This window comes from Aquamicrobium defluvii (assembly GCF_004363725.1).
GTDB lineage: Bacteria > Pseudomonadota > Alphaproteobacteria > Rhizobiales > Rhizobiaceae > Mesorhizobium > Mesorhizobium defluvii.
In genome coordinates, this window is the sequence record NZ_SNZF01000025.1 from 1 (window position 1) to 56,283 (window position 56,283).

Annotated in this window: 57 protein-coding genes and 3 pseudogenes (1 of these 60 only partly in view); 30 read left to right on the forward strand and 30 right to left on the reverse strand. The window is 63.0% G+C overall.

Annotated elements, in window-relative coordinates; all coding sequences use genetic code 11:
• Window positions 1–44 precede the first annotated feature (44 nt).
• The 5 genes from DES43_RS16710 to DES43_RS16730 form a co-directional block, all read right to left on the reverse strand.
• Window positions 45–1,016, reverse strand: a complete 972-nt coding sequence (locus DES43_RS16710) for an ABC transporter ATP-binding protein (protein ID WP_245514596.1) — start codon at window positions 1,014–1,016, stop codon at window positions 45–47.
• Window positions 1,017–1,019: 3 nt separating this feature from the next.
• The gene (locus DES43_RS16715; protein ID WP_035031270.1) at window positions 1,020–2,030 is read right to left on the reverse strand and encodes an ABC transporter ATP-binding protein; all 1,011 of its coding nucleotides are present in this window, start codon (window positions 2,028–2,030) and stop codon (window positions 1,020–1,022) included.
• A 107-nt stretch (window positions 2,031–2,137) separates the two neighbouring features.
• The gene (locus DES43_RS16720; RefSeq protein ID WP_133675828.1) at window positions 2,138–3,643 is read right to left on the reverse strand and encodes an ABC transporter substrate-binding protein; all 1,506 of its coding nucleotides are present in this window, start codon (window positions 3,641–3,643) and stop codon (window positions 2,138–2,140) included.
• Window positions 3,644–3,656: 13 nt separating this feature from the next.
• The gene (locus DES43_RS16725) at window positions 3,657–4,565 is read right to left on the reverse strand and encodes an ABC transporter permease (RefSeq protein ID WP_084496590.1); all 909 of its coding nucleotides are present in this window, start codon (window positions 4,563–4,565) and stop codon (window positions 3,657–3,659) included.
• Entirely contained in the window at window positions 4,562–5,470 is a 909-nt protein-coding gene (locus DES43_RS16730) for an ABC transporter permease (RefSeq protein WP_035031278.1), read from the reverse strand. The genes DES43_RS16725 and DES43_RS16730 overlap by 4 nt, the downstream gene beginning before the upstream one ends.
• Window positions 5,471–5,745: 275 nt before the next feature.
• Here DES43_RS16730 and DES43_RS16735 point away from each other — a divergent pair, with 275 nt between their 5' ends.
• From DES43_RS16735 to DES43_RS16755, 5 genes are all read left to right on the forward strand, one after another.
• Window positions 5,746–6,558 carry a DeoR/GlpR family DNA-binding transcription regulator gene (locus tag DES43_RS16735; RefSeq protein ID WP_036993942.1) on the forward strand — a complete coding sequence of 271 codons (813 nt, stop codon included), beginning with the start codon at window positions 5,746–5,748 and terminating at the stop codon, window positions 6,556–6,558.
• Window positions 6,559–6,630: 72 nt separating this feature from the next.
• The gene (locus DES43_RS16740; RefSeq protein WP_051520740.1) at window positions 6,631–8,070 is read left to right on the forward strand and encodes an amidase family protein; all 1,440 of its coding nucleotides are present in this window, start codon (window positions 6,631–6,633) and stop codon (window positions 8,068–8,070) included.
• 202 nt (window positions 8,071–8,272) lie between these two features.
• On the forward strand, window positions 8,273–9,292 hold the full coding sequence (locus DES43_RS16745) for a sugar phosphate isomerase/epimerase family protein (RefSeq protein ID WP_051520741.1): 1,020 nt from the start codon (window positions 8,273–8,275) through the stop codon (window positions 9,290–9,292).
• Between the two features lie 189 nt (window positions 9,293–9,481).
• Entirely contained in the window at window positions 9,482–10,516 is a 1,035-nt protein-coding gene (locus DES43_RS16750; RefSeq protein WP_035031286.1) for a trans-3-hydroxy-L-proline dehydratase, read from the forward strand.
• A 123-nt stretch (window positions 10,517–10,639) separates the two neighbouring features.
• Window positions 10,640–10,894: a RidA family protein gene (locus DES43_RS16755; protein WP_036993940.1), complete on the forward strand. Its 255-nt coding sequence runs from the start codon at window positions 10,640–10,642 to the stop codon at window positions 10,892–10,894.
• 57 nt (window positions 10,895–10,951) lie between these two features.
• Here DES43_RS16755 and DES43_RS16760 read toward each other — a convergent pair whose 3' ends face one another.
• Entirely contained in the window at window positions 10,952–11,749 is a 798-nt protein-coding gene (locus tag DES43_RS16760) for a carboxymuconolactone decarboxylase family protein (protein ID WP_245264778.1), read from the reverse strand.
• Here DES43_RS16760 and DES43_RS22975 point away from each other — a divergent pair.
• A complete protein-coding gene (locus DES43_RS22975) occupies window positions 11,694–12,197 on the forward strand; it encodes a hypothetical protein (protein WP_245264779.1) in 504 nt (167 codons plus the stop codon). The genes DES43_RS16760 and DES43_RS22975 overlap by 56 nt on opposite strands.
• A 70-nt stretch (window positions 12,198–12,267) precedes the next feature.
• Here the strand turns inward: DES43_RS22975 and DES43_RS16765 are convergent, their stop codons facing one another.
• Entirely contained in the window at window positions 12,268–15,894 is a 3,627-nt protein-coding gene (locus tag DES43_RS16765; protein WP_035031116.1) for a hydantoinase B/oxoprolinase family protein, read from the reverse strand.
• A gap of 164 nt (window positions 15,895–16,058) precedes the next feature.
• On the opposite strand from DES43_RS16765, the gene DES43_RS16770 reads away from it, so the two are divergent.
• Window positions 16,059–16,583: a winged helix DNA-binding protein gene (locus DES43_RS16770; protein ID WP_051520742.1), complete on the forward strand. Its 525-nt coding sequence runs from the start codon at window positions 16,059–16,061 to the stop codon at window positions 16,581–16,583.
• A gap of 330 nt (window positions 16,584–16,913) precedes the next feature.
• Here DES43_RS16770 and DES43_RS16775 read toward each other — a convergent pair whose 3' ends face one another.
• From DES43_RS16775 to DES43_RS16820, 10 genes are all read right to left on the reverse strand, one after another.
• Complete coding sequence (locus DES43_RS16775) at window positions 16,914–17,798, reverse strand: DUF1684 domain-containing protein (RefSeq protein WP_035031119.1); 885 nt, start codon at window positions 17,796–17,798, stop codon at window positions 16,914–16,916.
• Between the two features lie 57 nt (window positions 17,799–17,855).
• Entirely contained in the window at window positions 17,856–19,175 is a 1,320-nt protein-coding gene (locus DES43_RS16780) for an acyl-CoA thioesterase/BAAT N-terminal domain-containing protein (protein ID WP_035031122.1), read from the reverse strand.
• A gap of 23 nt (window positions 19,176–19,198) precedes the next feature.
• Window positions 19,199–20,113, reverse strand: coding sequence for an Ldh family oxidoreductase (locus DES43_RS16785; protein ID WP_035031125.1), 915 nt, complete (start codon window positions 20,111–20,113; stop codon window positions 19,199–19,201).
• Window positions 20,110–20,829: a GntR family transcriptional regulator gene (locus DES43_RS16790; protein WP_035031128.1), complete on the reverse strand. Its 720-nt coding sequence runs from the start codon at window positions 20,827–20,829 to the stop codon at window positions 20,110–20,112. Before DES43_RS16790 ends, DES43_RS16785 begins: the two co-directional genes overlap by 4 nt.
• A 21-nt stretch (window positions 20,830–20,850) precedes the next feature.
• On the reverse strand, window positions 20,851–21,666 hold the full coding sequence (locus DES43_RS16795) for an ABC transporter permease (RefSeq protein ID WP_035031131.1): 816 nt from the start codon (window positions 21,664–21,666) through the stop codon (window positions 20,851–20,853).
• Window position 21,667: 1 nt separating this feature from the next.
• Window positions 21,668–22,471: an ABC transporter ATP-binding protein gene (locus tag DES43_RS16800; RefSeq protein ID WP_051520743.1), complete on the reverse strand. Its 804-nt coding sequence runs from the start codon at window positions 22,469–22,471 to the stop codon at window positions 21,668–21,670.
• Window positions 22,471–23,490: an ABC transporter substrate-binding protein gene (locus tag DES43_RS16805; RefSeq protein WP_133675830.1), complete on the reverse strand. Its 1,020-nt coding sequence runs from the start codon at window positions 23,488–23,490 to the stop codon at window positions 22,471–22,473. Before DES43_RS16805 ends, DES43_RS16800 begins: the two co-directional genes overlap by 1 nt.
• A 316-nt stretch (window positions 23,491–23,806) precedes the next feature.
• Entirely contained in the window at window positions 23,807–25,090 is a 1,284-nt protein-coding gene (locus tag DES43_RS16810) for an ArgE/DapE family deacylase (RefSeq protein WP_035031137.1), read from the reverse strand.
• Window positions 25,091–25,747: a 3-oxoacid CoA-transferase subunit B gene (locus DES43_RS16815; protein WP_245264775.1), complete on the reverse strand. Its 657-nt coding sequence runs from the start codon at window positions 25,745–25,747 to the stop codon at window positions 25,091–25,093. It abuts the gene before it with no gap.
• Window positions 25,731–26,423: a CoA transferase subunit A gene (locus tag DES43_RS16820; RefSeq protein ID WP_035031297.1), complete on the reverse strand. Its 693-nt coding sequence runs from the start codon at window positions 26,421–26,423 to the stop codon at window positions 25,731–25,733. Before DES43_RS16820 ends, DES43_RS16815 begins: the two co-directional genes overlap by 17 nt.
• Window positions 26,424–26,700: 277 nt before the next feature.
• Here DES43_RS16820 and DES43_RS16825 point away from each other — a divergent pair, with 277 nt between their 5' ends.
• The 6 genes and pseudogenes from DES43_RS16825 (at window position 26,701) to DES43_RS22980 (ending at window position 32,366) form a co-directional block, all read left to right on the forward strand.
• Complete coding sequence (locus tag DES43_RS16825; protein ID WP_035031147.1) at window positions 26,701–27,657, forward strand: LysR family transcriptional regulator; 957 nt, start codon at window positions 26,701–26,703, stop codon at window positions 27,655–27,657.
• Between the two features lie 304 nt (window positions 27,658–27,961).
• Window positions 27,962–28,723 (forward strand): ABC transporter substrate-binding protein, encoded by a 762-nt coding sequence (locus DES43_RS16830; RefSeq protein ID WP_425352119.1) that lies wholly within the window; start codon window positions 27,962–27,964, stop codon window positions 28,721–28,723.
• 48 nt (window positions 28,724–28,771) lie between these two features.
• Complete coding sequence (locus tag DES43_RS16835) at window positions 28,772–29,419, forward strand: amino acid ABC transporter permease (protein ID WP_035031158.1); 648 nt, start codon at window positions 28,772–28,774, stop codon at window positions 29,417–29,419.
• Between the two features lie 10 nt (window positions 29,420–29,429).
• Window positions 29,430–30,089, forward strand: coding sequence for an amino acid ABC transporter permease (locus tag DES43_RS16840; protein ID WP_035031163.1), 660 nt, complete (start codon window positions 29,430–29,432; stop codon window positions 30,087–30,089).
• Window positions 30,086–30,850 carry an amino acid ABC transporter ATP-binding protein gene (locus tag DES43_RS16845; protein ID WP_035031166.1) on the forward strand — a complete coding sequence of 255 codons (765 nt, stop codon included), beginning with the start codon at window positions 30,086–30,088 and terminating at the stop codon, window positions 30,848–30,850. Before DES43_RS16840 ends, DES43_RS16845 begins: the two co-directional genes overlap by 4 nt.
• Window positions 30,851–30,890: 40 nt before the next feature.
• A pseudogene (locus DES43_RS22980) lies at window positions 30,891–32,366 on the forward strand (aminotransferase family protein).
• Window positions 32,367–32,453: 87 nt separating this feature from the next.
• Here the strand turns inward: DES43_RS22980 and DES43_RS16860 are convergent.
• From DES43_RS16860 to DES43_RS23385, 6 genes are all read right to left on the reverse strand, one after another.
• On the reverse strand, window positions 32,454–32,900 hold the full coding sequence (locus DES43_RS16860; RefSeq protein ID WP_035031170.1) for a universal stress protein: 447 nt from the start codon (window positions 32,898–32,900) through the stop codon (window positions 32,454–32,456).
• Between the two features lie 67 nt (window positions 32,901–32,967).
• Complete coding sequence (locus tag DES43_RS16865; protein ID WP_035031172.1) at window positions 32,968–33,354, reverse strand: hypothetical protein; 387 nt, start codon at window positions 33,352–33,354, stop codon at window positions 32,968–32,970.
• Window positions 33,355–33,496: 142 nt separating this feature from the next.
• Window positions 33,497–35,017: a bifunctional aminoglycoside phosphotransferase/ATP-binding protein gene (locus DES43_RS16870; RefSeq protein WP_035031174.1), complete on the reverse strand. Its 1,521-nt coding sequence runs from the start codon at window positions 35,015–35,017 to the stop codon at window positions 33,497–33,499.
• A gap of 57 nt (window positions 35,018–35,074) precedes the next feature.
• Window positions 35,075–35,911 (reverse strand): universal stress protein, encoded by an 837-nt coding sequence (locus tag DES43_RS16875; protein WP_035031176.1) that lies wholly within the window; start codon window positions 35,909–35,911, stop codon window positions 35,075–35,077.
• A gap of 126 nt (window positions 35,912–36,037) precedes the next feature.
• The gene (locus DES43_RS16880) at window positions 36,038–36,640 is read right to left on the reverse strand and encodes a hypothetical protein (protein WP_035031179.1); all 603 of its coding nucleotides are present in this window, start codon (window positions 36,638–36,640) and stop codon (window positions 36,038–36,040) included.
• A 134-nt stretch (window positions 36,641–36,774) separates the two neighbouring features.
• Complete coding sequence (locus DES43_RS23385) at window positions 36,775–37,005, reverse strand: helix-turn-helix transcriptional regulator (protein ID WP_084496594.1); 231 nt, start codon at window positions 37,003–37,005, stop codon at window positions 36,775–36,777.
• A 3-nt stretch (window positions 37,006–37,008) separates the two neighbouring features.
• Here DES43_RS23385 and DES43_RS16890 point away from each other — a divergent pair, with 3 nt between their 5' ends.
• Window positions 37,009–37,323 (forward strand): hypothetical protein, encoded by a 315-nt coding sequence (locus tag DES43_RS16890; protein WP_084496595.1) that lies wholly within the window; start codon window positions 37,009–37,011, stop codon window positions 37,321–37,323.
• 60 nt (window positions 37,324–37,383) lie between these two features.
• Complete coding sequence (locus DES43_RS16895; protein WP_198027553.1) at window positions 37,384–37,656, forward strand: hypothetical protein; 273 nt, start codon at window positions 37,384–37,386, stop codon at window positions 37,654–37,656.
• Between the two features lie 209 nt (window positions 37,657–37,865).
• On the opposite strand, the gene DES43_RS16900 is transcribed toward DES43_RS16895, so the two are convergent.
• The 3 genes from DES43_RS16900 to DES43_RS16910 form a co-directional block, all read right to left on the reverse strand.
• Window positions 37,866–38,543, reverse strand: coding sequence for a GntR family transcriptional regulator (locus DES43_RS16900; RefSeq protein ID WP_035031182.1), 678 nt, complete (start codon window positions 38,541–38,543; stop codon window positions 37,866–37,868).
• 104 nt (window positions 38,544–38,647) lie between these two features.
• Window positions 38,648–39,625: a transketolase family protein gene (locus DES43_RS16905; RefSeq protein ID WP_035031185.1), complete on the reverse strand. Its 978-nt coding sequence runs from the start codon at window positions 39,623–39,625 to the stop codon at window positions 38,648–38,650.
• Entirely contained in the window at window positions 39,622–40,569 is a 948-nt protein-coding gene (locus tag DES43_RS16910; protein ID WP_051520745.1) for a transketolase, read from the reverse strand. Before DES43_RS16910 ends, DES43_RS16905 begins: the two co-directional genes overlap by 4 nt.
• Window positions 40,570–40,675: 106 nt before the next feature.
• Here DES43_RS16910 and DES43_RS16915 point away from each other — a divergent pair, with 106 nt between their 5' ends.
• The 15 genes and pseudogenes from DES43_RS16915 (at window position 40,676) to DES43_RS16965 (ending at window position 53,073) form a co-directional block, all read left to right on the forward strand.
• Window positions 40,676–42,043 (forward strand): aminotransferase, encoded by a 1,368-nt coding sequence (locus tag DES43_RS16915; RefSeq protein ID WP_035031187.1) that lies wholly within the window; start codon window positions 40,676–40,678, stop codon window positions 42,041–42,043.
• Window positions 42,044–42,093: 50 nt separating this feature from the next.
• Entirely contained in the window at window positions 42,094–43,530 is a 1,437-nt protein-coding gene (locus DES43_RS16920) for an NAD-dependent succinate-semialdehyde dehydrogenase (protein WP_035031190.1), read from the forward strand.
• 352 nt (window positions 43,531–43,882) lie between these two features.
• Window positions 43,883–44,153: pseudogene (locus tag DES43_RS16930) on the forward strand (integrase core domain-containing protein); the annotation flags it as partial.
• Window positions 44,099–44,446: a hypothetical protein gene (locus DES43_RS22460; RefSeq protein WP_035031193.1), complete on the forward strand. Its 348-nt coding sequence runs from the start codon at window positions 44,099–44,101 to the stop codon at window positions 44,444–44,446. The pseudogene DES43_RS16930 and the gene DES43_RS22460, both read left to right, overlap by 55 nt.
• 131 nt (window positions 44,447–44,577) lie before the next feature.
• Window positions 44,578–44,697 (forward strand): annotated as a pseudogene (locus DES43_RS23205) (hydantoinase B/oxoprolinase family protein); the annotation flags it as partial.
• A gap of 121 nt (window positions 44,698–44,818) precedes the next feature.
• Window positions 44,819–45,124 carry a hydantoinase B/oxoprolinase family protein gene (locus DES43_RS23210; RefSeq protein WP_280940175.1) on the forward strand — a complete coding sequence of 102 codons (306 nt, stop codon included), beginning with the start codon at window positions 44,819–44,821 and terminating at the stop codon, window positions 45,122–45,124.
• On the forward strand, window positions 45,054–45,455 hold the full coding sequence (locus tag DES43_RS22990) for a hypothetical protein (RefSeq protein WP_245264776.1): 402 nt from the start codon (window positions 45,054–45,056) through the stop codon (window positions 45,453–45,455). Before DES43_RS23210 ends, DES43_RS22990 begins: the two co-directional genes overlap by 71 nt.
• Window positions 45,452–45,577 (forward strand): hypothetical protein, encoded by a 126-nt coding sequence (locus tag DES43_RS23215; RefSeq protein ID WP_280940174.1) that lies wholly within the window; start codon window positions 45,452–45,454, stop codon window positions 45,575–45,577. Before DES43_RS22990 ends, DES43_RS23215 begins: the two co-directional genes overlap by 4 nt.
• Before the next feature lie 67 nt (window positions 45,578–45,644).
• Window positions 45,645–46,559: a DMT family transporter gene (locus DES43_RS16940; RefSeq protein WP_035031196.1), complete on the forward strand. Its 915-nt coding sequence runs from the start codon at window positions 45,645–45,647 to the stop codon at window positions 46,557–46,559.
• Between the two features lie 324 nt (window positions 46,560–46,883).
• Window positions 46,884–47,033: a hypothetical protein gene (locus DES43_RS22465; RefSeq protein ID WP_156953528.1), complete on the forward strand. Its 150-nt coding sequence runs from the start codon at window positions 46,884–46,886 to the stop codon at window positions 47,031–47,033.
• Between the two features lie 21 nt (window positions 47,034–47,054).
• Window positions 47,055–48,338, forward strand: coding sequence for an NAD(P)/FAD-dependent oxidoreductase (locus tag DES43_RS16945; protein WP_035031203.1), 1,284 nt, complete (start codon window positions 47,055–47,057; stop codon window positions 48,336–48,338).
• Between the two features lie 409 nt (window positions 48,339–48,747).
• A complete protein-coding gene (locus DES43_RS16950; RefSeq protein WP_051520749.1) occupies window positions 48,748–49,872 on the forward strand; it encodes an FAD-dependent oxidoreductase in 1,125 nt (374 codons plus the stop codon).
• A gap of 181 nt (window positions 49,873–50,053) precedes the next feature.
• Window positions 50,054–51,013 (forward strand): agmatinase, encoded by a 960-nt coding sequence (gene speB / locus DES43_RS16955; protein ID WP_051520750.1) that lies wholly within the window; start codon window positions 50,054–50,056, stop codon window positions 51,011–51,013.
• 33 nt (window positions 51,014–51,046) lie between these two features.
• Entirely contained in the window at window positions 51,047–51,844 is a 798-nt protein-coding gene (locus tag DES43_RS16960; RefSeq protein ID WP_051520751.1) for a carbon-nitrogen hydrolase family protein, read from the forward strand.
• A gap of 125 nt (window positions 51,845–51,969) precedes the next feature.
• The gene (locus DES43_RS16965; protein ID WP_036993931.1) at window positions 51,970–53,073 is read left to right on the forward strand and encodes a helix-turn-helix domain-containing protein; all 1,104 of its coding nucleotides are present in this window, start codon (window positions 51,970–51,972) and stop codon (window positions 53,071–53,073) included.
• A gap of 145 nt (window positions 53,074–53,218) precedes the next feature.
• Here DES43_RS16965 and DES43_RS16970 read toward each other — a convergent pair whose 3' ends face one another.
• The 4 genes in view from DES43_RS16970 to DES43_RS16985 are tightly spaced (at most 54 nt apart) and all read right to left on the reverse strand, a layout consistent with a single transcriptional unit that may run on beyond the window.
• Entirely contained in the window at window positions 53,219–54,250 is a 1,032-nt protein-coding gene (locus DES43_RS16970) for an NAD(P)-dependent oxidoreductase (protein WP_051520752.1), read from the reverse strand.
• 5 nt (window positions 54,251–54,255) lie between these two features.
• Window positions 54,256–55,170, reverse strand: coding sequence for an NAD(P)-dependent oxidoreductase (locus DES43_RS16975; protein ID WP_035031210.1), 915 nt, complete (start codon window positions 55,168–55,170; stop codon window positions 54,256–54,258).
• Between the two features lie 54 nt (window positions 55,171–55,224).
• Complete coding sequence (locus tag DES43_RS16980; RefSeq protein ID WP_051520754.1) at window positions 55,225–55,929, reverse strand: ABC transporter ATP-binding protein; 705 nt, start codon at window positions 55,927–55,929, stop codon at window positions 55,225–55,227.
• Window positions 55,907–56,283, reverse strand: the 3' portion of a protein-coding gene (locus DES43_RS16985) for an ABC transporter ATP-binding protein (RefSeq protein WP_035031215.1). 304 nt of this gene lie beyond the right edge of the window; the window shows 377 of its 681 coding nt (coding positions 305–681); its start codon lies beyond the right edge, outside the window — the gene reads right to left on this strand; its stop codon occupies window positions 55,907–55,909. Before DES43_RS16985 ends, DES43_RS16980 begins: the two co-directional genes overlap by 23 nt.

Genomic DNA, 56,283 nt, shown 5'->3' on the forward strand with positions numbered 1-56,283 from the left:
CGCAAAGGACACGATTGACCTCGCCGCCTGACCCAATACGATGTCTATGCTGGAGATCGCGCCACCCGAATTTCAACACAGCTCGCGACGGCACCCGAGGCGCATTCCGCACTGGCTATCGGGCAGCGGGTGCGGAAGACGCAGCCTGTCGGCGGCGACACCGGGCTGGGTATCTCACCTTTCAGAACCTTCATGCGGTTGCTGCCGGGGAAAGGCATCGGCGCAGCGTCGATAAGTGCCTTGGTGTAGGGGTGCGCAGGCGAGGAGAAAAGCTGATCGGAGTCAGCGATTTCCATGATCCGACCGAGATAGAGAACGACGATCCTGTCGCTGATGTGCCGCACCACGCCCAGATCATGCGAGACGAACAGCATCGTAAGGCCGAACTCGTCTTTCACGTCCAGGAGCAGATTGATCACCTGCGCCTGGATCGAAACGTCGAGCGCGGAGACTGGTTCGTCGGCGACGATGAAATCGGGCTCGACTGCAATAGCCCGCGCGATGCCGATACGTTGGCACTGCCCGCCACTGAGCTGCTGCGGATACCGGTCAGCGTAGCTTGTCGACAGTCCTACCCTCTGCAGCAAAGCGTGCACACGTTCCTGTCGGTCGTGCCTGCTTTTACCGATGCCATGGATCAATAGCGCCTCTTCGACATTCCGACCGACTGTCATCCGCGGATTGAGGCTAACGACAGGGCTTTGAAAGATCATCTGCATGTGACGCCGATAAGGCCGCAACTGCGCGTTGGTGAGCTCGCTGATATCTGAGCCGCGAAAGGAAACACTGCCCCGGGTCAGATTTCCCAAGCGGAGCAGAGTTCGTCCGACAGTGGTTTTCCCAGAACCGGACTCGCCCACCAGACCGACGATTTCCCCGCGCCGTATCTCCAGGGAGAAATCGCGTACCGCCCACGTCATTTCTCGTTTCCAGGGGTGGCCCTGGATTGGCAAGGGATAGGCCTTGGAAACGGACTTTGCGCTAACCAGAGTGTCGGCGACGGGCTGGGGAATCATCAACTAAGCTCCGAGTTCTCGACGGGGAAAGGGCGCGAGATCGCGCCATCGCAGGCAGCGCACGAGATGCCTGGCGCTAGCTTCTTCCAGCGACGGGGCGATTTCAGTACATCTCGACTCTGCTTCCGAACAGCGCGGCGCGAAGGCGCATCCCGACAGCTGGACCGACGGGTCTGGCACTGATCCGGGAATTGCCGGTAGCCTTTCACCCCGCGGCCGCGGGCGGTCGAAATGCGGCGCAAGGTCGATCAGCGCGCGGGTGTAGGGCATCCGCGGACTTTCGTAGATGCTTGCGGCTTTGGCAGCCTCGACAACACGACCACCATAAACCACTACAACCTTGTCGGCGATCTCAGCGACAACCCCAAGATCATGCGTCACGAAGAGCAGCGCCATCCCCAGCCTGGATTGCAGCGCGCGCAGCAGTTCGATGATCTGCGCTTGGATGGTTACATCCAGTGCCGTTGTAGGTTCGTCGGCGATCAACAACCGAGGCCGGCAGATCAGTGCGATGGCGATCACTGCACGCTGCTTCATGCCGCCGGAAAGCTCGTGTGGGTAGCTGAGCATACGCTGCTTGGGATCAGGTATCCCGACCAAGCCAAGCATCTCAACGCTCGCATCCCATGCCGCACGATAGGTGATATCTTCATGCGCCATGAGCGTCTCCACGATCTGCTTGCCAATCGTGTGGACTGGATCGAGCGCACTCATGGCGTCCTGGAACACCATGGCGATTTCCTTACCGCGAATGCGGCGCATCTGCCGGTCGCCGAGATCGAGCAGATTCCGTCCGTTGAACAGCACACTTCCCGAACAGACCCGCTCTTTGGGCAGAAGTCCTGTTATTGCCAGGCCAGTCACGGATTTTCCTGATCCGGATTCTCCGATCAGGCACAGCGTCTCACCTGGATCAAGGGTGAACGACATATCGTGAACAGCCGTCACCACACCTCGCCGTGTCGTAAACTGCACGCGCAGATTCTGTATGTCGAGCAGATGCCCGCTGGTCATCATCCGATCTGACTCCGTTCAATCTGACTGTTGCGAGAATGGGAAACATGCACCTGTGCGCGCCTGTCTGACCGGGGGCGATCTGTAGATCGCCCCCGGTCAATCTGTCAGCGAAAGGACAGGGCCTCCTTGCGGAAATCCATGATGTAGTTGGTGAAAGGATGCCAATCGATCTTGTCACTTACGCCAACGGCTTCACGCACGCGAAACAGCACGGTCCCTGGTGCTTCATCCTCGAAGAGGTCAAGCATCTGCTGATAGAGGTCGCGTCGCTTTTCTGGATCAAGCGCCGATCGGGCGTCCACTGCGAGGGCTTCGAACGCGGCCTTGTCCTTCCACTTTGCGGCGATCCCCCAGGTCCAGCCGATGGTTGCGGCAGGGTCTGAAAGAATGGTCCAGTCCGAAGAGTTTCGAGCGCCAAAGGTCGGATCATCGGTCTTGACCGCATCCCACCGCTCGTTGACCTGTACGCGGGCGTTCAGGCCGACCTTGCGCCACATCTCGACGATAGCTTCAGCTTCGGCAAGGCCGTTTGTGTAGTAGACCGGATGCGAATGGAAGACGATCTCCTCACCTTTATATCCGGATTCTGCGATCAATTTTTTGGCCTTGTCCGGATCATAGGGGAAGCCGGGACGGTCGGCGTTATAAAGCGGGCCCCATTCCGCATACTGATGGCTGGGCAGCATTTTCGCCATCCCCATCCAGAGCGCCTGTCCCAGCAACTCGCGATCGATCGCGAGGTTCATTGCCTGACGCAGCTTCTTGTTCATGAAGGGAGCAAATGTATTATAATACAATACATGGCTGTTCACCAGCACGCTCTCGACCGAGACACCGTCCAATTGGTCGACGGCTGCAATCTGGTCAGGCGGAATTGACGTTGCAATATCGACCTCGCCGTTTGCGAGCGCCGTGATGCGCGCCGCCACCTCGGGAACGATATTGAAAGTGAGGGACGCCGCCGGAGGTGCGCCATCCCAGTAATCTGCGAATGCAACGAATTTCAACGCCTGATCCGGGGTATAGCTGACGATCTTGTAAGGTCCGGTGCCTATGGGCTGCTGACCGAATGACTCGAAACCGACCTTTTCATAATAAGCCTTGGACACGATGCTGGTGCCGGGATAGGCCATGAGATCGAGAATGGCGGCGTCGGGGATCTTGGTGACAACTTTGACAGTCTTGTCATCGATCACATCGATTGACGCTATATTGGAAAGATGGTTCCGGGCGTTAACATAAAGCGAGTCAGGGTCGAGGATCCGGTCGATCGAAAACTTGACATCGTCAGCGGTTAGCGGTTCGCCGTTCTGAAATTTGACGCCGTCACGCAAGGTAAAGATCATCGTCAGATCATCCTGTCGCTCCCAGTTCGAGGCCAATCCGGGAATGAACTCCTTGCCAGTGTATTCGTCATTCGACAGGAAATTGCGTTTGACCAGAGTATCAAATGCATTATGGCTCACTGAGAAACCCGCATTTCCCAGCGCCATTCCGGGATCGAGAGTGGCTAAAGTGGCCGGAACAGCGACACGTATGGATGGCGCCTCCTGGGCGCTTGCCATTGTCGGCAACGCCAACAAGGCTATAAGCATCAGTGATTTGAACATGCTTCGTAACTCCTCACTTTGTTTGATCAGGGTCGAGTAAGTCTCTCAAATAGTCGCCGAGAGTAGATATCGTCATGGTAATCATGACGATGACCGCAGCAGGTATTGCCGCAAGCCACCAATGGCTGATCAGGTAGTTGCGCCCCTCGCCCACCATCTGGCCGAGTGAGGTGCTGGGGGGCTGTACCCCGACACCGAGGAAGGAAAGCGCCGATTCCAGAATGACGACATGGCTGAAGTTGATTGTCGCGAGCACGATGATAGGCGATACCAGATTGGGCAGGATGTGTAGCGCCGCCACGCGCACCGGGGACGCGCCAAGCGAGCGGGCCGCTTCGACGAAGGGGCGCCGGTTGGTCGACATCACCTCCGCGCGCACAATCCTGACATAGCTGCCGAAGTCAGCAAGACCGACGACCAGTACCAGCATGAGGGGGCTGCTGCCCAGAAAGGCCGCCGCCGCCATCGCCAGCAGCGTGAGTGGAATCGCGGTATTCGCGTCGACTATCAGCATGATGATGTTATCGATCCAGCCGCGGGCGATACCGCTGATGAGACCAATCGTGGCACCGACGAGAACGCCGATGCATACCCCGAGGCCCGATATAACGAGCGTGGTGCGCGTGGCGTAGAGAAGCCTTGAATAAACATCGCGTCCAAGATAGTCGGTGCCGAGAATGTGTACGGCCTGCAAGCCGAACCCATCCGGCGCCGACAAGCGCGCCAGCAGGCTCTGCTGCGTCCAGTCATGGGTCACAAGGAGCGGTGCAAAGGTGGCGAAGGCAATCAACGCAACTAAAACGCAACAGGCTGCGAGCACGCTGATCGGTGCCCTGGCGATCCCGGCGCAAAACCCATGCACCGTTGAATGGAGTCGCACCGCACCATCAAAGCGCGAGGGGGGAAGCTGGAGGTCGCTCATGCCGCACCCCGGCTTCGCAGACGCGGATCAAGAAGCAGGTAGCTGGCGTCAACCAGCAGGTTGCAAATGATTACCGTGCCGGCCAGTATCAGAATTCCAAACTGAAGAAGTGCATAGTCTCCGCGTATCACCGAATCCACCATCAGCCGGCCAACGCCGGGCCAGGCGAAGACGGTTTCGATGACAGCCGTGCCGCCGATCAGTGCGCCGATCTGCATGCCTATCAGGGTGACGACGGGAAGCAGGGCATTTCGGAGGCCATGCGTGATGTTGACAGAAAACCGCGGGAGCCCCTTTCCACGAGCAAAGGTGATGAACGGGCGGTTGAGCACGTCCAGCAGACTTCCACGCGTTAGCCGGGCAATGCTCGCGGCAAGGATCGTGCTCAGGGTGGCGATCGGCATGATGTAGTGTTGCCAACTGCCGTCTCCTGAACTGGGCAGAATTTTTAGCATAAGGCTGAAGAGCAGGATCAATGCGATGCCCAGAACGAAACTGGGCATCGACTGGCCTATAAAACTGAGCGCCATTAACACCCGATCGATGACGGTGTTGTGGTAAACTGCAGCAAGCACACCAGCCGGAACACCGATCACGACCGCCATCAACAACGATGGGGCCATCAGAGAAATCGTCGCCGGAAGACGTTCGAAGAAAACATCGGAAACGGGGCGGCTGGAAAAGAAGCTACGGCCGAAGTCACCACCCGCGATATTTTCAAGATAGATCAGATACTGGACAAAAATACTACGATCCAGACCAAGTATCCGGCGTAGATCCTCGCGCTCGGGACCTGCGATATCTGGAGGCAGCAGGTATTGCACCGGATCTCCGCCAACGCGGGCGAGAATGAACACGGCCGAGATCACTATCCAAAGTGTCAGCCCGGCCCGTAAAAGTCGCATGAGGATAAGCAGCGGCCCCTCCCAGCGCAAAATCGGTGCGCTTGATCGTCGGATTGCGTTCACAATATGGCATGATGCTAGCTGGCATTTTTGACCGATGTCAACCGATAATGTTTGTTTCGGTTTGACTTGGAGGAAATGAGCAAATCAACGCAGGCAAAACGACCAAAATTCCACGATTATCTACTTAATATGAGTAGGTGCCTTGACTGATCACACACAATCCATAAAAAAGGGCATGAACGGTCAAGCGATGCCTGGAGTAGCAATCTCGAATGAACGGCGAAGATAACGGTCAGTCAGGGTATCAGCTTGCAATCAGTCGGCAGCGGTTGATCCTCGAGGCTCTCGAGCGGTCCGAGGTGCTGAAGGTATCCCAGCTTACCAGCAGCCTGAACGTGTCTCCGGAAACGATCCGGCGGGATCTGCGGAATCTCGAACGCGAAGGTCGGCTGCGACGGGTTTACGGTGGTGTAGTCGCGGTGAGAGACACCGACGTGAAGCCTTATGAGGCACGCACGGAGGCGCTCAGGGATGAAAAGGAAGAAATCGCAGGCTGTGTGTCGCGGCTCGGTCTCGGTGGCAAGGATAAGCGTATTTTTATTGGCGGCGGTTCTACCACAATGTCAGTGGCCAAACACCTCGCCGAGGGGCCGCCAGCAATCTTTATGTCCAATGCGATCGAGATTGCGGCGATTCTTAACCGATCCGGACGACATGAAGTCGAATTGACAGGCGGTAAGCTACACAAGAACTATGAGTTGCTGACCGGCGATGCCGTCGCGGCCTCGGCTGGGCGCCATCGCTTCGATCTTGCTATCACAAGCACAAATGCGATTGATCCCGATCTCGGCTTCCTCGAATTTTTTGAATCCGAAGCCATACTGCACCGGATCCTTGCACGGCATGCCCGAACCTATGTAATCGTTGCCGATCATTCGAAATTCGGTGCCTCCGCCAACCATGTCACGTTTGGACATGCGGCGGTGAGCATGGTCGTGACCGATCGCGAACCGCAACCCAGATTTTGCAAGGTATTCGCTGATGCCGGGGTCGAGCTACATTGGCCGGGCAGCAAGAAAATATGAAACACACACAGGACCAGACCGGCGCAAAAGGGTGCCAGACGGTTAACCTTGAAGGTGAGGGAATGGGGTTCGATGCTCATTGAAGAGTTAAGCCGTTTGACGTTAACCGAAGTCACCGAGTGCTATGCCAGCGGGCGTCTCTGTCCAGTCATGGTTATGGAGGCGACGATTGCGCAAGCCGAAGCGGCAAACAACAGCATCAACGCGCTCTACGACTTGCAGGCAGATAGATGTCTCGCAGAGGCAGAGGCGTCGCGTCAACGTTATCGGACAGGATCGTCCTTGGGGTTACTCGACGGAATACCGGTGACGATCAAGGATTCCATACACGCGGCAGGCATGCACTGGCACCATGGTTCTGCGGCGCATGGTTCAGGTGTCGAGGGAATGAAGGACGCACCCCCCACGATTGCTCTGAAGCGCGCGGGTGCGCTTATTTTCGCAAAGACAGTCATGTCGGACTTCGGCCTCAGTTCATCTGGAGTGAGCAGCAGCCACGGCATCGTACGCAACCCATGGGGACTGGGCTGGAGCACTGGCGGATCAAGCGCCGGTGCAGGAGCGTCTCTGGCGGCCGGCATTGGTATGGCCGCTGTAGGAACGGACATTGCCGGATCGGTGCGGTTGCCTGCCTCACATTGCGGCCTGGCTGCCCTGAAACCAACCCAGGGGTTGATCGCTCATACTCCCCCGTCCACAGTACGGTCAGCGGGGCCCATGGCGCGCTATGCCGCGGATTTGGAACCGATGCTGCGAGTACTGGGCGGCGTGCATCGTGACGACTGTTACTCCGCCCCATTTCCCGCCGTACACGCGGGCTCTGATTTGCCGAGACGGGTCACCGTGTGTCTCGATTTCGGTTTTGGCCCGCAATTGGAAGATGAAGTTGCCGTCGTCGTCGAGCAAGCCGCTCAAGCTCTTGCGGAGTTGGCTTTTGAGGTGCGATTTGAAGATCGCGGCTTCGATTTTGACGCCTATCTGCCGATAGACGATTCGCTCAAGCTTCGTGGCTGGAGAGAGTATTCGGCTACCGCACAAAATTTCCGTGCTGCCGTACCATCCCAACTTGTCGACTGGCTAATGCCTGCATCGGAATGGGGGGAGGCACAGATCGCGGAAATGGACAAGGGAATCGCCCGCACGATTTCTGGGGCGAATGCATTGCTTGACAAAGCCGACATGCTACTCACCCCCGTTATGCACCTCGTAAACTTCCCTGCGGGTGATCTGGGGCCAGATCCGGACATGCCCTTGCGTCATGCCACATTTACCGCACCGTTCAACCAATCCGGTCATCCGGCAGCGACGATTTGTGGCGGATTTAGTGCGAGCGGGCTGCCGATCGGCATTCAATTAATCGGGCACCGTTTCGACGACATTCGGCTGGTGCGTACCGCCACGCTGCTTGAGGAGCGGCTGAGACAAACAAGAGCCACACAGATGTTGTGGCCCTTGCAGCCGAAACCCTTGGCGCGACAACCTGTTCATGGTGGGAACGGCGTATTGGTTTAGCCGATGCAGGTTGATCGTCTGCAAGGCAGGATTGATCTTTCCATGAAGAAACCGTCCTCATCGACTGCCTGTCAATGCACTTGACGATAGAGCAAGCACCCATTCTGTGTTCGCCGCACTTGGCCGTATTTCTTGAATAATTTTTCTCCTGTCATTCAAGACATGTCAGGGGAGAGTCTATTGTTGTCGGAGAAGGCGCATCATGAACGAAGCACCATGGTTGACTGATAACGTTCGCAATTGGCGTGAAAAGATACATGCGCTGCCTCCGAAGGCCAGAGCGCTTCTCGCGGCGCGGGCGATGAGAGCGCCGTTGTTCGCCCACGCCTATGCCTTTCATCTCAACTTTCGCTTCGGTGGGATGGTGCCGTTTGAGTTGGCCGAATTTGCCGATAAGCGAGGGCTCGACGGTATTAAAATTCACGTCAATGATGGTGAAGGTGCAAGCCTGAGCGCGATGTCCCCCCAGGAATTGCAAATCTTTGGCCAGCAGCTAGCCGGGCTTGGGCTCGAGATACATGTCGAAACCAGCACCACGGAGGCCGGAGGCCTGTCGGACGCGGTAGCGAGAGCCCATGCCGTAGGCGCAACCTCGCTGCGTTGCTACCCGCGCTACGAAGGACACGTCTCCGAAATCGTGGAGCGCACGATCAATGATCTACGCCAGCTTCGGCAGTTCGATCCGGAAGGCAGGTTGAGGTTCACGCTGGAACAGCATGAAGACCTGAAGTCGGATGAGCTTGTCAGGATAGTCAATGAAGTGGGGAACCCCGATTTGGGCCTGCTCTTCGACTTCGGCAATATGGTCAATGCTTATGAAACGCCGCTGGAAGCTCTTGCGCTTCAGGCAGCGCATGTGACGGAAGTCCATGTCAAGGACTGTCTCATCCAGCCCGATCGCGGCGGGTGGGCTCATCTTGCGTGCGTATCGGGAACAGGGCATTTGCCGATGCATTCGATGCTGATCGAACTGCTGCTTCTCGGTGAGGACAAGCCGCAAGTCTTGGCATTCGGCCTGGAGGAGGAGGAGGGCTATTTCGCTCCTGCGTTACGCCTGCCGTCGGATGGTCCCGATCCTTTCATAGCAGCTCGTTCTCCCAGCTTCACTGAAATAGATACATCGGATATAGGGGCGCGGCTGGAGCAGGAAGCTGCTGCCGCCAGTGCGCAGGTCACAACCATCAAAGCCATGCTTTACGATATTGCGCGGGAAGCTGGATAGTCGAAGGCAGATGTCTTGACGTGCTCCCCGTTTTGTCCGCGTTTATAAGTTAGGTGTTTGATCCGCACTGAGATGCTCCCGGATTTTGGACCGCCCGGCTGGTCTATCGCTCGCTGTGGCAACGGACCCCATCGCCGTAACATGCGGCATTTTTGGCGGCTGCGGGAGCCGCCTGTTGGTGAGGATGAAATGCGCACGAACAGGGTAGTACACGTCGTCAGTTGCCACGCCGAGGGAGAGGTGGGCGACGTTATAGTCGGGGGCGTGCAGCCTCCTCCCGGCGATACGATCTGGGAGCAGGCCCAGTACATCGCCACGGACAATGAGCTGAGGAATTTCCTTCTCAATGAACCGCGGGGCGGCGTCTTCCGGCACGCCAATCTTCTTGTTCCGCCGAAGGATCCGCGCGCCCATATGGGCTGGATCATCATGGAACCGGCGGACACGCCTCCGATGTCGGGATCCAACTCCATCTGCGTGGCCACCGTGCTGCTCGACAGCGGCATCGTTCCGATGCAGGAACCGGTCACCCGTCTCCTGCTTGAACCGCCGGGCGGACTGATAGAGGTCGAGGCCGAATGCCGGAATGGCAAGGCGGAGCGTATCCGGGTTCGCAATCATCCGTCCTTCGCCGACAAACTTTCAGTGCGCATCGAAGTGCCGGGAATCGGCACGATCGAAGTCGACACGGCGTGGGGCGGGGACAGTTTTGTGATCGCCGATGCCGGCACCCTCGGGCTCGAGATCAAGGCGGATCAGGCTCGTGATATAGCCGAGATTGGCGTGCGCATCACCAATGCCGCCAATGAGCAACTCGGCTTTTCTCACCCGGTCAATGGCTGGAACCACATTTCATTCTGCCAGATCACTGAGCCGGTGCAAAAGCAGAACGGCATATTGAGCGGGCTTAGCGCAGTCGCTATCCAGCCCGGCAAGATCGATCGCTCGCCGTGCGGGACGGGATGCTCCGCCCGTATGGCGGTGTTGCACGCCAGAGGGCAACTCGGGGCCGGCGATCAGTTCATCGGCCTTTCAATTGTGGGCACCCGGTTCGAGTGCCTCGTCGATTCGGAAATCGATCTCGCAGGACGGCGCGCGATCAGCCCGATTATCAGCGGGAGCGCATGGGTGACAGGAATCCACCAGCATATGCTGGACCCCGCCGATCCCTTTCCCGCAGGTTACCGTCTTTCGGACACCTGGCCCATGCCGAAGAACAGATAGAACCTCATTTCAATATAAATGCCAAGTATTATTTAAAATACAAGAGATAATATTATTGTTTTTGATTATAATCTATTATGCTTTGCTTTTGCAAGCATAATCACCCGAGATGTGGAATAAATCATGCCAGACAATCGTCCTGCCCAACCGCCCGCCCAAATATCCTTATTTTTCGGATATCGTGAAAGCGAGCGGAAATTTTCTGTTCCTGTCGGCGATGCCGATCATCGTCACGGCAACGAATTTAACGAGATTTACTCCATGGTCTTCAAGGCGAACTGGCCGGTTCGCACTCATGTGCAGGCAGCCATGATGGATCCGCAATGCATGGTGGAACTGGATGCCATCGCTGTTGTCGATCCAGCCAGCTTGATCTGATGCCGTGGACGGCGTCCCGTTGCGGCATTGCAATGTGCAAGATATGGCTGTCGAAAGTCATATGAGGAAGAGCCCTTCATGAAGAAGGTCACCGCAATTGGGCTGGAGATCGCCTGACAGTTGTCTCAAGCCTGCGGTGACGCAAGGGCTGGCCGCGCGGAAAACGGCGACACCCATTCCACCCCCCTGGTTGGCCAGGGCACTGGGGCGGTGCTCAGGGACGTGCTCGGCTATGACGAGGCGGCCATCCGGCGGTTTGTGCGCAAGCGGTGCTGCAGCCATCCACGAGGGCGGATGAGGCGGCGGATTTGCCCTGCCGCGTGTCAGCTCATGCGAGCGTGCCGAACATTGTGAGGATCCCGACGATCCGGAAGAACAGGGAAAATTCCACGAATACTGCGTGAGCGCGTCCGCCGCGCCGCCGGCAGGGACAATGCCGCCATCGGGGTCCGGATGCGCAATTTCCGACCCCCCGTGAATTGTGGCGCCACGCCAGATTGAGCTTCTTCGTCCGTTGGACTCTCCAAGGTTCGCGGCGGATCGGGCGTGGATGGAGGTGTCAGTCCGCAGTGCGCGCATCAGCTGTTTCGTGTCGATGTTTTCTTCCCTGAACACTTCCGCAGCTATGCGAAATGCTTCGAACCCGGCGGGAGCGCCGCAGTAGACCGCACGCTGGAGCAGGGTGCCCCGGATTTCCTCAACGCTGCACCCGTTGGCAAGGGCTCCCTCGAGGTGAAGGCGGAATTCGTGCTGGCGGTTCAATGCGCCTAAAAGACAGAGATTATCCAGGCTGCGCTGCTTGTCCGACAGAGCGCTTCTCGCCCAGATTTCTCCCCAGCAATACTCGGTGAGGATCCTCTGGCTTGTCCGTCGTGAGGGATTTTGGGACCATTGGCAGGCTGAGCCAGAGCGATTCCAGCAAAGGTGCGAAGCGGTTTTGCGTTCGGAATTGCGTAAAACAAATGTTAGCTGGGGTAGCCGCGTCCTGCCGCGCGATGCTGTCGAGGCTCGCATCCAGAAGCTCTTCCGCGGATATTTCACCCGCGTCGAGACGCGCCGAGAGTTCAGAAATCGTGTCAAAGTTTCAGCCTGCCGGGTTGGATGGTATCGTCTTGCCGCTCCGGGCGAACGGAAGGAAATGAATGGCGGGATCGTCGCCGGTGGCGCCGGCGGCATCGAAGGGCCTTTGCGCCATTTCCAGCAGATCCATGACCAGCCGTCGTTCCCGATCGGTGGGGCGATAGGCTGTCACTTCGTTGAGCCTGGTCTCGACCGGGCCGGGCTGCGGCAGTCCGTCATCTGAAACATCCTTTTCCTGACCATCGGCACCGCCGCGCCCGATCCTGCGGTGCGGCGGAGCCGGCCTTCTCCGTTCAGCGCCCGTTGCGCGGTCCGAATCCGCCACCGGTCGGGGTAACGACAGTGACGGCCTCGCCCGCTTCCAGCAGCACCTGATCGCAGCCGCCGAGGACATGGATGGTGCCGTCCTTGCGTCGCACCAGCGTCTGTCCTGCCTCACCGGGCTCGCCTCCGTCCACGCCGAAAGGCGGCACGCGCCGGTGGGAGGACAGGATGGCGCATTCCATGGTCTCGCGGAAGCGGATGGTGCGGCTGGTGCCGTCACCTGCATTCCACCTGCCCCTGCCGCCGGAGCCCTGCCGGATATGAAAATCCTCGAGCACCACGGGAAAGCGCGTTTCCAGTATTTCGGGGTCTGTCAGGCGGGAGTTGGTCATATGCACATGCACCGCCGCCGTGCCGTCGAAGCCGGGACCGGCGGGGGAGCCGGAGCAGATGGTCTCGTAATACTGATAGGTGTCGTTGCCGAAGGTCAGGTTGTTCATGGTGCCCTGTGACGAGCCCAGCGCGCCCAGTGCCCCGAACAGGCAGTTCGTGACCGCCTGGCTGACCTCCACATTGCCCGCCACCACAGCGGCGGGGTAGCACGGCCTGAGCATGGAACCCTCGGGTATCACGATGTCGATCGGCTCCAGGCAGCCGGCATTCATGGGGATGTTGTCCTCCACCATCACCCTGAACACATAAAGCACCGCCGCGCGCGTGACCGGTTCCGGCGCGTTGAAATTGTCCGGACGCTGGTCCGAGGTGCCGGTGAAGTCGACGGTGACCCTTCGATTGTGCTTGTCGACGGAGATCCTGACGCGGATGCGGCAGCCCTGGTCCATCTCATAGTCGAAGGCGCAGTCGTCGAGACGATCGAGCACACGCCTTACGCTTTCGGCCGCATTGTCCTGCACGTGGCCCATATAGGCGGTGACCACATCGAGGCCGAACTGGTCGACCATGCCGCGCAGCGCGGAAATGCCCATCTCGTTGGCGGCGATCTGGGCCTTCAGGTCGTTGACGTTCTGGACCACGTTGCGCACCGGATACGGGCTGCCGCTCAGCAGCTCGATGAGTTCCGCTTCGCAGAAGCGGCCCCGGTCGACCAGCCTGAAATTGTCGATATAGACCCCTTCCTCCTCGATACGGGTGGCGCGCGGCGACATCGAGCCGGGTGCCAGGCCGCCCACATCGGCATGATGCCCGCGGCTGGCCACCCAGAACAGGATTTCATCGCCGGCCTCATCGAAGACGGGGCTGCACACGGTGATGTCGGGAAGATGCGTGCCACCATTATAGGGTGCGTTCAGTGCGAAGACATCGCCCGGCCGGATCGTCTCGTTGTTGCGGATAACGGTCTCGACCGAGCGGTCCATCGAACCCAGATGCACCGGCATGTGCGGCGCGTTGGCAACCAGCCGGCCTTCCCTGTCGAAGACGGCGCAGGAAAAGTCCAGCCGTTCCTTGATGTTCACGGAATAGGCCGTGTTCTGCAGGGTCGTGCCCATCTGCTCGGCAATGGACATGAACAGATTGTTGAAAATCTCCAGCATGATCGGGTCGACGCTGGTGCCGATGGCGACGCGCGAGGGCAGGGCCGAATGACGCTCCAGAACGAGATTGTCCTCCCCGGTCAGAAGCGCCCGCCAGCCCTCTTCGACCACGATGGTCTGGTTGGGTTCGATGATGATGGCGGGGCCGTTCAGGGCATGGCCCGGCATCAGGGCCTCGCGAAGGTAGATGCCGGCATCGTGCCAATCGCCATTGGAGAAGATGCGCGTGCGCTCTCCGGGCTGCGGTTCGCCGGCGACGCCGGTCCCGGCATTCCCCGCCACATGCCGGGCGGCCTTGCCGATCGCCTCGACGGCGACCGCCTCGACGACGATGCTCCTGCTCTGGTCGATGAAGCCGAAGCGGCGGCGATGCGCCTGTTCAAAAGCCGGCTTCAGAGCGGCGAAGTCGAATTCCGGATTCCCGCCCGGGCGGGTTACGAAAGCAGGGATGTCAAGCGCGGTATCCGTGCCCTGATAGCGTATGTGGGCATGGACGTGGATTTCGATGGCGCCTTCGCGAACGCCTTGCGCCAGCACCTCCGTGCGGCATTCCGCGCCAAGCTGCATCCCGGTTTCTACGATGCTCCTTTCTGAACTTTCCAGAGCGACGTCCAGCGCGCTCTGCCGGCCCGCGCGGATGTCGGCCAGACCCATGCCGTAGGCGGACAGCAGGCCGGAGAAGGGGTGGATCAGGATCCGCGTCATGCCCAGCGCATCGGCCACCAGACAGGCATGCTGGCCGCCGGCGCCGCCGAAGCAGTTGAGCACGTAGCGCGTCACGTCATAACCGCGCTGGACGGAGATTTTCTTGATGGCGCTGGCCATGCTGGCGACCGCCACCTGCAGAAAGCCGTCGGCGACCTGCTCGGGTGTGCGTCCGTCGCCGATCTCCTGCGCGATCCCGGCAAAAGCGGCGCGCACGGCCTCCACGTCGATGGGCTCGTTGTGTCCGGGGCCGAAGATGTGCGGGAAGAATTGCGGCAGCAGCTTGCCGACCATGACATTGGCGTCGGTCACCGCAAGCGGCCCCTGCTGACGGTAGCAGCGGGGGCCGGGATTGGCGCCGGCCGAATCGGGGCCGACGCGGAAGCGCGCGCCGTCAAAACGCAGGATCGAGCCGCCGCCGGCAGCGACGGTATGGATCAGCATCATCGGCGCACGCATGCGCACCCCGGCCACTTCCGTTTCGAATTCGCGCTCGAAGGCACCGGCGAAATGGGCGACATCGGTGGAGGTGCCGCCCATGTCGAAGCCGATGACATGATCGAAACCGGCCTCCACGGCGGTCTCGGCCATGCCGACCACGCCGCCGGCCGGGCCGGACAATATGGCATCCTTGCCCCTGAACAGGCTGGCGGCCGTGAGACCCCCGGCCGAGGTCATGAACATCAGCCGCGCGCCGGTGCGGGCAGGTTCCAGTTCGCGTTCGACCTGCGCCACGTAGCGCTTGAGGATCGGTGACAGGTAGGCGTCCACAACGGCGGTGTCGCCGCGCGCGACCAGCTTTATGAGCGGGCTGACCTCGTGGGAGGCCGACACCTGCGCGAAGCCGGATGCGCGCGCCAGATCCGCAGCCTGTTGCTCGTGGGCGGGATAGCGGTAGGCATGCATGAAGGCGATCGCGACGGCCTCGAATCCTTCTTCGCGGGCCTTTGCCAGTTCGGCGCTCAGCGCGTCCGTGTCGAGCCGTTCCTCGACCGTGCCATCGGCAAGAACGCGCCCGGAGACCTCCACGACCTTGCTGAAGAGTTCTTCCGGCTTGACGATTTCCCTGGCGAAGATGTCTGAACGCGCCTGATAGCCGATGCGCAGCGCATCGCGAAAGCCGCGCGTCGTGATCAGAAGCGTACGCTCACCCTTGCGCTCCAGAAGTGCGTTGGTGGCGACCGTCGTGCCCATGCGCACGTCGCCGACGATGCCTGCCGGTATAGGCTGGTTTCCGTCCAGGCCAAGATGGTCGCGAATGCCCTGAACGGCAGCGTCCGGGTAGGCGGAAGGGTTCTCCGACAGGAGCTTGCGGGCGTGCAGCGTGCCATCGGGCGCCCGGGCCACGACGTCGGTGAAGGTGCCGCCACGATCGATCCAGAAATCCCAGGTGCCCACGGTGTCTCGCTCCTGAAGCCGGAAACGTTTCTCTTGCTCTTCATCGATAAATTATCGATATTTTGTCGATAACATATTATCGTGATGATTTGGAACACCCTTTCGGGAAATGCGGCGATGATGGCGGCAAAGGGGGATTCGGCTTGAGCAGGGAGAAGGTGGGAATGGGATCTGAAGGTTCGCGCGCGCGGCCAGTGGTTTCGTCAGAGCATCTTGCGGCCGGCGGCTCGCCTGCCCTTTCGGAAATCGAATATGGAATGATCGTCGCCGGCCATGCCTTTTCGCGCTGGATGAGCCGGGGAATGGCGGCGGCAGGCGTTCCCGGCATGCAGCCGACGGAGGTGATGATACTGCACACTGTCAGGCATCGCGGCCGGCCCAAGCGCTTCGCCGATATCTGCCTGGTGCTGGGCATGGAGGACATGCACGTCGTGACCTATGCCGTGCGCAAGCTGGAGAAGGCCGGGCTGGTGCAGGTGGGGCGGCAGGGCAAGGAAAAGCTCGTCAGCGCCACGAAGAAGGGTGTCGAAGCCTGCGCCCGATATGCCGAGCTGCGCGAGCAGCTTCTGGTCTCCGGCACAGCTTCTGCCGGCTATGCGGAAAAGAGCCTGTCCGAAATCGCCGCCGTGTTGCGAGCCTTGTCGGGCTACTACGATCAGGCGGCCCGTGCTGCGGCAGCCCTTGCCTGAGCAGCCGAGAGCATGAGAAGACGGCGGATGCTTTCCCTCCCGACAGGATCGAAAGCTGGACGATGAAGATCCCCGAGCCGGCCTTTCCGTAACCGACTGGTCGCAGATTGCGCCCCCCGGCTATCTGGCGGATCACTGTTGCGACCGCGGGCATATTCTCTACTTGCTGGAAGGAAGTCTGGTTTCCGAGCTGAAGGATGGCCGCCGCTTCACGTTGAGCGCCGGCATTCAGCCGCGATTTTGTGGCAGGCATGTCCTTCATCGCAGTGACCGTGCCGCGATGAAGGACATGACCGAGCCGGGGCGTTCGGCGCAGGGCCGGGCGCCCGCTTATGCCTCGGGTGAGGGCTGGTAGGTCATGGTCCTGACCACATCCTGTACGGGACGCTTCTCGCCGGCAAGCACCTCGAAGTCGAGCTGGTTCTCGGCGGGTGCCAGCGGACAGGTGACGAAATTTGTGAAGGCGCAGGGCAGCGCAACCGCGTAGTTGAAGTCGATCCAGTCGATGCGGGTCCTTGTGTCGTCGGCGAACTGCAACTCGATCACCCGGCCCGCACCATAGGTCACAGGGCCGCTGGTCCTGTCGCGAATGTGGGCCACGGGCTGCACCCCGTTTGGTGTGTCCTTGCCGATCAGCACGAGGCTGTAGCTCCGGCCTTTGTGCTCGAAGGTGAAGGTGCCTATGCGCGGCGTCGATTCACGCACCCCGGCTTCCACGGTTTCAGCTTCGTATTCGGTCGGCGCAGCCGGGGTGTAGACGCCGGGGATGCGCCAGGCGGGGTCATAGTCGAAAGCCGTCACGCCCGCATCCTCAAGACGTGCCGCCTGGCGCGGATCGCGCACGCGCACCCCGTAGAGGGGCTGGCCGTCATGCTTGGTGCGCAGGATCGCCTCAACTTCGTTCACGCCGAAATAGACCGGTACGCTGTGGCCGTGGCCATAGGTCTGGTTGCGGCCGGGGATGATCTCGACCGGCCCCGCGGGATATTCGCCATTCACCGACAGGGTGGGCCCGGATGCCGGCGGGGTGAACATGATCCGCCCGTCTTCAACCGACCAGCTGCCGGGAAGCAGGTCGAAGCTCACATCCTTGTCGTCCGCCTCCAGCCAGTACTGGGCAACCAGCGAAGTCCAGCCATAGGGGCGGAACATCGTGGCGACATGAGCATAGCGCCATTCGCGCCACTGGCCTTCCAGATGTTCTCTTGTGGGCATGTTGGTCTCCCTTTCCAAGGATTCAGGTGTCTGCTTTGCGCATGAAAATGCCGGGGGTCAGCCCCGCGAGGCGGAGCCGGCAATCTCGGCGAGGAAGGCGAGAACGCCGCGCCAGGAGCCATAGTCGGCTGCGGCATTGTCGGAGGGGGTGCCGCCACTCGTATAGGGGACTTTCGAGACAGGATGTTCACGGCTCAACTGCGTGGTGGGCACGAAAGGCAGGTTGATGGCGTGGCCGGCGTTGTCGAAATCCAGATGGCGGACGAGGTGGGGGTGGCCGTGCCGGCGCAGGGTCGAGACCACCATGCGCGAATAAAGGCTGGAGGGCCAGGCGCGGTCGTCGCGGCCCGAGATCAGCAGAACCGGCCCGGCGATGTTCTCGACGGGAATGCGTGCGCGCGCCGCCAGTTCCGTATCCTTCAGCCCCTCGAAGAAAACCGAGTGGTGGCGGCTGGGCGGGGCGTCTCCCGCCCATGGGTGCCAGTGCACCGCCTTGTTGTCCTGCCACAGATGCGGCAGGGGCACGCCGCCCCTGGTCCAGGTCGCGCCCTGCCAGCCGTCCCTTGCCGGATCGCCGGCACCCTGGGCGCCATGGACCATTGCGCCGGGCACGAATGCGATCACGGCGGAGACGAGATCCGGGAACGTGGCGCCAAGCAGCAGCGCGAGCTCGCCGCCGCGCGACTGGCCGCCGACGGCGACGAAGCCGTCCTTTGGCCGCAGTTCCCGGTGTACCCAGCTCAGGCCCGTCTCCAGATATTCGAGCGGGGTTTCGGTGATGAAGGGAGACAGGCCGGGCGCCTTGAAATAGCCGAGCGCAAGGGCCTGGTAGCCATGCGAGGCATAGAGGGCGGCGCGCGGCTCGTTAATGCCGCCGCCGGAGCCGTTGAGCACCACCACAACCGGATGAGGTCCCGGCCCGTCCGGAGTGAACAGCGTACCCACAGGGCCGTCTGCACGAACCTCCCGCCGCTCCACGCCCGGCGCAGCGAAGCGCTGGTAGAAGCGGGCCCTGGCGGAGGCGCCGTGGGCCGCCTCGGCCGTCAGCGTCGTCTGCAAAGGCTCCATGACATCGTCAGGGAAGAGTTCCGGGCTGGCACCGTCGAGCGGGTGCTGGCTCCAGATCAGGCCCATTGCCGAAACTTCCGCATAGTCGCCGCCAACCGGCGCGTCCCGCGACAGGTCGACCACGCCCTGCGCATCGGCCATGAAGGTTGCCTGGCTCATCCAGACCGCGCCTCCAGCCCGCTGCGTATGGGCGGAAATGGCGACGAGTTCGTCGGGGACGAGACCGGTGACGACGATCCGGCGCGGCTCGTCGATCAGGCCGTCGACAGGATCGATGGAAAAAGCAGGCGCGGAAACAGCTCGTGTCATTGATCTACCTTCGGTACGGGCAATCAGCACCCCGCCTGGCCTGCCATGCGGGCCAGATGAGTATCGAGGCGTTGTGCGAAGTCGCCATCCAGCATGGTCCCGGCAGCCAGCGCGCCGCCGCGCGGCCAGTAACCGCCGCCATCGGTCCAGTCGCTCTTCAGGGCGGCAAGCTTGCCTTGCCAGTCGATGCCCTCTCCGGCGGCGGCAGGATCGAAGGCAAGGATGAAGACGCCGCGCCCCTTCGCATCGCCACGCCCTGCGCCGGCGACACCGGCCAGGAGCTCGACCGTCAGGCCGAGCAGCGAGCCGATCTGGCCGCCACGCGGCAAGAGGGCTGCAACATCGGCGGCGACACGGGTCGGCCGGCCGGCGCCGTCCAGCGCGATGCCGTCCGGCAAGGGTGCATCGGTCATGCGCGCGGTCTTGATGTCGGCCATGGTGGCGCTGCTGCTGGCGATGTCGATGACCACGCGCTCGCTGCCCCGGCCCATGGCGAGGGCGAACGGGTTGGTGCCGATCACCGGGCGCGTTCCGCCGTGAGGCGCGACGAAAGGCGGGCCTTCGGCGCCGGCGATCCCGACGAGGCCGGTGTCGGCGAGATGGCGGACGAAGGGGACGAGCCGCCCGAAGCCCCTGACGCCGCGCAGGAAGACGGCGGCAATGCCGGATTGTCGGGCCGTCCCGGCCAGATCGAGCGTGGTGCCGGCAACGGCGAGCGGAGCGAAGCAGGAGGAGCAATCCAGCCAGCTTACGGCCTGCGCTCCCGCGGTTTCGGGAACGGGCGCTGCATCCGCGGCCCATTCATCGAGCATGGCGATGCCGAAGCGCGGCAGGCCGAGCGCATCGGCTTCGACCAGTGCCGAGGCGGCGAGCTTCGCTGCCGGGCTGCCGCCCAGGGCTGCCGACAATCGCCCGACCGCATCATGGAGCGCGATCATTCGCCCGCGCTCCGGCTGGCGCTGCCGATCTGAATTTCGTTCTCAGACAGATAACCCAGCGTCATCAGGCGCTCGATCAGGAATTCCCGGCTGCTCCTGATGTGGGCAGTCTCGATGGCGGCGGCCCGCTCGCCATCGCCTGCCTCGATCGCATCGACGAGCGCTGTGTGCTCGTCGGAATGCTCGCCCGTCTTGACCGTGAAATCGATCGCAAAACGCAGGAGACGCTCGAGCTCGTCGAAAAGATTTTCCGAAAGGGCGACGATGCGCCTGTTGCGGCTGCAACGGGCGATGGCGATGTGAAAACGGCGCGCAACCTGCTGCATGGTTCCGATGTCGAGCGGCGCGTCGTATTCCCGGACAATGCGGCGCAGCAGGGTCACTTCGGCCGGCGTCGCGTAGCGTGCCGCCTGCCGGGCCGCGTGCGGCCCGATCGCCGCGCGCATGTCGAGAATATCGTGCACGGCCTGGAATGTGATGGGAGCGACGTGATAGCCGCTGCGCGGCAGGATCGTCACCAGCCCGTCGGCGGCGAGTTTCTGCATGGCATCGCGCACCGGTGTCTTCGAGACCTCGTAGCGGCGGGCGATGGAGGTCGCATCGAGCGTGGCCCCCGGAGCGATCTCGCAGCGCATGATCTCCTGCCGGAGCGCGAGGTAGATTCGCTCCGAGGCAGGAACATGCGCCGTAGCGGCCGGGCCGGGAGCGACAATCATGAGCCTCTGCTCCTCAGCCTCTCAATGTTTTGCCCAGGGCACGAAACGCCGCTCCAGCGCCTCGAGCGCAAGAATGGTGAGATAGCCCATGACGGAGATCACGACGATGCCGACGAACATCCGCGAGACGGCGAAGGTCTGCCACGACGCCCAGATGAAGAAGCCGACGCCGCTGCGCGCGCCGAGGAACTCGGCCGCCGCGATGATGATGTAGGACGAACCGGCGGCGAGCTTCAGCCCTGTGAAGATGCTCGGCAGCGCGGCGGGGAAGGCGATGCGCCTGAAAGTCTGGAATCTGGTCGCGCCGGCATTCCTGGCGACATCCATGTAGATCTGGGGTGTCTGCATCACCCCGCCCATGGTGTTGTAGAACATCAGGAAGAACACGCCGATGGCGATGACGACGAATTTCGAGGCGTCGCCGACACCGAATATCAGCAGGATCAGCGGCAGGATGGCGATCTTCGGCACCGGGTAGAGCGCCGCGAAAATCGGCCCCAGCACCCGGCGGGCCGGTCGCGACAGGCCCAGGATGAGGCCCATGACGATGCCGGGCACGGCGCCCATGACATAGCCGATGCCGACACGGCGCAGCGTCGCGCCGATATGCTGGAACAGCTCCAGGCTCACCGTCATGCGCCAGGCGGTTCCGGCGATCGCGCTCGGAGCCGGGAAAAAGCGCCGGTCGATCAGGTTGAACTGGCTCGACAATTCCCACAGGAGCAGCAGCAGCAGCGGGCTGAAATAGGAGGCGATGCGGAACAGCCGTTCGCGGCGCGCCGGTGCCTTGAGGCGGCGCAACTCGTCTTCGGTGAGTGTGACGGGAGCGGCGCTCATCTCATGCCCTCGCAGGGGAGGCCAGCAGGCGCCAGACCTCGTACGTCATATCCCAGAACCGCTTGTCGCGCCGCATCTCGACAACGTCGCGCGGGCGTTCGAACGGCACGGTCAGGTTGGAGATCAAGGTGCCGGGGCGCGGCGACATGACGAGCACGCGGTCGGCCAGCGTCAGCGCCTCGTCGACGCTGTGGGTGATGAACACCACGGTCTTGCCGGTCGTCTCCCAGATGCGCAGCAGCTCCTGCTGGAGGACGAGGCGCGTCTGCTCGTCCAGCGCGCCAAAGGGCTCGTCCATCAGCAGAATCTCGCGATCGTCCACCAGGGCGCGCGCCACCGAGACGCGCTGCTTCATGCCCCCGGAAAGCTGATGCGGCCGCGCGGTGGCAAATTCGGCAAGTCCAGTCAGGGCCAGCATGTCACGCACGCGTGCATCCTGCCGGGCGCGGGAAACGCCTTTGAGGCTCAGAGGAAAGGCAATGTTTTCCGAGACCGTCAGCCACGGCAGGACGGACGCTTCCTGAAAGACCATCGCAGGGGGCGTGGCGCTGTGCAGCTTCACGGTGCCGCTGAGCTTTTCCTCAAGGCCGGCGAGGATACGCAGCACCGTGGTCTTGCCGCAGCCGCTCGGCCCGACGATGCAGACGAACTCGCCGCGCGCCACCGAGAAGCTGACATCGGAGACGGCCAAGGTCACGCGGTCGCCCTCGCTGTCGTAGAACGCCTTGGTCAGATGGCTGACCTCGATGGCCGGCTGTGCCTGTTGCATCGCGGCCGGGCGCACCGCTTCCTGCACCGTCGCCATCACGGCTTGCTTGCGAGCAGATCGTTGGCGCGCTTGAGGAGATCGATGCGATAGACGCTCTCGATATCCACCGGGCCGTCATATTCGAGCGCGCCGCGCTTGCGGAAGAACTCCTCCTGCTCACGCACCGAAGCCATGTCGATGGCTCCGTCCTCGGAGCGGACGGTGTAGGGGATGCCGCGCAGGGCATCGGGTTCGGTTCCCGTATACTTCGCCACGACTTCGAGGATCCTGGCATCCTCCCATCCGCCATTGTCGAGCAGGCGGGCGGCCTTGAGATAGGCCGCCATGAAGCGCACCACCGCATCCTCGTTCGCGGTCACGAAATCCTGGTTGAAGGCGATCAGGCCGAGCTCGGTGCCGAAGGTGTGATCCTCGACCAGACGACGGCCAAGCCCCTGTTTCTCCAGCTGTCCGGCGAAGGGCTCGATGCTCCAGCCCGCCTCCAGCCCGCCATTGGCGAAGGCGGCTGCGGTTGCCGGCGGCGGCAGGAAAACCGGCTCGACATCCTCGATCGTCAGCCCGCCCTTCTCAAGCGCCCTGGCGACAGAGAACATGCCGAACCCGCCGGGGCCGGGAATGCCGACGCGCTTGCCCCTGAGGTCGGCGACGGTCCGGATTCCTGCGTCCCAAGCCGTCTGCGAGACCATGAACGGCGACGGAGAGGGGACGGTGGACGGCATGCGGGCCGAGGTGGCGATGATCGCGACCGTGGCCCCGCGGTCCAGCGCATTGAAGAGGCTGGAGGCCCAGGTGGCGGCGCCCGCCTCGATATTGCCGGACGCCAGCATCTGGATGGTCTCTGCCGTGTCGCCTTTCGGGGACAGCGTCACATCGACGCCGAAATCCTCGAAGAAGCCAAGCTCTTTCGCAACGAAGAAAGGCGCATAGTCGGCGTAGGGAGAATAAAGGAACTCCAGCTTCGGCAGATCCTGCGCCCATACCGGCAGGGCGAATGAGGGAGCCAATACCGCGGCCGCAGCAGCGGCCATGAGACTACGACGACTGATTGAAGACATGCGCGGGTCTCCCCCTTGTGCGCGAGTGCGTCTTTCCGGCCTCCGTATCCGACGGTTCTGTCGTTTCCCCTGAAGCGAAGACGCGTGCAGATGACCAGAGGGTCCGGCCGAAGGTGGTTTTTCTACATCTGATGTATCAAAATTGCAATCAGATATTTCTGTTGTGTCGGATCGGCCAGAGTCCATGCCGGCCTCGTAAGGGTGGCATCGGGTTGCCGTCTGGCGGGAAAAGCGATCCGGCATGACGGCAGCCGGTTCCCGGGCGGCCTTCACGATCCGGTGCGGGCAGCCGAAACTAGGGTGACGTCGCGCAGGGTCAGGCTTTTTCCAGACCGCACCAGTCTGCGATGAACAGGGCGGTCGACTGGGTGACGCGGCGCACGGATTCCAGATCGACACGCTCGTTGAACCCGTGGATCGCCTCCGCGCGCGGGCCGTAGACCAGCGCGGGCGTGTCGGCGTATAGGCCGAAGAAGCGCGCGTCCGTGGTGGCGGTGATCGCCTCGTGCCCGAGCGGCTTGCCGGCGACAAGGCTGTGGGCGCGGTCCAGCGCGGCCAGCGCCTCGCGCGCCGTCTCGCCCTTGTGATCCCTGAAGGAATAGCCCTCGGCGGCGAAGCCGTTGTAGACTATCTCCGGGCGGTTCTTCGCGAGAAAGGGGTGGCTGCGGGCCGCTTCCAGAACGGCCTCCTCGATCATGTGGCGCATCTCGTCGAGGTCCTGGCCGGGGAACACGCCCATGCGCACGTCGAAAACGCACCAGGCAGGCACCGAGCTGGCCCAGTCGCCGCCCTCGATCTTGCCGATGTTGAGATTGAGCGCGTGGCTGTGCCCGGCATAGTCGTGATGGCGGCATTCCGGCGCGTTCATCCGATGCTCCAGCCGGTGCAGCGCCTCGAACAGGGGAATTGCCGCCTCAATGGCGTTGGCGCCCGAACCTGCATAGGCGACATGGGTCGGCAGGCCCTTCAGGCGCACCTTAAACCAGATCACCCCGACCTGCGAGGATACGAATTTTTCGGCGAAGGGTTCGGGGATCAGCGCCGCATCGGCGCGATAGCCGCGCTGGAGGCAGGCCAGCGCGCCATTGCCGGTGCATTCCTCCTCGACGACCGACTGGAAGAACACGTCGGCGGCGGGACGCAGGCCGAGCTGCTTCAGCGCCTCGATGGCAAACAGGTTGGAGGCCAGCCCCGCCTTCATGTCGCCCGCACCGCGGCCATACATCCAGCCGTCGTCGATATGGGCGTCGAAGGGGCCACGGTCCCACATGTCCAGCGGGCCGGTGGGCACCACGTCGACATGGCCGTTGAGAATGAGGCTGCGCCCGCCGCGGGTGCGGCTGCGCAGGCTGCCCACCACGTTCACGGCGTCCTCGTAATTGCCGATCACGGGCGAGAAGCCGGGCATGCCGGCGATGTCCGCCACGTCGAAGCGCCAGCGGTCGACCTCGTAGCCAAGGCCGGCCAGCTCGCCCGCGATGAAATCCTGCGCCGACTGCTCGGCACCTCGTGTCGAGGGATGGCGCACCAGCTCGGCCAGAAATTCCAGCTCGCGGTCGAAGACCGCATCGACGGCGTGGAGAATGGCGGTGCTGTCCATCTAGAACCTCGGCAAATCCTGATCGGGGACATGGAAGGGCGCACCTGTGGCGGCACGAAGCTCGGTCAGGTCGGAGCCCAGGGCAATCTCGCGCAACTGCAACCCTTCGGCTGTGATGTCGAACACCGCCATGTCGGTATAGATCCGGTTCACATGGCCCCTGGCGGTCAGGGGCAGGGTGCATCGGTCGAGGATCTTCGGATTGCCCTTGCGGTCCGTGTGCATCATGATGACGCCCACCCGCCGCGCCTTTTGCGCCAGCTCGATCGCGCCGCCCATGCCGGGCGAGAACTTGCCGGGGATTTTCCAGTTGGCCAGATCGCCGTTGGCCGCCACTTCGAAAGCCCCCAGAAGGCTGAGGTCGAGCCGCCCCGAGCGCACGATGGCGAAACTCACCGCGCTGTCGAAAAACGCCGTGCCGGGAATGGCCGAGACATAGGCGCCGCCCGCATCGATCAGGTTGCGGTCGGCCTTGTCGGGCGACAGCACCGGGCCGACGCCCGCGATGCCGTTCTCCGAATGCAGGCAGACCGGCACGCCGGGCTCGACATGTTGCAGGACCTCGGTGGGCAGGCCGATGCCCAGATTGACGGTCATGCCGGGCACGATATCGGCGGCCGCGCGCTTCAGCATCCGCTCCTTAGCGTTGGATGACACCGTAGACCTCCGGCAATTCAGGCAGTTCGACCACAATGTCGATGAAGGTTCCCGACAGGTGGACATGTTCGGGCAGCAGCGCGCCGAGGGGCACCATGCGCTCGGCCTCGACGATGGTCTTGCGTGCCGCCATGGCCATCAGCGGGTTGAAGTTGCGCGCCGAGGCCGAGAAGGAAAGATTGCCGAAGGAATCGGCGCTGTCGGCATGGATCAGCGCGAAATCGGCCCGCAGCGCGGTTTCCAGCAGACCCGTCCTGCCGTCTACGGCAATGCGCGGCTTGCCTTCCTCGATCGGCGTGCCAAGGCCGATATCGGTGACGAAACCCATCATCCCGGCCCCGGCGATGCGGATGCGCTCGGCCAGAATGCCCTGTGGCACGAACTCCACCTCGATTGCGCCCTCGTTCATCATGCGTATGGCGGTCGGGTTGAGGCCGATATGGCTGGTGACCAGCCTCGCCACCTGACCGTTTTCCAGAAGCCAGTCGACGCCCATTCCCGCTTCATTGGCGTCGTTCTTGATGACGGTCAGATTGCGGGGGCCCTGCCGGACCAGTTCGCGGATCAGGCAGAAGGGCGTTCCCGGCACGCCGAAGCCGCCCAGCATGACCGAGGCGCCATCGCCTATGGCGGATATGGCCTCTTCGATCGTGCCGCGCTTGTCAGGAAGTGTCATGCAGATCGCCCGGTATTTGCGGCCCTCCACAGGAGGCTGGCCACGGCTTTCACGAATTTTGGGAACAGACCGCCTTGCACCGAAGCGTCATGCTCATGCCGTTCGCAGCAGAACGTGCAGGCCGGATGGCGAAACGCCGGTCCGGGCGCTGACCTTGTTGCTTGCACGGTGAGCCTGAAGGCTGCTTCGCGTTCGGAATCTGCTTGTCGGGCAGTCTTGACTGCTTCCTGTGCATAGCGCAAACAGATAAACATAATCATGACCATTGATTGGATTTATGATGCGCCCCTATGAAGAGCGTTTCATCTGGCGGCTGGACTGGAACCTCCTGCGCACTTTCACGGCGGTGGTGGAGCAGGGCGGCATCACCCGGGCGGCGGAGTTTCTGGCCCTGAGCCAGCCCACGGTTTCCAGCGCGCTGAAGCGGCTCGAGGACACGGTCGAGAAGCGGCTTCTGGACCGGCGTCCCGGCCATTTCGCGCTGACGCCGGCGGGAGAGACGCTTTACCGCGAAAGCTGCATGCTCTTCGGTTCGATCTCGCGCCTGCCCGGCCTGATGGCGGCGGCCGAGAGCGTGGTCACCGGCCATATCGCCATCGCCATGACCAGCCATGTGGTTTGCCCGCATTTCGACGAGGCGATGTCCCGGTTCAACAGGGATTATCCCGAGGTGACCTACTCGATCTCGATCACCGACAGCGCCGATGTCGTCAGCCGGATACGGCAAAACCAGGCTACGCTGGGCCTGTGCCTCATGCGCGAGGACGATCCCCAGCTCGACAACCGCATCCTGTTTCGCGAATTCTTCGGCCTGTTCTGCGGTCCCGGCCATCCGCTTTTCGGCAGGAAGGACATCGCGCCCGGGGATTTGTCCGGCCAGCCGTCCGTCTCGTTCCAGACCGAGATCGAAAACGGGCCGCTCTATCTGGTGCGGCAGTTGCGCGAGAGGGTGAACCTGCAAGCAGAGCCGCGCGGGGTTTCCGCAAATCTTCCCGAGGTGCGGCGCATGATCGTCAACGGCCTTGGCATTGGCGCGCTGCCCGTCCATGTCGCGCGGCGCGAGGTCAAGTCAGGGCTCCTGTGGCCGTTGCCGCCATGGGAAGAGCTGCCTGCCATCGACATTCATTTCGTCCTGAACCCCCGCCGCAGCCTCAATCCGGCCGAGACCGCATTCGTGACGGTGATGCATGAGATGATCGCGGCAACGCCGTTTGAAGAGCGCACCTATTCCTGACATGCTCATTCTTTCCGGAACGTCATGACCTCGGGCAGGAAATCGCCGCTTTCGGACGACGTGCTCCGGTTTTTGGAATCCGGGTCTCCCGCGCCGGGATTTCGCTATGGCGCTCCGGTTTGGCGGCGGTCATCGCTCGCGGGATTATTTGTCAGATCTATATTTGATATTCAAACTATCTATTTGAAGAATGACCTGCCGCACGCGAGTATCCAGAAAAAATTTCGGAACGCACCGATCCATAACAATCGATAACAATCACCAGCGGGAGACCTCCATGTTTCAATCCATTTCACGGGTCGCGATGCACTCCGCGCTCGTTCTCGGGCTGGCTTTCAGCGCAGCGTTTCCGGCTGCTGCCGATGAACTTGCCTCGATCAGGGAATCGGGCAAGCTGAGCGCCGCCATGTCGGGCCAGTATCCGCCCTTCAGCATGATCGATGAGCAGAACCAGCTTGTCGGTTTCGACGTCGACATCGCCAACGAGATCGCCAAGCGCCTCGGCGTGAAGGGCGAGGTCCTCACCACGGCGTGGGACGGCATCATTCCCGGCCTTCTCGCGCAGAAGTACGATTCAATCGTCGGCTCGATGGCCATCACCGAGGAGCGGCAGAAAGCCGTCGATTTCGTCGGACCGTACTATCGCGACGGCCGCGGCATCTTCGTTCTGAACGACTCTACGGTGAAGGGTCTCGACGATCTCAAGGGCAAGACCCTCGGCGTGACGCTCGGCGAAACCCATGAGAAATGGGCTCGTGAGACGGGGGGCTGGACGATCCGCACCTACAAGGGGCTTCCCGAGCTTGTGATGGAACTGAAGGCCGGCCGCGTCGACGCGGTTGTGGTCGACTACATTGCGTTGCTGGCCGTGATCAAGGAAACCGGCGATCCGATCCACATGCTCGACATCCCCGATATCGAGGGTGCCAGCGTCGGCATCGGCATCGCGATCCGCAAGGACAATCCGGAACTCAAGGCGGCGATGCAGAAGGCGCTCGACGACATGATGGCCGACGGCACCTACGAAACCATTGCCACCAAGTGGATCGGCCGCGACATCCGCTGATCACCATTCGCCGGACCCGCCGGGTCCGGCCTTCCATGGGAGGGGACGATGGACATCGCGCTGATCCAGAGGATTTTTCCCTATTTCCTGGAAGCAGCCGGGGTGACGGTCGTCATCTCGTTCCTGGCCTTCGTTCTGGGGATGGTGCTTGCTGCCGCGCTTACGGCAATGCGGCTGTCGCGCAGCCGGGCCCTTCGCTTCGCCGGCGCCGCCTATGTCAGCGTCTTTCGCGGCACTCCCTGCCTTGTGCAGCTTTTCCTGCTTTATTTCGGCGGTCCGCAGATCGGCATCAACCTGTCGCCCTTCACCGCGGGCTGGATCGGTCTGGGCATGAACATTGCGGCCTATATGGCGGAGTCCATGCGCGGCGCGATCCTTGCCGTCGACCACGGCCAGCGCGAGGCCGCCCGCACCATCGGCTTCGGCCGTGCGCGCACCATGTGGCTGGTGATCCTGCCGCAGGCGGCACGGCTGATGATCCGGCCGCTGGGCGTCAACACGGTGGCGCTGATCAAGGGGTCCTCGCTGGTTTCGGCAATCTCGGTGATCGATCTCGCCTATACGGCGCAGCGCTACATTTCCTCCACCTACAAGCCGTTCGAGGTCTTCGCCGTCGCCGCCCTTCTCTACATGCTGATCGTGATCGCCGTGTCGATGCTGGTGCGGCTGGCCGACCGGCGCTTCGCGATCGACTGAGGGCACGCGCATGCAGGGTCTGGATTTCACGGTTCTCGTCGAATATCTGCCGTTCCTTGCCTGGGGAGCGTGGTGGACGGCGCTGATTTCGGTACTGGCGGGGTTTTTGAGCTTCGGCATGGGTGTCGTTTTCGCGGTGGCGCTGCTCTATGCCCCGGCCGTCATCCGCGCCCCGGTCGCCGGCTTCATGTGGCTGTTCATGGGCACGCCGCTGCTTCTGCAACTCTTCCTGATCTATTTCGGGCTGGTGCAGATCGGCATCGACATTCCCGCGATCTGGTCGGGAGTCATCGGCCTCGGCCTCCACTATGCGGTGTATAACGCCGACATCCTGCGCGCCGGCATCGCCAGCATCGACAAGGGGCAGACCGAAGGTTCGCGCTCGCTCGGCTTCGGGCGGCTGCAAACCCTGCGCTATGTGGTCGTGCCCCAGGCCGTGCGCCTGACCCTGCCGCCCATCGGCAGCAACATGATCGCCCTGCTGAAGGAATCGTCGCTGGTTTCGGTGATCGGCATCGCGGAACTGGTCAATGCAGCCCAGCTCGGCATTTCCTCCACCTTCCGCCCCTTCGAGTTCTACATCGCCGTGGCGGCAATCTATTATCTGCTCAACCTGCTGCTCGAAGGCGTGCTGGCGCTGATCGAAAAGCGCGTGGAGGCTACAAAATGACACAAAACACGCCCATGGTCGAAGTGCGTAACGCACGCAAATCGTTCGGCCATCTGGAAGTGCTCAAGGGGATCGATTTTTCGGTCGGCAAGGGGCAGATCTTTGCGCTGATCGGCCCTTCCGGGTCCGGAAAATCGACGCTGCTGCGCTCGATCAATCAGCTTGAAACGCTGAACGAAGGCGAGGTCTGGCTGGATGGCGAAAGGGTCAACCTCGACATTCAGGGCATGGCCTATGAGCGTCACATCAACCATGTGCGGCAGCAGATGGGCATGGTGTTCCAGCACTTCAACCTGTTCCCGCATCTCACCGTTCTGGAGAACATCACCCTCGGGCCGATCAAGCTGAAGGGGATGGCGAAGGCGGAGGCGCGCGAACTGGCCTGCGATCTGCTGGCCAAGGTGGGTCTGGCCGACAAGGTCGACGTCTATCCGTCGCGGCTGTCCGGCGGGCAGAAGCAGCGTGTGGCCATCGCCAGGGCGCTGGCGATGAAACCCAAGGTGATGCTCTTCGACGAGGCGACATCAGCGCTCGACCCGGAGCTCGTCGACGAGGTCAACGCCGTGATGAAGCAGCTTGCCGCCGAACACATGACCATGCTGATCGTCACGCATGAAATGCGTTTTGCCGACGAGGTATCGGACTATGTCATCTTCATGGATGGCGGCGTTGTCGTCGAGGAAGGCCCTCCCGCGCAACTCTTCCGCAATCCCCGGCAGGAACGCACCCGGCAGTTCCTGCGCAAGCACCTTTCCGCCTGAACCCAGGCTCTTGTCGCACATCCAGCCGAAAGACCCGTCAATGTCCGATACCGCCGTCACCAAACCCGAGCGCGCTCCCTCGCACCTGTTTTATCAGTCGCGCAGTCGCCGCCCCCAGGCCACCCATGCGCAGGGCATCTATATCTGGGACGAAAACGGACGGCGGGTCATCGATGGCTCCTCGGGCGCGATGGTCGTCAACATCGGCCATTCCAATCCCAATGTGATCGCGGCCATGAAGGCGCAGCTGGACCGTGCCACCTTCATCTACCGGCTGCATTTCGAGAACGAGCCGGCCGAGGAGCTGGCGCGCAGGCTGGCAGGACGGATGCCCGGCGATCTGGACAAGGTGTTCTTCGTCTCCGGCGGTTCCGAAGCGGTTGAGTCGGCCATCAAGCTGGCCCGCCAGTGGGCGGTGGCCACCGATCAGGCAGGCCGCTGGAAGGTTATTTCCCGCTTCCCTTCCTATCATGGCGCCACGCTTGGCGCTCTGGCGGTCACAGGCTACAATGCGCTCACCGCGCCGTTCACGCCGATGCTGCCGGCCATGCCGAAGATCGCGGCTCCGACCGCCTATCTCGATCGCGACAATCTGACGATGGAGGAGCGCGGGCTGAAATACGCCGATCTTCTGGAGGCCCGGATCGAGGCCGAAGGCCCCGAATCCGTGCTGGCCTTCATCATGGAGCCGATTGGCGGCGCTTCAACCGGGGCGCTCGTTGCCCCCGACAGCTATTACGCCCGGATCCGCGAGATCTGCGACCGCTACGGCGTTCTTCTCATTCATGACGAGGTCATGAGTGGTGCCGGCCGCACCGGCAAATATCTCGGCGGCGACCACTGGAACTGCCGGCCCGACATCGTCGCCCTGTCGAAGGGCCTCGGTGCCGGCTACGCACCGCTTGGCGCCATGATCGCCTCGGACCGGCTGGTACAGCCTGTGCTCGGCATGGGCGGCTTCGCCCATGGCTACACCTAGAGCATTTTGCAGCCAAATGGAAACATTTGGCGTCGCACAAATGCAGTATAAACAAATAGTTAGATCATTTCATCGATTCGGAGAAACGATGAAATGGTCTATGCCGGCAACCCGCTGGCCTGTGCGGCAGGTCTTGCGGTGCTGGGAGAGATCGACAGGCTCGATCTTCTGGCAAATGCCACGCGCATGGGCGATCGTCTCAAGGGCGGGCTCCACGCATTGGCCGAACGCTATCCCTTCATCGGAGACGTGCGCGGCAAGGGCCTGCTTCTGGCTGCCGAATTCGTCTCGGACAAGCAGACGATGGCGCCGCTTCCGGCCGGGCTCAACGCCTATAACAGGGTGGTCGAACTGGCTTATGAGCGCGGGCTCATCATCTATTCGCGCCGCACGCGCGGTGGCGTCGACGGCGATCACTTCCTGATCTGTCCGCCGATGATCGTGACCGGGGCCGAGGCGGACGAAATCCTCTCCATACTTGACGACACCCTGAGCGCTCTGGCGTGGGAGCTCAAGCTGCCAATGGCAGGCTTCTGATATACGGCCCGGAACGCCGGCCATCTCCTGCTCCGGCGTCCGGTCCCTGCATTGCTGCGCGGACCGACGCCGGGCGCTTTCGCGGCTTCAGCGCACGACGAGCACAGGCAGTGTCGTGTGGGCCAGCACTTCCTGGGTCTGGCTGCCAAGCAGCAGGCGCGCAGCGCCACGCCGGCCATGCGACGACATGACGATCACATCGCAATCCCTCAGCTTCGCTGTCCTGACGATGGCCTCGGCGGGATGATCGTCAATCTCATGCAGCAGATCGACGGTGACGCCGTGTTCGGCGGCGCGCTGCTCGATCGACCGGAACCGGTTCTTCATCTCCTCGTCGATCTGCTGGTCATAGCGGACAACCGGGTCGGCGATGCCGCCCAGGGCGGCCGCGCGCGCCGCCTCCTGCCGCAGCGGTTCCGAAACGTTCAGCACCGTCACTCTGGCGCCTAGCGGTGCGGCGAGCGCCAGACCGTGTTCGACGCCTCTGGCTGCGAGCTCCGAGCCATCGGTTGCAATAAGGATATGTTTGTACATTTCTTTTCTCGCTGACATTGTGTGCGGCGTTTTGCACCGGCACCGATCCGGTGCCCGGTCAAGGGGATCAGGGTTTTTCGACCCGCGCCACCTGATAGGTCTGCATGGTCCCGTCCTGCCTGATCGAGACATATTCGCCGGTGACGAAACTTTCCTCGCCGAGGCGGAAGCCGATCTCGTTGTCGGCGTCGCCTTCCTCATAGTCGAAATACCATTGCCCGCCGGGCTTGCGCCGCAGGCGGCCGATGCGCTCGCCGTCGTTATCGGAAAAGCGGCGGACACGGCAGAAGGCCTGATGTGTCTTCCATGTGGCGGCGTCGAGGCATCCGGTCTCGTCGAGCGGCACGAGAAGATCGTAGCCCTCTTCGCGGTCGCCCTGTGGGTGGCCTGCGGTCCGCGCGAGAAGAAGTCTCACGTGGCGGAAGTTCGGTGTCAGGTCCTTCAGTTCCGTCATGGTCTGGTCTCCTTTTCTTCCACAATGCGAGGTCCGGCGCACCGCGCCTTGATCCGCATCAAGGAAGCCGGGTGGAATGCAGCATCCCCTGCCCCCTGCTTGTCGTTTCGGTGCGGGCCATGTGTAACGGCAAGGCTGCGCCTCAGCCGGAGGGCAGGGCGAGGATCGAACCGACGATTTCCGGCGGGCTGAGGCCGGCGTCGATCCGCTGCCAGCCGACCGTGCCGGCATCCCGCTGCAACTGCCGCGACAGGATATCCACCGTGGCGTCCGAAGTGCCGCCCTTGCGGCGTTCCACCCTTTGCCAGAGAACGTCGGGCGCAGCCTCCAGCCAGATACCGAGAAACGGCAGGCCGAGCGTTGCGGCCGCGTTTTCAATGCGCGCGCGATCCGCCGGGCGGTCGAAGACGGCGTTGGCGACGACACAGCCGCCCGCCGACAGGACGACACCCGCACGCCAGACCATATCGCCGTAGACCTGTTCGGAGATTTCGGGCCGATAGGCCTTTTCCGGCAGGCGTGTTTCCGGCGGCACGCCGTGCATGGCCTTGCGGATGCGGTCGCTTTCCACGATGCGCGCTCCCGGAGGCGCCCCGACATGCGCGGCCAGAGCATCGGCAATCGTCGTCTTGCCGGAGCCGCTGAGGCCGCCGATGGCGACGAGCCGGGCCGGCCGCTCCTCCAGCAAGGCCGTTGCGAGGGTGAAGTAGCTCCGCGCCTCGTCGCCCACAACCTTTGCGTCGCCACCGCCTTCGGCAGCTTGCGTCCCGAGGACATGCGCCCTTATTGCCGCCCTTACCGCCATGAAGAAGGGCAGGAGGACGAAACCGTCCTCGTCGTCGGCCTCATCGAGATAGCGGTTCGTCACCAGATTGGCGAGCTCGGGAAAGCCGCGATGCCACAGGTCCATCAGCAGAAACGAGACGTCGTAGAGAACGTCTGTCGTGGCGATCTGCTCGCTGAACTCGATGCAGTCGAACAGGCAGGGTTCGCCGCGCACGAGGCAGATGTTGCGCAGATGCAGGTCGCCATGGCAGCGGCGAACCTTGCCGGCGGCGGCGCGGCTGTCGAGCAGGGTCGCGTGACGCGCGAGCGCGGCGTGAAAGCCGGCATCGAGCGCGCCGACCCCTGCCTCGTCGAAGAAGTTGCCGGCCGCGAACCCGGCCCGGTTGATTTCCAGAATGCGCCGCATGTTGGCCGCGCCATCCCCGGCATCCGCGATGGGCGCTTCGCGATGGAAGCGCCGGATCGTGCGCGCCGTTTCGGTCAACAGCCCGGGCGTGAGCCGGCCTTCCCGCGCCATGCGGTCGAACAGGGCCGACTGATCGAAGCGCCGCATTTCCACGACGGCGTCGACAAGCGGCCCGTCGCCATCGAATTCGAGGGCGCCGCCGGCGCCGCGCGTAATGCGCCGCGCACCGAGGTAAAGGTCCGGCGCGGTCATCGAGTTGAGCTCGACCTCGCGGACACAGGCCGCAAGGCGCCGCTGCGGCGTCGAGAAGTCGGCATAGGGCAGTTTCACGGCGCGCTTCATCTTGTAGGCGCGCTCACCCGTCAGGAAGACGCGCGATATATGGGTGAGCATCGTCTCGACGCCCGCGCCGCCATGGGTGGCCGGGTCCGAAAGGAACGCGACAGCCTCGGCCTGCCCGTCTGTATCCAACGTCCGTCTCCGCAAATATCGTGGCGGGCTTGCAGACCGGCTGCCGGCCCGCGCTCGTCAGCGGGCCATGAACACCGGCAGCGGCGGGCTTTCGAGCATGGAACTGGTGACGCCGCCGAAAATCCGCTGCCGCAATCTGGAGTGGCCGTAGGCACCCATGACCAGAAGATCGGCGGCGGTGTCGACCGCATGCTGGCGCAGCGCGGAGGCGACGTCTCGCCCCTGGCTTGGCACCCGGTCCACCACGACCCTGACGCCATGGCGCGCGAGATAGGCGGCGGCGTCCGCGCCCGGTTCCTCGCCATGCTCCTCGTTGCCCTCGACCGGATCGACGAGAACGAGATGCACGTCTTCGGCAGTCCGAAGCAGCGGAAGCGACCATGCAACGGCCTGCGAGGATTCGAGCCGCCCGTCCCATGCGACCATGATCCGTTTCGGCGAAAGGGTGGGTGTGTGGCCTGCCGGGACCAGCAGCAGCGGCTTGCCCGCATGGAACAGCACACCCTCGACCACATTGGTTTTCAGCTCGTCGGACGAAAGCCCGTCCGGTCCCAACAGGGCCATGTCGGCATAGCGGGCGCGGCGGCCGATGGCTTCGTCGGCCCAGGCGATCTCCTGGTATTCGCTCGCTATGTCGGACGAGATCGTCATGGAGGCAAGCAGGCCGGAGACCGCGTCCGTGCGCGCCTGGAGCTTTTCCAGATCGACCTGCCTTTCCTGATACCAGGCTTCTGAAACGACCGCCGCATAGGCGCCGATCGGTGGCGGCGCGGCCAGCCCTACGACGAAGACGGCGAGATGCGCCTCGACGTCCTCACAAAGCGCGGCGCCGAGCTTGAGATCGGCGTCGCCATGGCCGGGGGAAGTCACTGTCAGGATTGTCTTGAAGCTCATCGGGATGCTCCGCGGTGCTTTCTTCACATCCCCTCATAGCAGATGCCGGAACCGAAGCGCTTGCGTTGGATCAAAGGCTTTGTCCCGGAGGAGCGAACCCGAGCCGGCGTCCGGTGCGGTGTCGGATCATGCGAGCACGTCGAACAGCGTGAGGATCCAGACGATCTGGAAGAGCAGGGCGAATGCCACGAAGACGGCGTCATAGCGCTCGGAATCGACAAAGAGCGCGCCGGCTGCGCCAGCGACGAGCAGCGACTGCCGCACCGGATAGGCCCAGCCGTAGACATGGTGGTAGTAGCTCTGGCCCTTGGTCATCGTGTCGACGACGTCCACCAGCAGCAGAACGAGGAGGAGCGCGTAGAACCATTTCCTGCGCTGCCGGAAATAGTCGCGGAAGCCCTTGTATTCGCTGATCTGGTCGGGAAAAAGCATCGCCGCCAGCATGACGAAGACGATCGAATAGCAGATCAGCAGGAAATAGAGGGGAAAGGTCCAGACCCTGATCTGTGACAGGGCGAACTCGAACCACCAGAAATGGATGATGAACAGGAAGAGGAACGCCACCCAGCCCAGATGGACGGCATAGACCTTCTCCGTGCCCGGATGCTGGAGGAAGCGGGTTACGCCGGTAACCAGACGGGCGACGCTGATGCCCAGCACCATGCCCACGATGATGCGGATGTGCACGAATATCTCGTGGCTCTCCTGGATCGGCGCGTCGACATTCATATGTGCTTCCAACCTGCGGACTGCCTGCGCGGCATCGGTCCGGAACCGGACCGGCTACGCACGATGCGTAGCGCAAGGACCCCGGCTGCCGCAAGAAAATCCGGAAAAGCTGCGATCCATCTGCCTCGCCGGCTTCAGATATGGCGAGAGGGTTTGCCGGTCTGGCGCCGCAGGTTGCCGGGGCTTGCCCCGCGGCATCGTTTCATGACGGAAGACAGGTGGCTGTGACAGGGGAAGCCGCACAACGCCGCGATTTCGGCAAACGGCTTGCCGGATGAGACGATGAGCCGTTCGGCAAGGTCGAGCCGGCATTGCAGCACATATTGATGCGGGGGTTGCCCGGTGGTCTGCCGGAAAGCGCGCAGGAGATGGCTTGGCGAGAGGCCGCCGGCGGGATGAACGCGACCATCGACTCACTGTTTGACGAACATGCCCGCTACCGTTCGTTCTTCGACGCGCTGAAGAAGGCCGTGTCCGAAGGCGACAAGGCGGCTGTGGCGGCGATGGTCGATTATCCGTTTCAGGCGCGCATCGACGGCAAGTCGGTGAAGATCGGGGATGCGGCCCATTTCGTTGCCGACTACGACAAGGTCGTCACGGCGAAGGTGAAGAGCGCGCTTCATGCGCAAGGCTATGAAAGCCTCTTCGCGAACTGGCAGGGCGTGATGGTCGGAGACGGGTAAATCTGGTTCTACGGCGTCGGCGACGCCAACGAGATCAAGTACGATCACCGGGGTCACGATGTGGGGGCCGCCGTGGCCGGAGCGGTGCTCGGTGCGATCGTCGAGGGCATGGCGCAGGACAAGAAGAGCAAGCGGCATCACACGACTTCCAACCACGCCCCCGCAAGCGGCTACAATGGCTGCCACGGCGTCGGGTGCCTGGTCGACAATTCCGGCCAGACGGTGGACGATACGCCCCAGTTCGACAGGCAGGGCGAGCCGAATTTCGACGAGCATGGCAACTATCAGGGCTGCCATGGCCTGGGCTGCCTTGCAGACGATCCCGACGAATAGTCAGTCGCGTTCAGTGGGCCAGTGCCGGTCGGCCGGGCGGGCTGTGGTGGGCGAGGGCGCCGCTTCCATTCGGATGGATACGGCCTTGCCTTCCCGCCGCGCAGCGGGACCGCGCCGGTCCCAACCTTCGGGAATGCGGTGACATATCCGGGTTGCGGACCGGATATTTCGCAAAGCCGCCATCAGCTGCCGTTGCTGCGCCGGGCTCTTCAACTGACGGCAAATTCTTCATGGGTGCGCAGGAAACGGAGGAAATCCTCGCCGCCCAGAATGAGGTCCCGCTCGATCGCGGTCCTCGCCCTGGCAGGTTTCCGCTCCCTCAGCGCGGCGATCACATTCTGATGCTCCGCGGCACCGATATATTTGTGCTCGCCTTCCTTGAAGAAGACGGTCAGCATCGGCCCCATCGACACCCAGAGGCTTTCGATATGCGCAACCAGCATATCCATTCTGGAAAGCCTGTAGACCGCAAAATGGAAATCGCGATTGTAGCGGAAGGCGTCCTCCGGGTCGCCGGCCCGGTCGACCTTCTCGAAGATCGTCTGGATCTCCACCAGCCGGTCGATCTCCTCTTCCGTGGCGGTCTCGGCGGCCAGCCCGGCGGCCAGTCCTTCCAGCGAGAGCCGTATGGTTCTCACTTCCATGTAGCGGGCCAGCGTCATGGGCGGCACGGTGACAAAGCGGCCCGAACGCAGTTCCAGCCCGCGCTCGCTGACCAGCCGCAGGCATGCCTCGCGAACCGGAGTGACGCTGGTGCCGAGCTTCTCGGCAAGGTCCTGCATCACCAGCCTTTGCCCGGGCCTGAACTGACCGGAGATCAACCCTTCGCGCAAGGCAATGTAGGCGCGGGCGGAAAGATTGCCCTGCTCTAGCGGCTGGATGTTCACGGTTGCTTCTCCTTCCCACCTTTTAAATAGCGTCATCACCTTGGGGACGATTCTACAAGATATAATTTGCCGGCGGGCACGTGTGCCGGGGCTGGCTCGCCGCCTCAGGCAACCAGCGGGCGCGCTATCTCTTCGACGCCCTTCGCGTCGAGCCTGTAGTGGCGATAAAGATGGGTCGGCCGGGCGATGAGGCTGAATTCGTCCCTGATGCCGTGACGGACCAGGCGCGCGCCGCCGCCCTCTTCCGCCAGCACTTCCGCAACCGCGCCGCCCAGGCCGCCAAGCACATTGTGCTCTTCGACGGTCAGGATCACCCGCGAGGTCTTCGCCGCCTGCATCACCGCCGCGCGGTCCAGGGGTTTGATCGTATGCATGTCGATCAGCCCGACGGAATAGCCCTCTTCCTGCAAGGCCCGCATCGCGGTCCGGGCCGGATGAACGGGCATGCCCGTCGCTATGATGGTGAGGTCCCGGCCCAGCTCGTGGATGACCGCCTTTCCGAATTCGAAGGGCGTATCGCGCGCGTAGACTTCAGGATCGTGCCCCCGGGAGATACGGAAATAAATGGGCTGCGGGTAATCGACGGAAGCCCTGAGCGCGGCGGCGAATTGCGGGCCGTCGGCCGGCGACACCACGGTCAGATCGGCGATGGAGCGCATGATGGCGATGTCTTCGGTGGCGTGGTGGGATGTGCCGTAGAAGCCCATCGAGATGCCCGTATGATGACCGATCAGCCGCACCGGTTGCGCGCAATAGGCGACGTCCATGCGGATCTGCTCGCAGCACAGCAGGGCCAGGAACGAGGCGAAGGTCGCGACATAGGGGATCACGCCTGTCGTGGCCATGCCCGCTGCCGCCGACACCATGTTCTGCTCCGATATGCCGAACTGGGTGAAGCGTTCCGGAAAACGTCCGGCGAAGCCTGTCAGGCCGTTGGAGTGCTGGAGGTCGGCCGTTCCGGCCACCACGGGATGTCCGGCCTCGGCGAGTTCGATGAGGGTGTCGGAAAGAACGGAGAGCGAAGGCGCGCGCTTGTTGAGTTCGCGATACTGCCAGCTGTCGGGATGGAGAGTCGAATTCATGCTGTACCTTCGCTGGTGATAGCGGGACTGGTGATGCCGGTGCCCGCCACCTCGGCATCGGCGCCGGCAAGGATGGTTTCGCGCGCGCGGCGTTCGTCTTCCGGCGCAAGGTAGCCGAGGTGCCAGCCCGGTTCCGTTTCCATGTAGTCGATGCCCTTGCCCTTCACGGTTCGGGCGATGATGCAGCAGGGCTGGCTGCGCGTCCTGTCGGCCTTGATCCGGCGCAGCAGGTTGGCCAGCGCAACCACATCGTGGCCGTCGACCTCGTGCACCTCCCAGCCGAAAGCCCGCCACTTGTCGGCGAGCGGCTCCACGGCGGCAATGTCGTCGACACTGCCGTCGAGCTGGTAGCCGTTGCGGTCCACGATGGCCACCAGCCGCCCCAGCCTGTGGGTCGCGGCGCTGAGCGCGGCTTCCCAGACCTGCCCTTCCTGCATCTCACCGTCGCCCAGCAGCACGAATACGTCGAAATCCTGCTTGCGGAAGCGCGCGCCCAGCGCCATGCCGACGCCGTTCGAAAGAGCGTGGCCGATCGAGCCGGAGCTGAAATCGACACCGGGAACCTTGCGCATGTCGGGGTGATCGCCCAGCGGGCTGCCCAGGCGGGTGTAGTCGTCGAGCCAGGCTTTGTCGAAGAAGTCGAGATCGGCCAGCACAGGAAACTGGCCGACCGCCGCATGGCCCTTGCCCATCAGGAAGCGGTCGCGCCCGGGCCAGCCGGGCTCGCCGCGGCGAATGTTCATGGTGTCGTAATAGAGGGTCGAGAAGATTTCGGCGCAGGAAAAGACGGACGAATAGTGTCCGACTTTCGCGATCGAGATCAGCCTGATCGTCTCAAGCCGCACGAACCGCGCACGTTCGCGCAGGCGCCCGGCCTCCTGCGGGGTGACGGGCCCGGGATCCGAAACATTTCGTGGCCATGAAGTTGCGCCCGTTGGCTCCATTTTGTCCCCTCGCTGGTTCTATGCGCCCCGGCGCTCGACATCTTATAAGTTATAAGATACTGGATTGAGCCGCAATAGCAATCGCCAGCACTGCGGGAAACACAGCATGCTTCACAACTCGGCGCGTGCCATCGACATGAAACTGCATCTGCACTCGCAGACAGATCCGAGGCGTCACGAGCAGGAAGGCCCGCTGATCATCACCGGCGGCGAGGGCGTGTATGTGCGCGACGATGCCGGCAGGCGCTACATGGAAGGGATGGCGGGCCTGTGGACGGCATCGCTGGGCTTCAACGATGCGAGGCTGGCCGCCGTGGCCAGCGACCAATTCGGCCGGCTGGCAAACTATCATACCTTCAATCACCGTTCCAACGAGGCGTGCATCGACCTCATGGACCAGATCGCTTCGGTCTCGCCGCTGGCCCCCTGCAAGATATTCCTCGCGAACTCCGGCTCGGAAGCCAACGATTCGATGATCAAGCTGGCCTGGTACTATCAGGCCGCGCGCGGCAAGCCGGGCAAGCGCCGCATCATCAGCCGCAAGGGCGCGTTCCATGGCAGCACGGTCATGGGAGCGGCGCTCAGCGGCCTGCCGCATATGCACAGGTCATTCAACATGGCCACGGACGACATCCTTTACGCCGGCAAACCGCATCACTATCGCGAAGCCCGGCCGGGCGAGAGCGAGGAAGAATTCGTCGACCGGCTCATCCATGAACTGGAGGCGATCATCCTGCAGGCCGATCCCGACAGCGTGGCGGCCATGATTGCCGAGCCGGTGATGGGCGCCGGCGGTGTGATCGTTCCGCCGCAGGGCTATTTTCCCAGATTGCGAAAGCTGCTCGACAAATACGACATCCTGCTTCTGGCCGACGAGGTGGTCTGCGGTTTCGGACGCACCGGCAACTGGTTCGGCAGCCAGACCTTCGGCTTCGTCCCCGACATGTTCTCGGTCGCCAAGGGCCTGTCGTCGGGCTATCTGCCGATCGCCGCTGTGGTCGTATCGGACAAGCTCTATCAGGCGATCGCCGACGAAGGCCAGCGCAACGGGGTGTTCGGCCACGGCTTCACCTATTCGGGGCATCCCGTCACATCGGCGGTGGCGGCGGAGGCGCTGCGAATCTACCGTGAAATGGACGTCGTTGCGCGTGCCCGCAGCCTTGGCGAACGCATGCGGACGCGGCTGGCCGAGGCTCTGGCCGAGCATCCGATGGTGGGCGAGATCCGCTCGGTCGGCCTCATAGCGGGGGTCGAACTGGTGGCGGACCGTGCCACCGGGGAGAGCTTTCCGGCCGAGGCGCGTGTCGGTGCGCGGGTCGAGCGTGCGTGCCGCGCGCACGGCATCATCCTTCGCAACATGGGCGACGTGCTGGCGCTTTGCCCGCCATATGTTATCGAGCCGGAACAGATAGACGAACTCGTACAGGCGCTGTCGTTTGCGATAGAAGACGTGCGGGACGAACTCGAACGCTGATATTCCAGCGGTCGTCATTATTGAAGGCCAGTATTCATGGATGGACACGAATGAAATACCCGCAGGTAGGACTTTTCATCGACGGGGCGTGGAGTGCGGCTTCGGAGGGCGGGACGCTGGACGTCCAGAATCCGGCGACGGGCGAGGTGATCGGGACTGTCGCCTGCGCCACCCGCGCCGATCTCGACCGGGCGCTGGCGGCGGCCGAGCGCGGTTTCCGGGTGTGGCGCAAGGTTTCGCCCTTCGAGCGCAGCAAGGTGCTGCGCGAGGCGGCGCGGCTGCTGCGCGAGCGCGCGCCGGGTATCGCCGGGCTCCTGACCGCCGAGCAGGGCAAGCCGCTGGGCGAGGCGATGGCCGAGATCAACGGCTCGGCTGACATCATCGACTGGTTCGCCGAAGAGGGCCGGCGTACCTACGGCCGCATCGTGCCGGCGCGGGCGGAGGGCGTCAGCCAGCTCGTCGTGAAGGAGCCGGTCGGTCCGGTGGCGGCCTTCACGCCGTGGAACTTCCCGGTCTCGCAGGCCGTGCGCAAGATCGGCGCCGCCCTTGCCACCGGCTGTTCGATCATCGTCAAGCCGCCGGAGGAAACGCCCGCCTCGCCGGCCGCGCTCGCCGATATCTTCAGGGATGCCGGCCTGCCTGCCGGCGTGCTCAACCTGGTCTACGGCAATCCGCCCGACATCTCGGGCTATCTGGTGCCGCATCCCGTGATCCGCAAGGTGTCGTTCACCGGCTCGGTCCCGGTCGGCAAGCATCTGGCCGCTCTGGCCGGCCAGCACATGAAGCGGGCGACGATGGAGCTTGGCGGCCATGCCCCGGCCATCGTGTTCGACGATGCCGATCTCGACAAGGCGGCGGAGCTGCTGGCCGCATCGAAGCTGCGCAATGCCGGGCAGGTGTGCGTGTCGCCCACCCGCTTCCTGATCCAGGAACGGGCCTACCAGCCGTTTCTCGACAAGTTCGTGGGCAAGGTGAAGGCCGTCAAGGTGGGCGACGGTCTGGCCGAGGGCACGCAGATGGGGCCGCTGGTCAACGAGCGGCGGGTTCAGGCGGTCGATGCGCTGATCGCCGAGGCGGTCAGCCAGGGCGCGAAGCTGGAGACCGGCGGCAAGCGCATCGGCAACAAGGGCAGCTTCTACGAGCCCACGGTGCTGTCGGGCGTCACCGGCGACATGCGCATCATGAACGAGGAGCCGTTCGGGCCGGTGGCTCTGGTGGCGCCGTTCAGGAGCTTCGATGACGTTGTGGCCGAGGCCAACCGTCTGCCCTACGGGCTTGCCGCCTATGCCTTCACCGCCTCGGTGAAGACGGCGACTGAGCTGGGACAGGCGCTGGAGACGGGCATGCTGACCCTCAACCATCTCGGGCTGGCGCTGCCGGAAGTGCCGTTTGGCGGCGTCAAGGACAGCGGCTACGGCTCCGAGGGCGGAACGGAGGCCCTCGAGGCATATCTGGTCACCAAGTTCATAACCCAGGCAGCACGGTAACGGTGGACGGAATGTGGACCGGAAGCCGTTGCGCTTCCGGTTCCCGTTTGCGGGCGACGTGCCCGGATCGCCGTGCGTCCGTCCAGACACACAAAGGACGATCTGAATTATTGATAGAGCATCGGGATCACCGAAAACCGGATTCCAATTTTTGGTCCGATGTTCTAGCTGGGGTAACTGTTTCTGTTTTCGTCGCGTGTGAAGAAAGCGCGTCTTGCCATACCGTGAACGGTGATCTGGCCGGCTCATTCCGGTCCACGACCAACCGGAATGGAGAGAGACGATGAATTACTTTGCTGGACTGGATGTTTCCCTTGAGATGACGAGCATCTGCATCGTGGATGCGGACCGGATTGAACACAGGTTGACCAAGCCCAACCACCCCTGGACCAATGGCCAGGTCGAGCGGATGAACACACCATCAAGGACGCCACCGTCTCAAGCGCTTCCACCACGAAAACCACGACCAGTTGCGAGCCCACCTCGCGGACTTCCTGGCAGCCTATAACTTCGCCCGAAGACTCAAGACGCTCAAAGGCGTCACCTCATACGAATTCATCTGCAAACGATGGACTGCAGAGCCGGATGGATTCATCTTGATTCCGATCCACCAGATGCCGGGACTAACACATGGAAGCTGCGCGCCATCGGCAAGCGCTTCGGTCAGGACATCTGGCAGAAGAACACGCTCGGCAACCAGACCGGACCGGTCGCGCCCAAGGCGCATCGCGGCATCTACCAGCAGGAGACGCGGCGCGTCGAGGATCTGGCGGTCTACGAAATGGCCGAGCTTGGCGCCGGCGCGCAACTGGCCGGCCCGTATCTGGTCGAGGCCGAGACCTTCACCGCCTATCTGAAGGACCAGCATCATGGTGAGATCGACCGCTACGGCAATCTCGTCGTCACCGTCGCCTAACCCAACGACTGTATGAGGCAATGACCGCCATAGACTCCACCAGCAAGCCTGAACTCGACACTTCGGAACGGCGCGTTGACCCCTTTCTGATGTCGGTATTGAAAAGCCGTTTCGAGGCGATCGTGCGCGAGATGACGCTGGTCGTCATGCGCGCCAGCCGCTCGGCCGTCATCAAGAACGCGCGCGACTTTTCCTGCGCCATCCTGACCTACGACCACAAGCTGGTCTCCGTCGAGGATGCGTTGCCCATCCATGTCATGTCGATGGACATGGCGACCCGTCCGCTGACCGAGCTGTTCGACGACGTGTCTCAGGGGGGATATCTTCCTGAACAACTGTCCGTTCACCGGCGGCACCCACCATGCCGACCTGATCATGGCGATGCCGGTGTTCTTCGAGGGCGAGCCGCTGTTCTGGGTCGTGGCGCTCTCGCACCATGCGGACACCGGGGCGCCGGTGCCGTCGACCTATCTGCCTTTCGCCAAGAACATCTTCGAGGAAGGTCTCCACTTCCCGTGTGTGCGGGTTGCGCAGAACTATCAGGAAAAGAAGGACATCCTGCGTATCGGGACCATGCGCAACCGCGTGCCCGACATGTGGCTGGGCGATGTGCGCGCCCAGATCGGTGCCCTGCCGCACAGGCGAGCGCCGCATCGGCGTATTCAACAATCTGGATGAGAGCATCCCGCACAATGAAGGCGCCAAGTCGCAGATCAAGGTTCTGCTTCGCGAAGGCAGCGCCATCGGCAAGCCGAAATATCCGGTCGGGACGTCGGTCGCCACCACCAATGTCAACGACCGCCTGATGATCGCCGGAAACTGCGTGTTCTCGCGCATGGGCGCGCCTTACGGGCAGGCCGAAAGCGGCTCGCACCTTCCCGCAGGCGTTGGCGTCATCTCCGCCTCGACCCCTTCAAGAACGGCGCCCGGATCGAGTTCACGGCCTGCGGCGGCGGTGGTTATGGCGATCCGCTCAGGCGCGATCCCGTTCGGGTGGCGGCGACGGTGAACCGCGGCTGGCTGAGCCCGGAGGACGCGGAAAGGGTGTACAAGGTGGCGCTCGCCGAGGAACCGCAGATCGGCGTGTATGTCGTGGACGAGGCTCGTACCGCAACGTTGCGCGCAGCCTGACGCGGTCAGGGAGAGTTGCGAAGGCGCTTCGAGGGGAGGGGCGTCCGGCAGGACCGGGCGAAGTGGCATGCACGAGCGGCGAAAGATAACCGGGCCGACATTCCGCCTCGCGGATGTCGCCTTGCTCCCGCTGGCGGCCGTCATCTATGGCGGCATCTTCCCGGTCAACCGTCTTGCGGCGGAAGCGCTGTGGCCCCCGATGGGTTTCGCCTTTGCCCAGTCGCTGCTGGCTGGCCTCGTGCTTGCCTTCGCCGTGATCGTGTCCGGCGGCCGTCTCGCGATCTCGGGCGCCCATCTGCGTGTCTATCTGATCGTAGGCGGTATGGTGGTGGGGCTGCCGATCGGCATACTGGTGTCGGCAGCGCCGCATCTCGACGCTTCGGTTCTGACGCTTGTGCTTTGCCTTTCGCCCATCCTCACCCTGTTCATCGGCGCACTGGCCGGTCTGGAACGTTTTGACCGGCGCGTATTGCTTGCCATGCTGCTGGGCGCGGCAGGCGTCGTACTGGTGGCGCTGCCCGGCGTCGGCGCGACGGGAACCGGCAGCATCTTCTGGTTCCTGATCGCGCTCGTCGCGCCGGTGATGTTCGCCACGGCCAATAATTGCGCCAAGTGGCTGCGCCCGCCGCAAACGCCTTCGGTGATGATGGCGGCGGGGACGCTGATGGGGGCGGCGGTGGTTGCGGGCGTTGTCATGCTCGCTCTCGGCAGCGACCTTTCACCTGCGAGGTGGAGTGGGGAGACAGTGCTGCCGCTGGCCCTTGCAACCACAATAAATGCGATCTTCTTCTTCCTTTTCTTCCATCTGGTCGCTGCAATCGGTCCCGCGCGGTTTTCCCTTTTCAACTATCTGGCGGTCGCGGCAGGCATTCTCTGGAGCATGATCGTCTTCGATGAAAGGCCGGTGGCATCGTTCTGGATCGCCCTGATCCTCATGCTGGCGGCCATGTATCTGGCTCTGTCGCGCAAACCCGCCAACTGAGTGCCAGATGCAGACACCACGCACCCCAGGCGCAGGGTGCGAATCTGAAATACAGAGCCACGCTTCACCTTCAACGCGACCCACATCAACGGGCAATTCGGGGCAGCCGCCGCCTGAAGCGTATACGCAGGCAAGCCCCTCCGGCGTTTCGGGAATTCGCAACGGAACCCTTCAATGCGACGCCTGACAAGATCATGCAGGCTCTGCATCATGTCAGATGGATTCAACGCAATTCATGGGTTTTGTTTCGCGATAGAGTACCGCCTGCGCATCAAGTTGCCCGTCTTCGCAACGATCGGAAAGCCTGTGCCAGCCAGCTCCTTCATGTCCGGAACTGCCACCAGCGTCACTTTCCCGGCAGGCATATCCGCCATGTGCGGGCGGGCAGTGCCGGTCTGTGGCTGTGGTCCGCTGGCGGAAGTGGCGGCCGGCATGGGCATGCTCGGGCTCGGCTGCGCTGCGCTCGCAATCTGAAGAGCCGGAAGTGGAGGCACGATGCTGAACGATCCCCGTACCCACGGTCTGTGGGAAGCCTCGGCTCCGCCCGCACCTGTAACGTCATCGCTGGCAGAGGCCGTGGAAGCGGATGTCGTCATCGTCGGCGGCGGTTATACCGGACTGTCCTGCGCGCTGCATCTTTCCGAGGCCGGAAAATCCGTGGTTCTGCTGGAGGCGCACGAGTTTGGCTTTGGCGGGGCTGGCCGCAACGTCGGACTCATCAATGCCGGCCTGTGGCTGATGCCGGACGATGTTTCGGCGGCGGCCGGCGAATTGTATGGCGAGCGTTTGCTGGCCGCGCTCGGAGACGGGCCGGCGCTGGTGATGTCGCTTATCGAGCGCCATCGCATCGACTGCGAACTGGAACGCAACGGCACCCTTCATTGTGCCGTCGGCGCAGCGGGCCTGGAAGAGCTTCGCCGGCGCGAGGCGCAATGGCTGAAGCGCGGCGCGCCGGTGAGCCTGCTCGACGCACGCGATACGGCTGAACGCGTCGGCACCCGCGCCTATGCCGGCGCGCTGCTCGACAGGCGGGCCGGCACGCTGCAACCGCTGGCCTACGCCCGCGGCCTTGCCCGTGCAGCCGGCGCTGCCGGAGCGCGCCTCTGCACATCGAGCCCCGTCGTCTTGGCGGAGCGGGCCGGCGTCCGTTGGGATGTCCGCACGCCGGAAGGACGCGTCGGAGCACAGTGGCTGGTCGTCGCCACCGATGCCTATGGCCAGGGACCCTTTCAGGGTACCCGGGAAGCGCAGGTGCGGCTTCCCTATTTCAATCTCGCCACGCAGCCTCTCGATGCGGCATTGCTCGATGCCATACTGCCCGGAAAGGAGGGGGTCTGGGACACGAAAACCATCCTGTCCTCATTCCGGCCTGACCATGCGGGGCGGCTGGTATTCGGCTCCGTCGGTGCGCTGCGTCACGGGGGCGCCGCCATCCACAAGGGCTGGGCGCAAAGGGCGTTGACGCGCCTCTTTCCGCAGCTTGCCGGCATCGGGTTTGAACATGAATGGTATGGCCAGATCGGCATGACCAGCGACGCGGTGCCGCGTTTTCACGCCTTCGGCCCCAGGGCGGTCGCCGTGTTCGGCTACAATGGGCGCGGCATTTCGCCGGGCACGGTGTTCGGCCGCGAACTGGCGCTTCTCGTCCTCGGCGAGAAAAGCCCCGAAGACCTGCCGCTGCCGATGAGCGGCATGAACCCCGTACCGCTGCGCCGCGTCAGGGAAATCTACTACGAGGCCGGCGCGCAGATAGCCCATCTGGCAGGCGACCGCTTTTGAGGCAAGCCGGCCCGACCGGGGCGGGTTTGAGCAGGGATGTGAACAACCCGGCGTGCGTGCAGCGGCATACGGAAAGGGCGTGCTCGCTCCTTCCCGGAGCAGGTTCAACTGGTGCCTGCTGCTCAGTACATCGCAGGAAGATTGCCTGAGGCTCTGCCGCCTTGCCGCGATGATTTCGCCGGGGAATCGACAGGCCATGCCGGATCCGCTGTCATATGCGGGGCGGCAGAAGCGAAGGTCCGAGGACCCTGAACAAAGCCGACGGTGACTGGAGTAACCCTTGGCTATCGCGCTCCAGGCTGCAAAACGACAGGTTCAACCGTCCTGCAATATTTGCGGCCCACGATCCGTCGCGGGCCAGCGCCAATAATCACGTACAGGATGGTCTGGAACGGGAGAACTGTAGCTCATGACGAAGCGTGCGCTTGTGTGCGGTGCCGGCATCAGCGGCTTGACCGCGGGCATCTACCTCACCCGGCTGGGCTGGGATGTGACGGTCTTTGAAAAGGACCCCGAGTTGCGCACCGCAGGAGCCGGCCTCAATCTGTGGCCTAACGGGTTGCGCGTTCTGGAGAAGATCGGTCTGCGATCGGCCTTGGCGACCGTTGCCACCAGTCTGGATTACTACCGCACCTTCTCCTCCACCGGCGATGTCATTGCCGTCGAGGATGTGAGGAACTGGCGCGAAAAATATGGCGCCCCGCTTTGCGGAATCTACCGCCGGGACCTCAGCCGCATTCTTGTGGAGGCGCTCGGTTCGGAAAAGCTTCGCGTCGGCCATCAGCTTGTGTCGGTCGAGCAGGACGACGATGTCGTATGCACCTTCGCCAACGGCGAGAGCGCGCGCGGCGACCTGGTGCTTGGCGCCGACGGCATCGGTTCGATCGTTCGTGCCAGCATCTTCGGCGAACAGGAATTCAGCACCGACGTTCTGGTGCGCTGGCGGGGGCTTTTCAATCTCGCTGACGTCGACGTCGATCCTCTGTCGGAGGCGGAGGTGTGGGGAGAAGACGGGCATCTGGGATATCTCCCCATCGGCGGCGGTCGCGCCTACTGGTTTGCAGCGGCCGACGGCATCACACATGATCCCGATGCGGTCATCGGGCACTTCAGCGGGTGGCGGGGCAGTCCGGTTCCCGGCCTGATTGCGGCGACCGACAAATCCACCATCATCCGCAGCGACCTGCACGATTTCGTGCGTCCGCTCGACAACTGGTCGCAGGGAAGGGTCACGCTGGCCGGGGATGCTGCGCATCCCATGCTGCCCGGCATGGCGCAGGGCGCGAACCAGGCTCTGGAAGACATCGATGCGCTGTGCATGAGCCTCGATGCCCACGACGATGTCGGGAGCGCCCTCGAAGCCTATGAGCGCATCCGTATCCGGCAGGTTGCACCCATTGTGAGAGGGTCGCGTTCGCTGTTCGATTTCGACGACCAGAACGAACTGGTGCATGGCAACAAAAATCCGCTTTTCGACCGTTACGAACGCTTCGTGGAGCGCCGCGGCGGCACGACCGGAACATCTGCCGCCTGAGCGTGTGGGCAAGGCCGGATTTGCGAACCGGCAGGCCGGATAACGTTGGCGGGCAACAGGTCGGCGCGCAGACATACATGACGCGGCCAATGGTGACGCAGGCCACCATTGGTTTTCCCGCAAAGGCACCGGATGGTTGCCACAGAAGCGGGATCATCAGGACTTCTATCAGGAGGGATATATGTCTGACGCCGTTGCCGATTATTCTTTCGGAGGTCTTCTTCACGCCGGCAGTGGCGGTACGTTTATGCGGTTTCCTCATGTGAAGCCGGATGCGGATACTTTGAAGAAGCTGGGCATCACCGTGGGCTTCATCGGCTTTCCATGGGACTCCATGTGCATCAGCCGAACGGGTACGAATTACGGGCCCCGCGTGATCCGCGAAGCCAGCGATCAGTTCAGCTCCTACAGCGCCAATCTCGACATCGACCTGTCCGACCACTACACCTTTGCCGATTGCGGAGACGTGGCTGTCGTTCCGGGTTCGCCCGTGCGCACCATGGAGCGGGCCCGGCGCATGATGTCCGAAGTGCTCGGAGCCGGGGCGATCCCCGTCACCATCGGTGGCGATCATTCGATTACCATCGCCTGCGCCCGTGCTTTCCGGGAACGCTACGACAATCCCGGTCTGATCCTCATCGACAGTCATTTCGATACCGCCGAAGATGTTGGCGGCGAGGAGATGAACCATGCCTGCCCGATTGCGCGCGCGGTGGATGCCGGCTTCGATCCGAGCAAGATCGTCATCATCGGCACCAATGGCTGGCTGAACCCGAAGGCCGAGTTCGACTATGCGCGCCAGAGAGGCATGACCATCATGCCGATTGAGACAGTAATTGAGAAGGGAGCCGTCGCGGTCGCCCGGGAGGCGCGCGCGATTGCCGGTGCGGGCACGGACAGCGTCTATCTGACCTTCGACATCGATGCGATCGACGGCGCCTATGCGCCGGGCACGGGGGTGCCGGCGGCCGGCGGCCTTACCTCGCGCGAAGCCATCGCCATGGTCTCGGAACTGGCGCGGGGCGGGCTGGGAGGGCTGGATGTGGTCGAGGTGTCGCCTCCCTATGACCATGACGGCATCACGAGCCGTCTCGCGGTCAAGCTGATACTGGAGGCGCTTGCCGGCGCGACGAAGAGGTAGCGTCGCTTCCGCACGTTCATTTGGAGCAATTCGATGATTGCGGTGTTTCAGGATCTGCCGGCGGCCGGGCTCAAACAAGCCAATATCGCGGTGATGGAGCGCGCGGCGCATGCCGCCGCCGCTGCCGGCTCCCGGCTGATCGTTTTCCCCGAACTGTTCCTGACCGGCTACAATATCGGCCGTCAGGCGCTGCACGAGCTTGCCGAGCCGGTTGACGGGCCGTCGGTCGGGGCGATCGCCGGGATCGCCCGCCGGCACGGCATCGCCATCATTGCCGGGATGCCCGAGAGAAGCGGTGATGTGGTGTTCAACGCCGCGCTCGCCGTGGACGAGGCCGGCAGCGTCGCGGGCCTCTATCGCAAGATCCACCTGTTTGGCCCGGACGAGCGTTCGGCCTTTGCGCCTGGCGGTGAAATCTGCGCTGTGCGTCTGGCGGGTCGCCGCGTTGGGCTCGCGATCTGCTACGATATCGAGTTTCCGGAAATGGCGCGGGCGCTCGCCGGGGCAGGGGCTGATCTGATCTGTGCGCCAACCGCGAATATGAGCCCTTACTGGGAAGTGCCCACGACCTTGCTGCGCGCCCGGGCTCTGGAGAACGGCATCCCGGTTGCCTATGCCAATCTCGTCGGAGACGATGGCAGGCTCACCTATACGGGCATGAGCTGTATCGTAGGCGCGGATGGGCGCGATCTTGCCCGCGCAGGCGCGCAGGGGCGGGCGCTGCTATGCTGTTCGCATGGTTCCGCAGAAGTCGGGCCGGGCCGCGACCCGTTGAGCACGCAGGCGGCCGATGTCCGGCTGGATATTCTCTGCTCACGGACGGCAGGTTGAGCCGGCCCCGTCGGCCCGGCCTGTCCACACGTTTGGTTCGACACGTCCTTACCCTTGAGGAGGCAAGCAGATAGACTGGCACCCCCATCATCCCCGTTTCCCAACAGCGTGAACATCCGCAAGCCATGTCCAGCCAAATGGAGTTTTCGCCGCACTCCAGCGCTCTGGCGCTCGATACGCCGGAGTTGCTGGCCGAACTCGCCAGGGTTGTCGCGCTGGTCGGCAAGCCCGGTTTCTATGATGGGCTCTCGCTGCTGCTGGCGCGCGTCCTGCGCTGCAAGCGCCGCCTCGTCATGCGCTATTCCGCCTACGACAAGCCGGCGTTCCTCATCAATGCGGCACTGACGGAGGAGGGCGTCAGCTTCTATCTGGCGGGCCTCTACCGGATCGATCCCCTGCACCGGCTGGCGCGCGAGACCCCGGGGCCGACGGTGGTGAACCTGCGGGCGCTGATGGGGGAGATCGAGGAAGCCTATTTCGCCGAACTGTTCAAGATGGCGATCTTCGACGAGCTGGCAATCATGGTACCGGCCTATGGCGGCGTGACCATCGCCTTCTGTTGCGACCGGCACAGGATACGCTTCGAGCAGCAGGATTACGAGCGCGCCCAGGCGCTGCTGCCCATGGTGGACGCACTGCACAAGCTGCACATGGACCGTCTGTTTTCGAATGCCGGCGACGGCGGTTCGGAGGCGATCACCAGCAGCTTCCGCAACCAGTTTCTGGTCCTCGACCGTCGCGCCAAGGTTGTCTATTGCACGCAGGCGTGGTCCGGAAATTCCGTGGCCGCCGCCGCATTGCCGCAGATTTCGCAGAAGATCGCGGAAGGGGGCAGCGGGTCCCTGCTGCTCGAGGGGCAGCAGGTGGTGCATTGGGAAACGCTGCCGGACGATTTCTCGCTCGCCCCGCAAGGTACGCTCGTGGTCCTCGAACAACGTTCGCCCGGCCCGCTGATGACCTCGGGCGAGGCCGCTCTGGAGGCATTCTGCGGCGACCACAGCCTGACGCCGCGCGAGGCAGAGATCGTGCGGCTGTCCTTTCTCGGCCTGCCCAATGCGGCCATCGCCAAGCAGCTTGGGGTGTCGGTCGGAACCGTGAAGAACCACCGCTGGCGGCTTTACTACAAGCTGGATATCACCACCGAGCGCGAGTTGTTCCACCTCTTCATCTCGACACTGCTGTCAGTGGAGAAGAGCAAGGTCATGGAACAGGAAGCGCCGCAGGGCTGAAGCCGGCGCACCTAGACCATTTCATCGTTTCTCCGAATCGATGAAATGATCTAACTATTTGTTTATACTGCATTTGTGCGACGCCAAATGTTTCCATTTGGCTGCAAAATGCTCTAAAGGACTGCGCCTTTCCTTCAAAGGGCCCTCAAAGGGCGTTTGGCGCCTGTTCTCCAAGCAGGATGCGCTCGATGCCCTCGACCAGGGCATCTGCCATGGCTGTCCGCGCCTCGACGGTGGCACTGCCGATATGCGGAAGCGGAAACACATTGGCCATGGCCAGATAGCGCCTGTCGATGTCGGGTTCGTTGGCGAACACGTCGAGCCCGGCAGCGGCGACATGCCCGCTCGCCAGCGCCCCGATCAGCGCATCGTCGTCGATGAGTTCGCCGCGGGACACGTTGACCACGACCGCCCCCTGCTTCATCTGCGCGATGCGTTCGCCATTCAGGAATTTATGGGTTTCGGGCGTGTGCGGCGCCGACAAAAGCAGCACATCGCAGCAGCCGAGGAACTGCTTTTCATCGGGGATGTAGCGGGCGCCGGCTTCCAGCTCCCGCGGCAGCATGGACCTGTTGCGATAGGCCACGTTCATCCCGAAGCTCTGGGCGCGAACCGAGATTTCGCGCCCGATCTGGCCCATGCCGAAAATGCCGAGCACCTGTCCGCGCAATTCGCGGCCAAGAAGCAGTGTAGGCGAGAAGCCGCCCCATCGGCCGGCGCGCATGAGGTCGAGGCCCTCGACGATGCGTCTGGCGGCGCCCAGCACCAGCGCCATGGCCAGATCGGCGACCGAGTCCGCAAGCACGTTGGGCGTGTTGATGATCTTCAGCCCGCGCTCGCGTGCGGCTTCGAGATCGACATGGCCGTATCCTGCCGAATAGAGCGCCAGGATCTCGACGCTGTCCGGCAGCGCGAGGAAAAACGAGCGATCCAGCGCATATTTGACGGTCGCGACGACGACCCGGGCATCGACTGCCGCTTCCAGAACGCCCTCGACCGTCTGCCGGGCAGCCGGCAGAACCGTCACATGCGGGAAAACGTTGCGGAAGGCCAGCATCGCTTCCTCCGGCAGCGCCTCGGTGAGGAGAACGGGACACTGGTCCGCTATCGAGGTGAGCAGGGAGTCCTCAAGCAGGGAAAGCGTCGCGGCTGGGTCGTGGGCGGGCCGTTCTGTCATGTGCCTTACTCGCTCGATCCGCCCGCCGTGCCGGTCCTGATCTCGGTTCCGAGTATCCGCTCCAGCCCCCTGACGACGGCGGTGCTGTCCTGATCGCCGAAACCGAGTGCCCGTCCCATCTGGAAGAGTTCGGTTGCCGCATTGGCGATGCCGAGGGGCAGGGTGGTCATCTCGCGCGCCATCTTCACCGCCTGGCTCATGTCCTTGTAGGCGATGTCGAGCCGCGCCTCGGCCTCGAAACGCCCGGCGAACACCTTGGGCACCATCCACTGGATGATCGGGCTGTTGGAATGCGAGTTGCCGAGCATGTCGAAGAATTTCTGCGAATCCAGCCCCATGGCCCTGGACAGCGCCAGCCCCTCCGCGACCGCAGCGACCTCAATGAAGCCGATCATGTTCTGGACGAGCTTGGCCGCATGGCCCGAGCCCAGTTCCCCGAAATGGTAGAGATGGCTGGAGAAGGCTGAAAGCACCGGCTTTACGGTTTCGAAAACCTCGATGTCGCCACCTACCATGGTCGCCAGCGTGCCGTCGCGGGCGCCTTCGGTGCCGCCTGTTACCGGGGCATCGATGAGGCGGCCGCCGGCTTCGGCGAAACGCTGTGCCAGCTTCCTCGTATCGGCGGGGTAGCATGTGCCCATATCGACGGCGATAAAGCCGGGACGCATGCCATGCGCGAGCCCCTTCCCGCCGAACAGGACGGCTTCGACCTCGCGCGAGGTCGGAAGGATCATGAGTGCGGCATCGCATTCGCTGGCGGCGGATGCCGGCGAGTCCGTTTCCACGGCGCCCAGTTCCACCAGACGGTGGATGGGTTCGCGGTTGCGGTGGGCGCAGACGACCACCTCATGGCCGGCCCGCAGCAGATGACCGGCCATCGGTTCTCCCATGAGACCAGCGCCGAGGAATGCTACTTTCATCGTCCGTCCTTTCCAGACCCGTGTGATGGCGCTTTCGCCGGTTTGCGATCCGCCCTACAGAACATTGACGCCCATGTACCGGTCGAGCACCTGTGCCGAGACGAGCTGATCGGGCGGTCCCTGCCATTTGATCTGCCCCTTCTCGACGATGTGGATGACATCGGCGATGTCGAGCACCAGCCCGACATTCTGCTCCACGATGATCACCGACACGCCCTCCGACGCCAGCCGACGGACAATGGCGCCGACCTGCGTGACGAGCCGCGGCATCAGACCTTCGGTGGGCTCGTCCATCAGAAGCAGCCGGCAACGCATCGACAGGCTGCGGGCGATGCCGACCAGCTGCTGCTGGCCGCCGCTCAGGGTGCCGGCGGGCGAATCCAGCTTCGGTTCGATCTCGGGAAGCACATCGAGAATTTCTCGCAGCGGCCTCGGCGATTTCACGCTGTGGGCGGCGACCTGAATATTCTCGCGCACCGACAGTTTTGGAAAGACGCGCACGTCCTGCGGCATGTAGGCGACGCCAAGCCGTGCGATGGTGTCGGTCGCCATGCCGGCGGTGGACTGGCCGAGTATCGTCGTCTCGCCCTCGACCCTAGGTCCAAGTCCCATGAGGGATTGCAGCAGCGTCGTCTTGCCCGCGCCGTTGCGGCCGAGGATGGCCGTCACGACTCCGCCCTCGGCGGCAAGGTCGATGCCGTGCAGCACCTGCGCCTTGCCGTAGAAGGCCCTGAGGTCAGTGGTTCGCAGCGCTTCCAAGGTAGATTTCCTTTACATGGGGATCACGAAGCACGTCCTGAGGCAGACCGGAGGCTGCGACCGCGCCGGCCGCCAGAACGGTGACCTTGTCGCTGGTCTGGGTGACCACATTCATGTCGTGTTCGATGATGATGACGCCGATGCGGCCGCGCAGGCGCTCGATGATGAGCCGGATCATCCTGTCCGTCTCGGCAATGCTCATTCCCGCCGTCGGCTCGTCCAGAAGCAGGAACTTCGGCTTCAGGACCATGGCCATGGCCATTTCCAGAATGCGCTGGTCTCCATGGGAAAGCGTATCGACTTCACGGTCTGCGAATGTGGCCAGTCCCATCTGCTCCAGAAGTTCACGCCTCG

Coding starts and splice junctions, on each gene's coding strand:
- DES43_RS16710 (WP_245514596.1), bottom strand. CDS start 1,016: ATGATTCCCCAGCCCGTCGCCGACACTCTGGTTAGCGCAAAGTCCGTT.
- DES43_RS16715 (WP_035031270.1), bottom strand. CDS start 2,030: ATGACCAGCGGGCATCTGCTCGACATACAGAATCTGCGCGTGCAGTTT.
- DES43_RS16720 (WP_133675828.1), bottom strand. CDS start 3,643: ATGTTCAAATCACTGATGCTTATAGCCTTGTTGGCGTTGCCGACAATG.
- DES43_RS16725 (WP_084496590.1), bottom strand. CDS start 4,565: ATGAGCGACCTCCAGCTTCCCCCCTCGCGCTTTGATGGTGCGGTGCGA.
- DES43_RS16730 (WP_035031278.1), bottom strand. CDS start 5,470: ATGCGACTTTTACGGGCCGGGCTGACACTTTGGATAGTGATCTCGGCC.
- DES43_RS16735 (WP_036993942.1), top strand. CDS start 5,746: ATGAACGGCGAAGATAACGGTCAGTCAGGGTATCAGCTTGCAATCAGT.
- DES43_RS16740 (WP_051520740.1), top strand. CDS start 6,631: ATGCTCATTGAAGAGTTAAGCCGTTTGACGTTAACCGAAGTCACCGAG.
- DES43_RS16745 (WP_051520741.1), top strand. CDS start 8,273: ATGAACGAAGCACCATGGTTGACTGATAACGTTCGCAATTGGCGTGAA.
- DES43_RS16750 (WP_035031286.1), top strand. CDS start 9,482: ATGCGCACGAACAGGGTAGTACACGTCGTCAGTTGCCACGCCGAGGGA.
- DES43_RS16755 (WP_036993940.1), top strand. CDS start 10,640: ATGCCAGACAATCGTCCTGCCCAACCGCCCGCCCAAATATCCTTATTT.
- DES43_RS16770 (WP_051520742.1), top strand. CDS start 16,059: ATGGGATCTGAAGGTTCGCGCGCGCGGCCAGTGGTTTCGTCAGAGCAT.
- DES43_RS16775 (WP_035031119.1), bottom strand. CDS start 17,798: ATGCCCACAAGAGAACATCTGGAAGGCCAGTGGCGCGAATGGCGCTAT.
- DES43_RS16780 (WP_035031122.1), bottom strand. CDS start 19,175: ATGACACGAGCTGTTTCCGCGCCTGCTTTTTCCATCGATCCTGTCGAC.
- DES43_RS16785 (WP_035031125.1), bottom strand. CDS start 20,113: ATGATCGCGCTCCATGATGCGGTCGGGCGATTGTCGGCAGCCCTGGGC.
- DES43_RS16790 (WP_035031128.1), bottom strand. CDS start 20,829: ATGATTGTCGCTCCCGGCCCGGCCGCTACGGCGCATGTTCCTGCCTCG.
- DES43_RS16795 (WP_035031131.1), bottom strand. CDS start 21,666: ATGAGCGCCGCTCCCGTCACACTCACCGAAGACGAGTTGCGCCGCCTC.
- DES43_RS16800 (WP_051520743.1), bottom strand. CDS start 22,471: ATGGCGACGGTGCAGGAAGCGGTGCGCCCGGCCGCGATGCAACAGGCA.
- DES43_RS16805 (WP_133675830.1), bottom strand. CDS start 23,490: ATGTCTTCAATCAGTCGTCGTAGTCTCATGGCCGCTGCTGCGGCCGCG.
- DES43_RS16810 (WP_035031137.1), bottom strand. CDS start 25,090: ATGGACAGCACCGCCATTCTCCACGCCGTCGATGCGGTCTTCGACCGC.
- DES43_RS16820 (WP_035031297.1), bottom strand. CDS start 26,423: ATGACACTTCCTGACAAGCGCGGCACGATCGAAGAGGCCATATCCGCC.
- DES43_RS16825 (WP_035031147.1), top strand. CDS start 26,701: ATGATGCGCCCCTATGAAGAGCGTTTCATCTGGCGGCTGGACTGGAAC.
- DES43_RS16830 (WP_425352119.1), top strand. CDS start 27,962: ATGCACTCCGCGCTCGTTCTCGGGCTGGCTTTCAGCGCAGCGTTTCCG.
- DES43_RS16835 (WP_035031158.1), top strand. CDS start 28,772: ATGGACATCGCGCTGATCCAGAGGATTTTTCCCTATTTCCTGGAAGCA.
- DES43_RS16840 (WP_035031163.1), top strand. CDS start 29,430: ATGCAGGGTCTGGATTTCACGGTTCTCGTCGAATATCTGCCGTTCCTT.
- DES43_RS16845 (WP_035031166.1), top strand. CDS start 30,086: ATGACACAAAACACGCCCATGGTCGAAGTGCGTAACGCACGCAAATCG.
- DES43_RS16860 (WP_035031170.1), bottom strand. CDS start 32,900: ATGTACAAACATATCCTTATTGCAACCGATGGCTCGGAGCTCGCAGCC.
- DES43_RS16865 (WP_035031172.1), bottom strand. CDS start 33,354: ATGACGGAACTGAAGGACCTGACACCGAACTTCCGCCACGTGAGACTT.
- DES43_RS16875 (WP_035031176.1), bottom strand. CDS start 35,911: ATGAGCTTCAAGACAATCCTGACAGTGACTTCCCCCGGCCATGGCGAC.
- DES43_RS16880 (WP_035031179.1), bottom strand. CDS start 36,640: ATGAATGTCGACGCGCCGATCCAGGAGAGCCACGAGATATTCGTGCAC.
- DES43_RS16890 (WP_084496595.1), top strand. CDS start 37,009: ATGGCTTGGCGAGAGGCCGCCGGCGGGATGAACGCGACCATCGACTCA.
- DES43_RS16905 (WP_035031185.1), bottom strand. CDS start 39,625: ATGAATTCGACTCTCCATCCCGACAGCTGGCAGTATCGCGAACTCAAC.
- DES43_RS16910 (WP_051520745.1), bottom strand. CDS start 40,569: ATGGAGCCAACGGGCGCAACTTCATGGCCACGAAATGTTTCGGATCCC.
- DES43_RS16915 (WP_035031187.1), top strand. CDS start 40,676: ATGCTTCACAACTCGGCGCGTGCCATCGACATGAAACTGCATCTGCAC.
- DES43_RS16920 (WP_035031190.1), top strand. CDS start 42,094: ATGAAATACCCGCAGGTAGGACTTTTCATCGACGGGGCGTGGAGTGCG.
- DES43_RS22460 (WP_035031193.1), top strand. CDS start 44,099: ATGGACTGCAGAGCCGGATGGATTCATCTTGATTCCGATCCACCAGAT.
- DES43_RS22990 (WP_245264776.1), top strand. CDS start 45,054: ATGTGCGCGCCCAGATCGGTGCCCTGCCGCACAGGCGAGCGCCGCATC.
- DES43_RS16940 (WP_035031196.1), top strand. CDS start 45,645: ATGCACGAGCGGCGAAAGATAACCGGGCCGACATTCCGCCTCGCGGAT.
- DES43_RS22465 (WP_156953528.1), top strand. CDS start 46,884: ATGTCCGGAACTGCCACCAGCGTCACTTTCCCGGCAGGCATATCCGCC.
- DES43_RS16945 (WP_035031203.1), top strand. CDS start 47,055: ATGCTGAACGATCCCCGTACCCACGGTCTGTGGGAAGCCTCGGCTCCG.
- DES43_RS16950 (WP_051520749.1), top strand. CDS start 48,748: ATGACGAAGCGTGCGCTTGTGTGCGGTGCCGGCATCAGCGGCTTGACC.
- speB (WP_051520750.1), top strand. CDS start 50,054: ATGTCTGACGCCGTTGCCGATTATTCTTTCGGAGGTCTTCTTCACGCC.
- DES43_RS16960 (WP_051520751.1), top strand. CDS start 51,047: ATGATTGCGGTGTTTCAGGATCTGCCGGCGGCCGGGCTCAAACAAGCC.
- DES43_RS16965 (WP_036993931.1), top strand. CDS start 51,970: ATGTCCAGCCAAATGGAGTTTTCGCCGCACTCCAGCGCTCTGGCGCTC.
- DES43_RS16970 (WP_051520752.1), bottom strand. CDS start 54,250: ATGACAGAACGGCCCGCCCACGACCCAGCCGCGACGCTTTCCCTGCTT.
- DES43_RS16975 (WP_035031210.1), bottom strand. CDS start 55,170: ATGAAAGTAGCATTCCTCGGCGCTGGTCTCATGGGAGAACCGATGGCC.